The 42,391-nt window shown below is 62.5% G+C and carries 42 protein-coding genes and 5 pseudogenes; 27 read left to right on the top strand and 20 right to left on the bottom strand.

Features of this window, described 5'->3' with window-relative positions:
- The 5 genes from ACUSIJ_RS14350 to ACUSIJ_RS14330 form a co-directional block, all read left to right on the top strand.
- Positions 1-709, top strand: a 709-nt coding sequence (locus ACUSIJ_RS14350; RefSeq protein ID WP_449309076.1) for an energy transducer TonB family protein, incomplete at its 5' end; no start/stop codon positions are given.
- A 91-nt stretch (positions 710-800) separates the two neighbouring features.
- Entirely contained in the window at positions 801-1,721 is a 921-nt protein-coding gene (locus ACUSIJ_RS14345; protein ID WP_449309075.1) for a LysR substrate-binding domain-containing protein, read from the top strand.
- 251 nt (positions 1,722-1,972) lie between these two features.
- Positions 1,973-2,905: a P-type conjugative transfer ATPase TrbB gene (gene trbB / locus ACUSIJ_RS14340; protein WP_449309089.1), complete on the top strand. Its 933-nt coding sequence runs from the start codon at positions 1,973-1,975 to the stop codon at positions 2,903-2,905.
- Positions 2,906-2,923: 18 nt separating this feature from the next.
- A complete protein-coding gene (locus ACUSIJ_RS14335; RefSeq protein ID WP_449309074.1) occupies positions 2,924-3,259 on the top strand; it encodes a TrbC/VirB2 family protein in 336 nt (111 codons plus the stop codon).
- Positions 3,259-3,522, top strand: coding sequence for a VirB3 family type IV secretion system protein (locus ACUSIJ_RS14330; RefSeq protein ID WP_449309073.1), 264 nt, complete (start codon positions 3,259-3,261; stop codon positions 3,520-3,522). The genes ACUSIJ_RS14335 and ACUSIJ_RS14330 overlap by 1 nt, the downstream gene beginning before the upstream one ends.
- Positions 3,523-3,543: 21 nt before the next feature.
- Here ACUSIJ_RS14330 and ACUSIJ_RS14325 read toward each other — a convergent pair whose 3' ends face one another.
- On the bottom strand, positions 3,544-3,816 hold the full coding sequence (locus tag ACUSIJ_RS14325; protein ID WP_449309072.1) for a hypothetical protein: 273 nt from the start codon (positions 3,814-3,816) through the stop codon (positions 3,544-3,546).
- A 50-nt stretch (positions 3,817-3,866) separates the two neighbouring features.
- On the opposite strand from ACUSIJ_RS14325, the gene trbE reads away from it, so the two are divergent.
- From trbE to ACUSIJ_RS14275, 10 genes are all read left to right on the top strand, one after another.
- Entirely contained in the window at positions 3,867-6,350 is a 2,484-nt protein-coding gene (trbE, locus tag ACUSIJ_RS14320) for a conjugal transfer protein TrbE (protein WP_449309071.1), read from the top strand.
- The gene (gene trbJ / locus ACUSIJ_RS14315; RefSeq protein ID WP_449309070.1) at positions 6,347-7,090 is read left to right on the top strand and encodes a P-type conjugative transfer protein TrbJ; all 744 of its coding nucleotides are present in this window, start codon (positions 6,347-6,349) and stop codon (positions 7,088-7,090) included. The genes trbE and trbJ overlap by 4 nt, the downstream gene beginning before the upstream one ends.
- A gap of 14 nt (positions 7,091-7,104) precedes the next feature.
- Positions 7,105-7,380: a putative entry exclusion protein TrbK-alt gene (gene trbK-alt, locus ACUSIJ_RS14310; RefSeq protein WP_449309069.1), complete on the top strand. Its 276-nt coding sequence runs from the start codon at positions 7,105-7,107 to the stop codon at positions 7,378-7,380.
- Positions 7,377-8,750, top strand: coding sequence for a P-type conjugative transfer protein TrbL (gene trbL, locus ACUSIJ_RS14305; protein ID WP_449309068.1), 1,374 nt, complete (start codon positions 7,377-7,379; stop codon positions 8,748-8,750). The genes trbK-alt and trbL overlap by 4 nt, the downstream gene beginning before the upstream one ends.
- Positions 8,747-9,436 carry a conjugal transfer protein TrbF gene (gene trbF / locus ACUSIJ_RS14300; protein ID WP_449309067.1) on the top strand — a complete coding sequence of 230 codons (690 nt, stop codon included), beginning with the start codon at positions 8,747-8,749 and terminating at the stop codon, positions 9,434-9,436. The genes trbL and trbF overlap by 4 nt, the downstream gene beginning before the upstream one ends.
- 47 nt (positions 9,437-9,483) lie before the next feature.
- Entirely contained in the window at positions 9,484-10,494 is a 1,011-nt protein-coding gene (gene trbG / locus ACUSIJ_RS14295) for a P-type conjugative transfer protein TrbG (RefSeq protein ID WP_449309088.1), read from the top strand.
- Positions 10,491-11,717, top strand: a complete 1,227-nt coding sequence (locus ACUSIJ_RS14290) for a TrbI/VirB10 family protein (protein WP_449309066.1) — start codon at positions 10,491-10,493, stop codon at positions 11,715-11,717. The genes trbG and ACUSIJ_RS14290 overlap by 4 nt, the downstream gene beginning before the upstream one ends.
- The gene (locus ACUSIJ_RS14285) at positions 11,714-11,941 is read left to right on the top strand and encodes a DUF2274 domain-containing protein (protein WP_449309065.1); all 228 of its coding nucleotides are present in this window, start codon (positions 11,714-11,716) and stop codon (positions 11,939-11,941) included. Before ACUSIJ_RS14290 ends, ACUSIJ_RS14285 begins: the two co-directional genes overlap by 4 nt.
- Before the next feature lie 61 nt (positions 11,942-12,002).
- On the top strand, positions 12,003-12,266 hold the full coding sequence (locus tag ACUSIJ_RS14280) for an antitoxin (RefSeq protein ID WP_449309064.1): 264 nt from the start codon (positions 12,003-12,005) through the stop codon (positions 12,264-12,266).
- Positions 12,263-12,676, top strand: a complete 414-nt coding sequence (locus ACUSIJ_RS14275; RefSeq protein ID WP_449309063.1) for a PIN domain-containing protein — start codon at positions 12,263-12,265, stop codon at positions 12,674-12,676. The genes ACUSIJ_RS14280 and ACUSIJ_RS14275 overlap by 4 nt, the downstream gene beginning before the upstream one ends.
- 113 nt (positions 12,677-12,789) lie before the next feature.
- Here the strand turns inward: ACUSIJ_RS14275 and ACUSIJ_RS14270 are convergent, their stop codons facing one another.
- The 3 genes from ACUSIJ_RS14270 to ACUSIJ_RS14260 all read right to left on the bottom strand — a co-directional run bounded on the left by ACUSIJ_RS14270 (position 12,790) and on the right by ACUSIJ_RS14260 (position 15,722).
- The gene (locus tag ACUSIJ_RS14270) at positions 12,790-14,142 is read right to left on the bottom strand and encodes a tyrosine-type recombinase/integrase (protein WP_449309062.1); all 1,353 of its coding nucleotides are present in this window, start codon (positions 14,140-14,142) and stop codon (positions 12,790-12,792) included.
- Between the two features lie 524 nt (positions 14,143-14,666).
- A complete protein-coding gene (locus ACUSIJ_RS14265; protein WP_449309061.1) occupies positions 14,667-15,398 on the bottom strand; it encodes a class I SAM-dependent methyltransferase in 732 nt (243 codons plus the stop codon).
- Between the two features lie 87 nt (positions 15,399-15,485).
- Positions 15,486-15,722: a hypothetical protein gene (locus tag ACUSIJ_RS14260; RefSeq protein WP_449309060.1), complete on the bottom strand. Its 237-nt coding sequence runs from the start codon at positions 15,720-15,722 to the stop codon at positions 15,486-15,488.
- An 85-nt stretch (positions 15,723-15,807) separates the two neighbouring features.
- Between ACUSIJ_RS14260 and ACUSIJ_RS14255 the strand changes: the two are divergent.
- From ACUSIJ_RS14255 to ACUSIJ_RS14245, 3 genes and pseudogenes are all read left to right on the top strand, one after another.
- Positions 15,808-16,308: pseudogene (locus ACUSIJ_RS14255) on the top strand (LysR family transcriptional regulator); the annotation flags it as partial.
- A gap of 110 nt (positions 16,309-16,418) precedes the next feature.
- Positions 16,419-16,697: a LysR substrate-binding domain-containing protein gene (locus tag ACUSIJ_RS14250; protein WP_449309059.1), complete on the top strand. Its 279-nt coding sequence runs from the start codon at positions 16,419-16,421 to the stop codon at positions 16,695-16,697.
- Between the two features lie 430 nt (positions 16,698-17,127).
- A complete protein-coding gene (locus ACUSIJ_RS14245; RefSeq protein WP_449309058.1) occupies positions 17,128-17,844 on the top strand; it encodes a L,D-transpeptidase in 717 nt (238 codons plus the stop codon).
- 153 nt (positions 17,845-17,997) lie between these two features.
- Here ACUSIJ_RS14245 and ACUSIJ_RS14240 read toward each other — a convergent pair whose 3' ends face one another.
- Together ACUSIJ_RS14240 and ACUSIJ_RS14235 are read right to left on the bottom strand one after the other, a co-directional pair.
- Positions 17,998-18,135, bottom strand: a complete 138-nt coding sequence (locus ACUSIJ_RS14240; protein ID WP_449309057.1) for a sigma factor — start codon at positions 18,133-18,135, stop codon at positions 17,998-18,000.
- Positions 18,132-18,603: pseudogene (locus tag ACUSIJ_RS14235) on the bottom strand (carboxymuconolactone decarboxylase family protein). Before ACUSIJ_RS14235 ends, ACUSIJ_RS14240 begins: the two are co-directional and overlap by 4 nt.
- Before the next feature lie 117 nt (positions 18,604-18,720).
- On the opposite strand from ACUSIJ_RS14235, the gene ACUSIJ_RS14230 reads away from it, so the two are divergent.
- Positions 18,721-19,056, top strand: a complete 336-nt coding sequence (locus ACUSIJ_RS14230; RefSeq protein WP_449309056.1) for a class I SAM-dependent methyltransferase — start codon at positions 18,721-18,723, stop codon at positions 19,054-19,056.
- Positions 19,057-19,391: 335 nt separating this feature from the next.
- On the opposite strand, the pseudogene ACUSIJ_RS14225 reads toward ACUSIJ_RS14230, so the two are convergent.
- A pseudogene (locus tag ACUSIJ_RS14225) lies at positions 19,392-19,910 on the bottom strand (substrate binding domain-containing protein); the annotation flags it as partial.
- Positions 19,911-20,010: 100 nt separating this feature from the next.
- Positions 20,011-20,901, bottom strand: coding sequence for a LysR substrate-binding domain-containing protein (locus ACUSIJ_RS14220; RefSeq protein WP_449309055.1), 891 nt, complete (start codon positions 20,899-20,901; stop codon positions 20,011-20,013).
- Between the two features lie 99 nt (positions 20,902-21,000).
- On the opposite strand from ACUSIJ_RS14220, the gene ACUSIJ_RS14215 reads away from it, so the two are divergent.
- Together ACUSIJ_RS14215 and ACUSIJ_RS14210 are read left to right on the top strand one after the other, a co-directional pair.
- Positions 21,001-21,906 (top strand): alpha/beta hydrolase, encoded by a 906-nt coding sequence (locus tag ACUSIJ_RS14215; RefSeq protein WP_449309054.1) that lies wholly within the window; start codon positions 21,001-21,003, stop codon positions 21,904-21,906.
- Between the two features lie 36 nt (positions 21,907-21,942).
- Entirely contained in the window at positions 21,943-22,866 is a 924-nt protein-coding gene (locus ACUSIJ_RS14210) for an alpha/beta hydrolase (RefSeq protein WP_449309053.1), read from the top strand.
- Positions 22,867-23,281: 415 nt separating this feature from the next.
- On the opposite strand, the pseudogene ACUSIJ_RS14205 reads toward ACUSIJ_RS14210, so the two are convergent.
- The 7 genes and pseudogenes from ACUSIJ_RS14205 to ACUSIJ_RS14175 all read right to left on the bottom strand — a co-directional run.
- Positions 23,282-23,463 (bottom strand): annotated as a pseudogene (locus ACUSIJ_RS14205) (type 1 glutamine amidotransferase domain-containing protein); the annotation flags it as partial.
- Between the two features lie 251 nt (positions 23,464-23,714).
- Entirely contained in the window at positions 23,715-24,560 is an 846-nt protein-coding gene (locus ACUSIJ_RS14200; RefSeq protein WP_449309052.1) for a carbohydrate ABC transporter permease, read from the bottom strand.
- Positions 24,557-25,438 (bottom strand): carbohydrate ABC transporter permease, encoded by an 882-nt coding sequence (locus tag ACUSIJ_RS14195; protein ID WP_449309051.1) that lies wholly within the window; start codon positions 25,436-25,438, stop codon positions 24,557-24,559. Before ACUSIJ_RS14195 ends, ACUSIJ_RS14200 begins: the two co-directional genes overlap by 4 nt.
- Positions 25,439-25,512: 74 nt before the next feature.
- The gene (locus tag ACUSIJ_RS14190) at positions 25,513-26,730 is read right to left on the bottom strand and encodes an ABC transporter substrate-binding protein (RefSeq protein ID WP_449309050.1); all 1,218 of its coding nucleotides are present in this window, start codon (positions 26,728-26,730) and stop codon (positions 25,513-25,515) included.
- 57 nt (positions 26,731-26,787) lie between these two features.
- Positions 26,788-29,025 (bottom strand): glycoside hydrolase family 31 protein, encoded by a 2,238-nt coding sequence (locus ACUSIJ_RS14185; RefSeq protein ID WP_449309049.1) that lies wholly within the window; start codon positions 29,023-29,025, stop codon positions 26,788-26,790.
- Between the two features lie 346 nt (positions 29,026-29,371).
- Positions 29,372-30,028 (bottom strand): GntR family transcriptional regulator, encoded by a 657-nt coding sequence (locus ACUSIJ_RS14180; protein WP_449309048.1) that lies wholly within the window; start codon positions 30,026-30,028, stop codon positions 29,372-29,374.
- Positions 30,029-30,062: 34 nt separating this feature from the next.
- On the bottom strand, positions 30,063-31,076 hold the full coding sequence (locus ACUSIJ_RS14175) for a Gfo/Idh/MocA family protein (protein WP_449309047.1): 1,014 nt from the start codon (positions 31,074-31,076) through the stop codon (positions 30,063-30,065).
- A 232-nt stretch (positions 31,077-31,308) separates the two neighbouring features.
- On the opposite strand from ACUSIJ_RS14175, the gene ACUSIJ_RS14170 reads away from it, so the two are divergent.
- The 5 genes and pseudogenes from ACUSIJ_RS14170 to ACUSIJ_RS14150 form a co-directional block, all read left to right on the top strand.
- On the top strand, positions 31,309-33,024 hold the full coding sequence (locus ACUSIJ_RS14170; protein WP_449309046.1) for an IlvD/Edd family dehydratase: 1,716 nt from the start codon (positions 31,309-31,311) through the stop codon (positions 33,022-33,024).
- A complete protein-coding gene (locus ACUSIJ_RS14165) occupies positions 33,021-33,887 on the top strand; it encodes an amidohydrolase family protein (protein WP_449309045.1) in 867 nt (288 codons plus the stop codon). The genes ACUSIJ_RS14170 and ACUSIJ_RS14165 overlap by 4 nt, the downstream gene beginning before the upstream one ends.
- A 62-nt stretch (positions 33,888-33,949) precedes the next feature.
- Complete coding sequence (locus ACUSIJ_RS14160; protein ID WP_449309044.1) at positions 33,950-35,032, top strand: ABC transporter ATP-binding protein; 1,083 nt, start codon at positions 33,950-33,952, stop codon at positions 35,030-35,032.
- A gap of 20 nt (positions 35,033-35,052) precedes the next feature.
- Entirely contained in the window at positions 35,053-35,778 is a 726-nt protein-coding gene (locus ACUSIJ_RS14155) for an SDR family oxidoreductase (protein WP_449309043.1), read from the top strand.
- Between the two features lie 37 nt (positions 35,779-35,815).
- Positions 35,816-35,944: pseudogene (locus ACUSIJ_RS14150) on the top strand (tartrate dehydrogenase); the annotation flags it as partial.
- 378 nt (positions 35,945-36,322) lie between these two features.
- Here ACUSIJ_RS14150 and ACUSIJ_RS14145 read toward each other — a convergent pair.
- The 4 genes from ACUSIJ_RS14145 to ACUSIJ_RS14130 form a co-directional block, all read right to left on the bottom strand.
- Positions 36,323-36,844 carry an MmgE/PrpD family protein gene (locus ACUSIJ_RS14145; RefSeq protein ID WP_449309042.1) on the bottom strand — a complete coding sequence of 174 codons (522 nt, stop codon included), beginning with the start codon at positions 36,842-36,844 and terminating at the stop codon, positions 36,323-36,325.
- A gap of 42 nt (positions 36,845-36,886) precedes the next feature.
- Complete coding sequence (locus ACUSIJ_RS14140; protein ID WP_449309041.1) at positions 36,887-37,069, bottom strand: hypothetical protein; 183 nt, start codon at positions 37,067-37,069, stop codon at positions 36,887-36,889.
- A gap of 103 nt (positions 37,070-37,172) precedes the next feature.
- The gene (locus ACUSIJ_RS14135; RefSeq protein WP_449309040.1) at positions 37,173-38,762 is read right to left on the bottom strand and encodes an ABC transporter substrate-binding protein; all 1,590 of its coding nucleotides are present in this window, start codon (positions 38,760-38,762) and stop codon (positions 37,173-37,175) included.
- Positions 38,763-39,227: 465 nt separating this feature from the next.
- A complete protein-coding gene (locus ACUSIJ_RS14130) occupies positions 39,228-39,611 on the bottom strand; it encodes a CoA transferase (RefSeq protein ID WP_449309039.1) in 384 nt (127 codons plus the stop codon).
- Positions 39,612-40,090: 479 nt separating this feature from the next.
- Between ACUSIJ_RS14130 and ACUSIJ_RS14125 the strand changes: the two genes are divergently transcribed.
- Entirely contained in the window at positions 40,091-40,648 is a 558-nt protein-coding gene (locus tag ACUSIJ_RS14125) for an aldehyde dehydrogenase family protein (RefSeq protein WP_449309038.1), read from the top strand.
- A 129-nt stretch (positions 40,649-40,777) separates the two neighbouring features.
- On the opposite strand, the gene ACUSIJ_RS14120 is transcribed toward ACUSIJ_RS14125, so the two are convergent.
- Positions 40,778-42,367: an ABC transporter substrate-binding protein gene (locus ACUSIJ_RS14120; RefSeq protein ID WP_449309037.1), complete on the bottom strand. Its 1,590-nt coding sequence runs from the start codon at positions 42,365-42,367 to the stop codon at positions 40,778-40,780.
- Positions 42,368-42,391: the final 24 nt, after the last annotated feature.

Below are 42,391 nucleotides of genomic sequence, written 5' to 3'. Positions count from 1 at the left end.
AATCTCCGACCAGATGCAGAACGCGGTCGACGCGAAGAGCGATACCCGCGAACCCATGGAGCAGCCGACCGAGGCGGTCGAGCCACCGACACCCGAGGATGTCCAGCCCGAGGAACCCGTCGAGGAGATGACGGAGCCGGTCGAGACGATCACGCCCGACCCTGACCCCGTCGAGCCGGTCGAGGAAGAGATCTTGCCGCCGGTCGAAAAGGTCGAGGTGCCGATCCCTGTCGCCCGTCCAAGGCCTGTCGAGAAGAAGCCCGTCGAGAAGCCGAAGCCGGCGCCGAAGAAGAAGGAACTGGCGAAACGACCGAAGCGAGAGAAGCCCGCACCGGCCTCGAAGGCCGCCACGGAAGCGGCGGCGCAGGTCGCGCAGTCGAACCGCAACGCCGCGAGCCAGGCATCCGCCGGCATGGGCTTCGGTTCCGTCTCGCCGGCCAGATGGCAGTCGCGGCTGATGGCGCATCTTGAACGCCGCAAACGCTATCCCTCCGGGGCGCGCTCGCGGGGCGAACAGGGCACGGCCTATGTCCGCTTCCGCATCGACGACAGCGGCAACGTCCTGTCCGCCAGCCTCGCCCGCTCCTCCGGCTATCCCGAACTCGATGCCGAGGTGGTCGAACTGGTTAGCCGGGCCTCGCCGGTGCCGGCACCGCCTCCCGAGGCCAACAGGACAATCACCGCCCCGGTGCGATTCACCAGCAGATGAATGCCGCAGGAGCAGAAGGCCGGGGCGTTATCCGCGAGTGGTATTTCGAACTGAGAAGGAGGTCATCAGGAACAGACACGCCGGACGGCCAGTGGGCGAAAAGGGGGCCAGAAGGGAGAAGCGGTTGGAACTACGCCATCTTCGTTACATCGTGGCAAGCGCCCGCAACGGCAGCTTCAGCGCGGCCGCCCACGAGTTCAACGTCCGGCAGCCGATCGTCAGCAAGCGCATCAAGCGAGTCGAAGATGAACTCGGCGTGCAATTGTTCGACCGGCTCAAATCAGGCGCACGGCTGACACCCGCCGGGGAGGAATTCGTCACCGACGCGCGCCGTATCCTCAGCGACGTTGAGCGCCTGGCGGAACGCGCCAGGGCACGCGGCGCCGGCAAGCTCGGCCGGCTGGTCGTGGGCTTCTACAAATCCCTTTCCGCCGGGGGATTCCGCCTGGCGCTCGGCGATTTTCGCGAGCGCTATCCGGAAGTCGAGGTGGAACTGATCGAGGCGCCCTTCATCGAGTTAACCGCCGGCCTACTGTCCGGGGCGCTCGACATTGCCCTTATCCTCGGCGAGACCGGCAAATGTGAGGTGCTCGACTCGGTCGCGCTCTGGCCTGAGCTTCTCATGGTCGCACTCCCCAACGACCATCCCCTTTCCGACAGGTCGTTCATCTACTGGCCGGAGCTGAAAGGGGAACGCTTCCTCATCAGCCATCTCGATCCAGGTCCGGACATTCGCGACATCCTGTTGCGTAATCTGGCCGCTCCGTCCGATCACCCAAGGATCGCGATGCGGCGCCTGAGCCGCGAAAACCTGCTGGCCGAAGTCGCCGGTGGCCAGGGCGTAGCCTTGCAATGCGAGTCGGCGGCCGGACTGCCCATCCACGGTGTCGTTTTCGTTCCGATTCATGACGGCAACGGAGCTACGCGCCTCGGTTATATCGCTTGCTGGAAGCCGGACAACACCAACCCCGCCCGGAAGCATTTTCTCGAGGCTCTGATGCCGCGAATCTGATTCGGCTCACTCTGTAATTCGCGACAATATAGATCGCCGAACGACTGAAAACCGTGCCGCTATTTTCCTGTATTTTCCGCGACCTCTACGACGGGCTACGAAATTCGCAAGAATAGTGTTGCGGGCGCGTAAATTGTGCCTTTCTTGATTGTCCCCGTCGCCATCCGCCCGTTTCGCGGGTGGCCGGAAACGGGGACCTCGTGGCGCAACATCATCAAGACGACAGGGAATCGTTCTCGCGCGGCGCGCGCATGTTGCGCACGGCGCTTGGCCCGGCCATCGCCCGCCTGCTCGAAGACCCGGCCATCATGGAAGTGATGCTGAACCCGGACGGCCGCCTGTGGATCGACCGGCTGAAGGATGGGTTGGCCGACACCGGCGAAAGGCTGCTGCCGGCGGACGGCGAGCGGATCATCAGGCTCGTTGCCCACCATGTCGGCGCCGAAGTCCATGCCGGCAATCCGCGCGTCTCGGCCGAACTGCCCGGGAGTGGCGACCGTTTCGAGGGCCTGCTTCCTCCGGTCGTGACGGCTCCCGCCTTCGCCATCCGCAAGCCGGCGGTCGCCGTCTTCACGCTCGACGATTACGTCGCTGCCGGTGTGATGACGACCGAACAGGCCGGGGTGCTGCGGCTCGCCGTCGAGATGCGGAAGAACATCCTCGTCGCCGGCGGCACCTCCACCGGCAAGACGACCTTATGCAATGCGCTGCTGGCCGAGGTGGCGAAGACCGGCGAGCGCGTGCTTCTCATCGAGGACACGCGGGAGTTGCAATGCCGCTCGGACAACAAGGTGCCGATGCGCAGCAAGGACGGTGTCGCCAGCCCCACCGAACTGGCGCGTTCGGCCATGCGTTTCCGACCTGATCGCATCATCGTCGGCGAAGTGCGTGGAGCGGAAGCCCTCGATCTGCTCAAGCTTTGGGGGACCGGCCATCCCGGCGGCATCGGCACCATCCATGCCAACACCGGCATCGGCGCTCTCAGGCGACTGGAGCAGCTCGTGCAGGAAGCCGTCGTCACGGTTCCCCGTGCGCTGATTGCCGACACCATCGAGATCATCGCCGTTCTGTCGGGACGCGGCTCCGCCCGCCGTCTCGTGGAGATCACTCTCGTCGACGGGCTCGATCCCGTCACGGGCGATTACCGTACGCTCGCCGCTCACCTTCATCCCGATCGCCCATAGCAAAAAAGGAAACTGCGCATGACCCCGCCTGTCCTTCACCGCATTCGTGCCCGCCTCACGCACGTCACGGCGCTGGCCGCCGTCACGCTGGCAATGGCAGCTCCGGCGCATGCCTCCGGCTCCTCGATGCCCTGGGAGGAACCGCTGCAGCAGATCCTCGAATCCATCGAGGGGCCGGTCGCCAAGATTGTCGCCGTGATAGTCATAATCGCGACCGGCCTGGCCTTGGCCTTTGGCGACACTGGCGGCGGTTTTCGCAAGTTGATCCAGATCGTCTTCGGCCTGTCGATCGCCTTCGCGGCCAGCTCTTTCTTCCTGTCGTTCTTCTCCTTCGGCGGTGGGGCGCTGGTCTGATGGAGGAGGATGTTCGCGGCTTTTTCGCGCCGGTCCATCGGGCGCTGACCGAGCAGATATTGCTCGGCGGCGCTCCGCGTGCCGTGGCGATCGTCAACGGGACGCTGGCCGGCGCGGTCGGCCTCGGCCTGCGCCTCTGGATTGCCGGGCTCGCCATCTGGGCCATCGGCCATTTCGCCGCCGTGTGGGCCGCCAAGCGCGACGCGCAGTTCGTCGATGTCGGCCGGCGGCACCTGCGCTACCCGGCCTATCTCGGAGTCTGAACGATGCGCAGTCGATGCTCCTCAGTTTTCGCCGAACTCCTTGTCGTGTACCGGCGCGTCGGCCAGTTCCCGATCGAGCGATTCCCGATAGGCCACGCAACCGCGCATGAATTTCGGCCACGGCGGAACGGCAACCTCGGGGCTTACCTTTTCGGGGAGCAGCTCCCAGAGCTGCGGATGATACCAGCAGAGGTCGTGGCCGGAGCTGTCACGATGGGTGCGGATGCCATCCCGCAGCCGCCTGATCTCGGCGATCAGCTGATCGCACGTCAGTTCGTTCAGATCGTCATCCATCCGGCTCTCCCGCTTCTCCGCTCGTGGTCTTCCGACCGGAGGCTTTCCGCATGATGAATCTCGCAGAATACCGCCGCACCGCAACCCTTCTCGCCGATTTCCTCCCGTGGGCCGCGCTCGTCGCGCCGGGCATCGCGCTCAACAAGGACGGATCGTTTCAGAGGAGCGCCAGGTTCCGCGGTCCCGATCTCGACAGCGCCACACCGGCCGAACTCGTCGGCACGAGCGCACGCCTCAACAACGCGCTGCGCCGCCTCGGTTCGGGCTGGGCGATCTTCATCGAGGCGCAGCGCAATCCCGTCACCGACTATCCCGACAGCCGCTTCCCAGAAGCGGCCTCCGCGCTTCTCGACATAGAGCGCCGCGAGCAGTTCGAGGAAAGCGGTGTGCTGTTCGAGTCGGGCTACTTCCTCACCTTCGCCTGGTTGCCGCCGGCGGAAGAAGCCTCGCGCATGGAAGGCTGGCTCTACGAGGGCCGCGAGAAGGGCGGCGTCGATCCACGGGAGTTGCTCAAGGGCTTCATCGACCGCACCGACAGGGTATTGCATCTGGTCGAGGGCTTCGTGCCGGAGGCCGCATGGCTCGATGATGCCGAAACGCTGACGTACCTGCATTCCACCATCTCCACGAACCGCCACCGCGTCCGCGTGCCGGAAACGCCGATGCATCTCGACGCGCTGCTCGCCGACCAGCCGCTGTCCGGGGGGCTGGAGCCGAGGCTCGGCGACGCGCACCTGCGCACGCTGACGGTGATCGGCTTCCCGACCGCAACCTTCCCCGGCATCCTCGACGATCTCAACCGGCTCGCCTTCATGTATCGCTGGTCGACGCGCGCCATCATGCTCGACAAGACCGACGCCACCAGGCTGGTGACAAAGATCAGGCGGCAATGGTTCGCCAAACGCAAGTCGATCGCCGCGATCCTCAAGGAAGTGCTCACCAACGAGCAATCGGTATTGGTGGACAGCGACGCCGCCAACAAGGCGGCCGACGCCGATGCGGCGCTTCAGGATCTTGGCTCCGATCAGGTCGGTGAAGCCTACGTCACCGCCACGGTGACGGTCTGGGACGCCGATCCGCGCATTGCCGACGAAAAGCTGCGGCTGGTGGAGAAGGTCATCCAGTCCCGCGACTTTACCTGCATCGTGGAGACGGTGAACGCCATCGAGGCATGGCTGGGCTCGATCCCCGGCCATGTCTACGCCAATGTCCGGCAGCCGCCGATCTCGACCCTGAACCTTGCACATATGATGCCGCTCTCCGCCGTCTGGGCCGGCCCGGCAGCGGACAAGCATTTCGACGCGCCGCCGCTCTTCCATGCGCGGACCGAGGGCGCGACGCCGTTCCGCTTCGCGCTCCATATCGGCGACGTCGGCCATACCATGCTCGTCGGCCCGACCGGGGCGGGCAAGTCCGTGCTGCTCGCCCTGATGGCCTTGCAGTTCCGCCGCTACGAGGGCTCGCAGGTCTTCGCCTTCGACTTCGGCGGCTCCATCCGGGCCGCCACGCTGGCGATGGGCGGCGACTGGCAGGATCTCGGCGGCGCGCTGTCCGATGCCGCCGTCGCGCTACAACCGCTCGCCGGCATCCATCACACGCCCGAGCGTGCCTGGGCCGCCGACTGGCTGGTCGACATCCTCGCCCGCGAGGGTGTCAGCATCACGCCCGAGGTGAAGGAGAACGTCTGGACGGCGCTCACCTCGCTCGCCTCCGCGCCGGTCGATGAGCGCACCATCACCGGGCTGAAGGTGCTGCTGCAGGCCAACGCCCTGAAGCAGGCTATGCGCCCCTATTGTATCGGCGGCGCTTACGGCCGGCTGCTCGACGCCGAGCACGAACACCTGGGCGAAGCGGCCGTTCAGGCATTCGAGACCGAGGGACTGCTCGGCACCAGGGCGGCTCCGGCCGTCCTGTCCTATCTGTTCCACCGGCTGGAGGCCCGCTTTGACGGTCGCCCGTCGCTCCTCATCATCGACGAGGGCTGGCGCGCGCTCGATGACGGCAACTTCGCCTTCAAGATCAAGGAGTGGCTGAAGACGCTCAGGAAAAAGAACGTCTCGGTCGTCTTCTCCTCGCAGTCGCTCGCCGACATCGAGACCTCGCCGATCGCGGCGCCGCTCGTCGAGGGCTGCCTGACGCGGGTCTTCCTCGCCAACGACCGCGCCATCGAGCCGAAGATCGCCGCCATCTACCGCCAGTTCGGGTTGAACGACCGGCAGATCGAAATCATCGCGAGGGCCACGCCAAAGAAAGACTACTACTACCAATCGCAACGCGGCAACCGGCTGTTCGAGCTTGCCCTCGGCTCCGTCGCACTCGCGCTCTGCGCCTCTTCCGACAAGGCCGCCCACGCCCTGATCGACACGCTCCTGCGTGACGGCGCGCGGCCTCATTTCCTCGAGGCATGGCTCGAAGCCAACGGCCTGCGCTGGGCCGCCGATCTCATCCCGCATCTCACCAATATCACCGGCCCGGCCGTGGGAGCCGATGGGCCGGTTCCCCTCCCGTTATCCGAAGAGGAGATCCTGTCATGAATCCGACCTTCCGGCATACCCGCCAGCGCCGCGCACTGGCTGCCGGTGTTCTTGCAGCCACACTGATCTCCGCGCCGGCATCGGCGCTGGTCGTGTTCGATCCCTCCAACTACGCGCAGAACGTGCTGACCGCCGCCCGTACGCTGGAGCAGATCAACAACCAGATCACCTCGCTCGCCAACGAGGCGCAGATGCTCATCAATCAGGCGAAGCAGCTCACCAGCCTGCCGACCTCCATGCTGTCGCAGATCGAGGGCAACTTTTCCGAGATGAAGAAGCTGATGGGCGAAGCCCAAAAGCTCGCATACAGCGTGCAGGACATCGAGCAGCAGTTCACGTCGACCTTCAAGGATTTTGCAGCCGACAAGACAGGCGCGCAGCTCGTCGAGGGCGCGCGCCAGCGCTGGCAGCAATCGCTGTCGGCCTATGAGCATTCGCTGAAGGCCGGCGCCACCGCCGTCACCAACATCGACGGCACGCGCTCGCAGACCAGTTCCCTCGTCGGCGCCAGCCAGTCGGCGGTCGGCATCCTGCAGGCGACGCAGGCCGGCAACCAGCTCCTTGCCGTGCAGGCCGGCCAGATCGCCGATCTCACCGCCATGCTGGCCGCGCAGGGACGCGCCGAGGCGCTGGAGAAATCCCGTCACGCCGCTGCGCAGGAACAGGCGCGCGAGCAGTTCAGGCGCTTCATGACCGGCTCCGGCTACCAGTCGTCCACCGTGCGCATGTTCAACGATTGAGGGGCATCGCAACGATGGACCTGAAGCTCGCCGCCCGGATCGTTGTCGTTCTCGCCCTCGGCGCGGGCCTGACCGCTGCCATCAGCGTCCTGCGCAGCGGCAGGAACGGATCGGAGGATGCCTCTGCCATCCGCCTCCGTGATCCGGGCGGCGAGACTGCCGATATTCCTTCCCGCAGCAGCGAGCTTGCCCGCTGCCGCGCCATCGGTCAGGCCGCACTCGAAGACGCTGCCTGCCGCAGGGCATGGGCCGAGAGCCGCCGCCGCTTCTTCCAGGCGATCCAGCCATGAACACCGGCGTCATCGACCGCTTCCTCGCAACCTTTACCAGCTACATCGACTCCGGGTTCGGCCTGCTCGGCGGCGAGATCGCCTTCCTCACCTCCACACTGATCGTCATCGACATCGTGCTCGCTGGCCTGTTCTGGGCATGGGGTGCGGACGAGGACGTGCTGCAGCGGCTGGTGAAGAAGACACTCTATATCGGCTTCTTCGCCTTCATCATCGGCAACTTCAACAACCTCGCCCGGACCGTCTTCGAGAGTTTTTCCAGCCTCGGCCTGAAGGCCGGCGGCTCCTCGCTGTCGGCTTCCGAGCTTCTGCAGCCCGGCCGCGTCGCACAGGTAGGCATCGACGCCGGCAATCCGCTGCTGGAGGCCGCCGGCGAACTGACCGGCTACATCGCCTTCCTCGAAAACTTCGTCCAGATCATGGTGCTGATGGTGGCCTGGGCCATCGTGCTCATCGCCTTCTTCGTCCTCGCCATCCAGATCTTCGTCACGCTGATCGAGTTCAAGCTGACGACGCTCGCCGGCTTCGTGCTGATCCCCTTCGCGCTGTTCAGCAAGACCGCCTTTCTCGCCGAGAAGGTGCTCGGCAACATCGTCGCCTCCGGCGTGAAGATACTGGTCCTCGCCGTCATTGTCGGCATCGGCTCCGGCCTGTTCAGCGAGTTCACCGCCGGTTTTTCCGAACAGCCCACCATCACCGAGGCACTGTCCGTGATGCTCGGGGCGCTGGCGCTGATGGGCCTGTCGATCTTTGGCCCCGGCATCGCCACCGGCCTTGTCTCCGGCGCGCCGCAACTCGGCGCGGGGGCGGCCGTCGGAACCGGCGTTGCCGCCGCCGGCATCGGTGCCGCCGGCTATATGGGAGCAAGGGCCGGTCTCGGCGCGGCAGCGGGTACGATCGGCCGCACGGCGCGCGGCGGGGCCGCTCTCACAGGCGGTGTCCGGACGGCCTGGGGGCTCGGCGACGCCTCCGTGGGATCGACCGGAACGGGAGGTGGTGCGGCCGGCTTCTCCGCCGTCGCCCATGCCGGCGCGGGTCTCGCCATCAACAAGGGCCGGGAGATGGCCTCGCGCGCGACGGACTCCATGCGCTCCGGCTACCGCTCCGGACAGGCCGCCGCATGGAAGGCGACCGGCGGCAGGAACGAGGTCAATCCCGGCGGGTCGGGCGCCCCCGGCAGCGTCGCAGCTTCGGGCTCCGGCGCCGCTTCCTCATCCGCCACAACGTCCGCGCCCCCGGCATGGGCCGAGCGCATGCAGCGCGGCAGCGTGATGAACCACGGCGCGAGCGTCGCCGCCCATACCGTCCGATCGGGCGATTCCGGCGGCGGCTCCATGTCCGTTTCCCTCAATCAGGATGACCGCCGATGAACCTCTTCAGGAGACCTTCCGTGCGCTATGCGCGCACGCCCGAACCCGAAACCCCGTACCGGAAGGCTGCGCAGGTCTGGGATGAACGGCTCGGTTCGGCCCGTGTGCAGGCAAGGAACTGGCGGCTGATGGCCTTCGGCTCGCTGATCCTGTCGGCCGGCTTCGCCTCCGCGCTCGTCTGGCAGTCGACGCGCGGGACCGTGGTGCCGTGGGTGGTGCAGATCGACAGGTTCGGCGAGGCGCAAGCCGTGGCCCCGGCCGTCGCCGATTACCGGCCCACCGATCCGCAGATCGCCTGGCATCTGGCCCGCTTCATCGAGCAGGTTCGGAGCATTCCGGCCGACGCGGTGATCGTGCGCCAGAACTGGCTGCGCGCCTACGATTACACCACCGATCGCGGCGCCACAGCTCTCAACGACTATGCGAGGGCGAGCGATCCCTTCACGAAGGTCGGCCGCCAGCAGGTTGCGGTCGAGATCTCGTCGGTCATCCGCGCCTCGCCGGATTCGTTCCGCATCGCCTGGACCGAGCGCCGCTATGAGAACAACCAGCTCGCATCCACCGAGCGCTGGACCGCCATCCTGACAGTCGTGATCCAGCAGCCGCGCACCGCCGAGAAGCTCAGGGCGAACCCGCTCGGCGTCTACGTCAATGCCATCAACTGGTCGAAGGAGCTGTCGCAATGAAGGGCGCAACCATGCGGAGGCAGCCGCGAGCGCACCGCTATTCCATGATGCTGATCGCAACGCTGATATCCGCCACGGCGCTGGCCGGTTGCGCAAAAAAGTATCTTCCGCCGGAGATCGACTACGACGACGCGGCTCCTGCCGTGCTGACCGGCGATCCGGCCGGACCCGTCCGCATCGTGGAGACACCGAAGCCCCTGCCGCTCCCCAGCCAGTTGAAGCCGGTTGCAGGGGTAAAGGCCAAAGCCGAGCCCGCCGATCCGAAGACCCGTATCAACGCCGCCAACGAGGCGGCCCGCATGCAGCCTGTGCGCGACGGTTTCATCAATGCGGTGCAGGTCTATCCTTTCTCGGCCGGGGCGCTCTATCAGGTCTATGCTGCGCCCGGTCAGGTGACGGACATCGCGCTCCAGCCCGGCGAGCAACTCGTCGGCTCCGGCCCCGTCGCCGCCGGCGACACGGTGCGCTGGATCATCGGCGACACCGAAAGCGGAGCCGGCGACCGCAAGCAGGTCCACATCCTCGTCAAGCCCACCAGACCGGACCTTCAGACCAACCTCGTCGTCAACACCGACCGGCGCACCTATCACATGGAGCTGCGTTCCACGTCCTCGACCTACATGGCCTCCGTATCATGGCAGTATCCGCAGGACCAGTTGATCGCCCTGCGCCGCCAGAACGCGCGCGCCGCGGAAGTCCAGCCCGTCGCGACAGGCGTCGACGTCTCAAAGCTCAACTTCCGCTATGCGATCGAGGGCGACAGCGCGCCCTGGCGGCCGCTGCGTGCGTTTGATGACGGCTCGAAAGTTTATATCGAGTTTCCGTCCGGAATCTCGCAGGGCGAGCTGCCGCCGCTCTTCGTCATCGGACCGTCCGGCAATTCCGAGCTGGTCAACTACCGTGCCCGCCAGAACTACTATGTCGTCGACCGGCTGTTCGCCGCCGCCGAACTGCGCCTCGGCGACAGGGACACGCAGCGCCGCGTCCGCATCGTCCGCACGGACGGGCGGCCGGCTGCAAGGCACTCGGTGCTGTTCTCTTCGGGAAGCGACCGATGACGGACACCGCAGACCTCAAGGCGCAATTGCGCCTGCGCCCCGAACCGCCTCGCGTCACAAGGCTGTCGCGCAAGGTGCTGATCGGCCTCGGCGGTGTGGCAGGCATAGCCATCGCGGCGGCGCTCTTGTGGGCGCTTGACACCAACCGCAGGGGCGGCCAGTCCGCGACCGAACTCTACAATGTCGACAACACCACCCCGGCGGACGGGATCGCCGGCCTGCCGCGCGACTACACGTCCGTCCCGAAGCCCGATGTTCCGGTTCTGGGACCGGCGCTCCCCGGCGATCTCGGCCGGCCGATCCTGCGCGCGCAGGAGGAAGGCCGGCCGGTCGCGCCGCCCAAGGTCCAGACGCCACACACCGACCCGGAGGAGCAGCGCCGCCTTGCCGAGATCGAGGCGGCGAGACTGGCGAAGCTGTTCACCGACAGCCCTGGCGAGCGGACGACCGGCCAGACAGGTGGCCAGCCAACCACGGCCGGCTCCGGAACCGCCGCGGCCGATCTTGCCGCCAGCTTCACGCCGCCCACCGAGGCACCGCCGCTTGATGCCGGCTCCGCGCAGAACATGCAGGACCGCAAGCTCGCCTTCGTCAATGCCGAGACTGACAAGCGGACGGTCAGCGCGGACCGCGTGCAGGAAAAGGCATCTCCCTATGTCGTGCAGGCAGGCACCGTCATCGCCGCCGCCCTCATCACCGGCATCAGGTCCGATCTGCCGGGACAGATCACCGCGCAGGTGACGGAACATGTCTATGACAGCCCGACCGGCGCGCATCTGCTCATCCCGCAGGGTTCACGCCTGATTGGCCAGTACGACAGCCAGGTCGCGTTCGGCCAGCGCAGGGTACTTCTGGTGTGGAACCGTATCGTTATGCCTGATGGTTCCTCCATCGTACTCGAACGCCTGCAAGGAACCGACACCCGGGGCTTCGCGGGCCTTGAGGACGAAGTAGATTATCACTGGGGCCAGCTCTTCCGCGCCGCCGCGCTGTCGACACTGCTCGGAGTCGGTACGCAGCTTTCCGTCGGCGACGAAAGCGACATCGCCCGCGCCATCCGCGAAAGCGCGCAGGACAGCGCCTCCGACATCGGCCAGCAGATCGTCCGCCGCCAGCTCAACATCCAGCCGACATTGACCATCCGACCGGGCTTCCCGGTGCGGATTCTGGTCCGGCGCGACCTTTTGATGCGGCCGTACGGAGCAGTGAAGGAACCGACATGATGAAACTCAGGCTTTCCGCCGTCCTGGACGACAAGTCCGTCAAAATCACCGTCGAGCTGCCTGCGCAGGTATTCAGGGATTTGCAGGCGTATGCCAGCATTTTAGCCAGGGACGCAGGCGAGGCTGCCCCGCCTGATCCGGCCAAGCTGATTGCGCCTATGGTTGCCAGATTCATGGCGACCGACAAAGGATTCAACAGGGCGAAACGTGGTACGCCCCCATAATACCTTGATCGCAACCAAACAGCGATATATATCATGGTAGCTATCAGAGAGGGAGGCAGGGATGGCAACCAGAACAGCGAAGCTCTTCACGACCGGACGCAGCCAGGCCGTCAGGCTCCCGGCGGAGTTCCGCTTCGAGGGAAGCGAGGTCTTCGTGCGTCGCGATCCCAGAACCGGCGATGTCATCCTGTCGCGCAAGCCTGACTCATGGGATGGCCTGTTTGAGCTTTATGGCAAAGAGCAGGTGCCCGAAGATTTCATGGGGCCAGCCGATCGCAACCAGCCGTCCCAGGACCGCGATCCATTTGAGGGCTGGAAGGAATGACCGTCTGGATGCTGGATACCAACATCGCCAGCCACATCATCAAGGGCGATCGGCCTGAAGTCATTGCAAGGCTCGCTTCGCTTCCGATGGAAGACATCGTCATCTCAGCCGTCACCGAAGGGGAATTGCTGTATGGTCTCGCCAAACGCGGTTATCCAAAGGTGCTGTCGGAACGGGTCAGGCAATTCCTGCTCCGCGTCGACGTACTTCCCTGGGATCATGACATCACGCAAACCTACGGTGATCTGCGCGCGGCTTGCGAAGCCAGGGGCTTAACCCTTGCACCTCTCGACATGATGATCGCAGCTCACGCCGTCGCCGCCGATGCAACCCTTGTCACGCGCGACAAGGCGTTTACTCGTGTTTCCGCACCTCTGAAGACAGATGACTGGACAGATGGACGAACTTGAACCGTTCAAACAGCCAGTATGATTGCTCCATCGCACCATATGGGCATCCGCCGGCATTAAGCTTATATCATTCTCGTTTTCCCTTGGACGTAATCCAGAATTGACGCCCCCGATCAGGCAGCCTTCGCTTTCCGAATACCCTCTTTCAGCGGCGCCATTCGTGCCTCCTCGATAACATGGTGTGTCGCCCGAGGTGCGAGCCAAGCCTGGATCAAGGCAGACTTCTTCACGCTTTCGCCCATGGCGGCGAACATCGTGTCGCTGATCGCCTGCTGCTGGCTCCGCAAATGTTCCTCAAGTAGCTTGTGCCGGGTGATGTAGCCGGCATTCACGCCGGGAATGGCGTGGTTCATGAGCAGCCGGGCGTCGAACTCGGACACGCCTGCCATCGTCGCTAACGTGCGGTAGCTCTGACGCAAATCATTGCCCCATTTCGACAGGACTTTGCGGGCTTCCTTTTGCTCGACAACATGGCCGGCCGCGCTGTCCGCAGGAAAGACCCACGCGCGCGCTTCCAGCGGATGCAGGAAGCGGCCGAAGCGCATCGCCCGAACGATACTCAGGATCATCTGGCGCGACAGCGGAATGTCGAACGCGCGCTTGGCTCCGCCCTTGGGCTTGGGAATATGCAGCACACGCCGGCGCAGATCGACATGCTCCGGCTTCACCTCCATCAGGGCGGCAGGTCTGCACCCCGAGAGCAGGCTCATCAGATGGAACTCCCGCCGGATCGGATTGCCCATCGCCGCAACCTGCATGAACCAGCTCGGCAGATCTCTCGGACCCATCGCCGTGTTGCGACGCTTCTCCTGATTCCAGTCGATCGCATTGACCGGATTGTCGGCCGGCAGGCCTCGGTTTGTTTTGCGCGCATGATTGTAGATCGCCCGCAGCGTCCGCATGCTGCCGTTGGCGATATAGGGACCGCTCTCCTTCGTGATATCGTCATGCTTCGTGGCGACCTGGGCCGGATCGTCGGCCAGCTCGACCAGTGGCTTGTCCAGCCAGTCCTTGAAGATACGCTCGACATGATCGCGATAGCTCTCGATCGTCCGCTCGCTCCGCCCCTTGCGTATCATATGCGCGTCTCTGTAGCGCTCCCATCCGGCTCGCAATGTGATGCCGCCCGCAGCCGTTGCGGCCGGTGCCGCGGTCTCCTCCTTCTCCGCCGCCCGCTCGTCGGCCTTCGGATGCACGCCCCGGCTGATCTGCGCGAGGTACTCCTTTGCCGTCGCGCGAGCCTCCCGCGTCGCCATCTCCCTGGCATCACCGATCGTTACCGTGATGGAGGACGCCCGCCTGCCATCCTGACGCAGATCGCCTTGGACGGCGAACGTCTTTCGTCGCTTCCCGACAACCACATAGAAGCCCTTCAGTTCGGTATCGCGGGCGCGATATTGGCCGCTGCTCGGCGCAGATAGACGGGCCACGTTCTTGTCGTTCAGGAGAATGCGAATATCGGCCATAGGTCGCTCCGGGACCGGCTTACTTCCAATCGGCCTCTCCTGAATTTTAAAGTCAGGAGGAGTGCGCGAAAAATTTTAAGCCGGTTTTAAGCCGGTGATGGACTACTGTAAAGTCAAAAAACGTAAGTACGACGCTTTACGATGAAATACGAAATACTTATATGTTTCAATATCTTGATAGAAGACAAGAGTAACTGCGAGAAGGCGAGAAAAGTACATCAATATAACTACGAATCTGGGGGTCAGAGGTTCGAATCCTTTCGGGCGCGCCATTATTTCAAGCACTTGGCAGATCGCCGCAGACTAGAAAATTGAACTAGTCTGCGGAACTTTTTTATGGCTGCGGGTCGTGTCGCCGACGGTGACGACCTCGAACTTGCCTCTTCCCCGAATATCGTGGTCGAATTGCTCGACACTGGCGGCAGCGCAGCAGCCGGAGGGTGGAATTGAGTGGGCTATAGCTGGATTGCCATCAGCGAACAGACAGAATGGCTGTTCCCGACCAGAAGCGGCCTGTCGGGCGCTCATGTGGAAATCTCAAGGCTGAAAGGGGCTTTTTGCCACTCCATGATGTGAAAGTAGGGGGATCTGCGATAACGCTCCGCCTTCCCCGGATCTCCGCCGGTGGGCATGGGCTCGGCGAAATGGGTCAACCGCAGGCCTGTCGCCAGAAGCAGTTGCATATAGCGGCCAAAGGGCCTGTGCCAGTTCCGGATGGAGACGCCGCGCCAGCTCACCCACTCGGCGCGTTCCACCTGATAGTTGTCGAGCGCAAAGTAAGTTGTTCCATTGTCGCGCTTTTGCCAGCCGCCCGCCGTGTTGAAGCTGTTCAGGTTGGCGATCAGCAGCGAACCGTCGGGCCGGAGCACGCGGGCCATGCCGTTGATCGCCTCCTCGATACCATCGATGTCGATCAGGGTCAGGTAGCTGACCACGAGATCGAAAGTCTCGTCCTCGAAGGGCAGGTTTTCCGCCTGCGCATCGATGTACCGGCCAGCGGGATCGCGGCTCCGTGCTGTATTCCGCAAGGTTTCTGTGGGCTCTATGCCGGTTGCATCTATGCCCTCCGTCCGGAGCATCCGGCAGAAGCGGCCCTCACCGCATCCGACGTCAAGGGCGTTGCCAAATCCCCTTCCCCGAATGCGGTCCAGCATCGGTGCATCGAGGACATGCACGCGGGAGAAATCTCCGCTGTCGCCCATGTCCGCAATCCAGGCCGAGGCCGACGCTTCCCATCCGTTATCCTGCCCGCTCATTGTCAACCGGCCTTCTCTTCCTCGACGCGAGACCGGCTTCTATCAAAATCCAGGCTGGATGATAAGACGACGCCAACGTCCGTCCATTCATGTGCGCCAGATCGGCTTGTCGGCTTCCTTTTTTGCGGCATCGCGGGTCCAACCGGCATCGGCCAGCACGCTGTCCGGCTGCGTCAGCAGATCCCGACGCAGCATGCGCCGGAGCACAATCCGATCTTGCCAGCGGCTCAGGAGTGTCATCGCGGGCTGCTGCTTCGGCTCACTCACTGCCGGCGGATCGGCCGACTGCAATCCCCTGAGGGGAAAATCAATGACATTCGACATGACAAGTACCTCTGTTCCTAGTGCGCTTGAATAGCAGTCATCTGTCTGTGCAAAAATTGAGTTGTTTTCCCATCTCTGTGAGCATATGGAACAGACCATGCGCCACCTGCCGCCTCTTTCCGCCTTGCCCGCCTTCGAAGCCACAGCTCGTCTGGGTTCCGTCACCGCTGCCGCGGCGGAACTGGGGCGGACCCATAGCGCCATCAGCAAGCAGATCGGCCATCTTTCCGAGGATCTGGGTGGCGGGCTGTTCGAGAAAGCCGGCAACGGCCTGAAGCTGACGCCGCGGGGTGAAAGGCTGCGCAGGACCGTGACGCCGATGCTCGGCGAGCTTGGGGACATTGCCCAGGCGCTGAGGGCGGAGCTTGATGACCGCCACATCGACATCGTCACCAGCGCGACATTCGCCACCCGCTGGCTGATACCGAGATTGCCGCGCTTCTATGCCGGCAACCCCGAGGTCGAGATCCGGCTGCGCATGTCGGGTCGGCATAAGGTACCTGAACACGAGTTCGACGTCGTGCTGAGCTATGACCGGCTTCGGAGTCCTTCGCTGGATATGCAGAGCTTTTCACTCGGCGATACCGCCTATGGCCCGGTCTGCGCGCCGGACTATCCGCTGCGCGAGGTCGGCGAGGAGTGGACCGCCCCGGTGCGCCTGCTGCAGGCCGGCTGCCGCAAAGCTGGCGCGAATGGATGCAGCGCGCCGGCAAGACCCTCCATGCGGAGCACGATGTCGAATATGCGCACCACTTCCTGGCGCTGGAGGCGGCAGCGGCGGGTCTTGGCGTTGCGCTGGCCGAACGCCGGCTCGTCGAGCAGGACCTTGTCACCGGCCGACTGATCGCACCTCTCGGTTTTGTTTCCGTGGAAGGCGGCCTGCAAGCTGCCGTCATGCCGAGGGCACGCGATCGCAAGGCGATCACCGCGCTGCTGGAATGGCTGGCGGAAGAGGCGCGGGATGGCGCGGTATAGGCCGCACATTTACTCGCCAGAGCAGCCTTTCATGCGCGCCACAGTCGCCGCTCAGGCTTCAGAGCCGTCATGAAGCTGCAATCCATGATCTACGTTTCACGGCCCGAAGCGGTCATTCGACACCGCCGCTTGATCATCGCCCACGAGGGCGGTGTCGGCAGTTGGCCTTCGCTCAGCCAATACCTCATACCGACGTGAGTGAAGCGGCGTTTCCTTCGCGGGCCACTGTTGCGACCTGCATGTTTTGATCGAAGCCAGCGCGAGTGGGACTGCGAGATCGTGTGGACATTGCCGGCTTTGGTGCACGGCAAGCACCGCGCAGCGAAAGCTCGAGCTTGCCAGTCGAGCCATGTGCTGGCATTCTCAGCTCAGCAAGACGCTCAGCGGGAGTACTATCTCGTCGGGCACAGGACATGGGAAATCCAAAGTCATGATCATGGACGGTGGGAATGCCGATGCCGGCAAGATGGACGAGATCACTCTGCTCGGGCGTCGGGCGGGGCTTCTCAACCGCCGGTCGTTTCTCGTCGGCTCTGCCGTCGGTCTCGGCACGCTGGGGCTAGCCGGTTGCGCGACGTCCTCCGACCGCGTCATGAGCTACGCCGAGGCGGAGAAGGTCTACGGGCCGGTGCCCGACGAGAAATTCCCGATCCCGGCTGTCGATGTCAGCAAGGTCGACCCGAAATATTTTCGCCGGACCGTTCGCTTCGACACAAAGGAAGAGCCCGGTACGATTATCGTCGATCCCGGTAATTACTACGTCTACCGCATCGAGGGCGACGGATCCGCCACCCGCTATGGTGCCAATGTCGGCCGCGCCGGATTCCTGTGGAGCGGTGATGCTTATGTCGGGCGCAAAGCCGAATGGCCGACCTGGACACCGCCCAAGGAGATGATCCAACGCCAGCCCGAGGCGGCCCAATACGCCCGCGGCATGCCTGGCGGCCTCGACAACCCGCTCGGCGCCCGCACACTCTATCTCTATCAGAACGGTGTTTACACGCTCTACACGATCTACGCCAGCAGTGCGCCCGAGTCGATCGGCTCAGGCGTCACAAGTGGCTGTGTCGGCCTCCTCAGCCAGGACATGATCGACCTCTATTCACGAACGCCGGTCAAGACGAAGGTGATCGTCCTGCCGGCATAGGCAACGGTCAATCCCCGGTCCAGGCGCTGCCGGTGTGGGCAGCGCAAAGAACAGGCGCATTCTCAGAGTTCTAGCGATTGTGCGTGTGGCGATCCCTGGAAGGTCGTCGGTTTGATTGCTAACCGCACAGCGCCAGCTCCGGACTCTGACCTTTCAGCGGATGAGGACCTCCTGCACCGCGTCCCCGGCATCGGCCATGGAGCCGAGCAGGCGGTAGGCGAGGCGCATGAGCTTGCGACGCAGCGACTCGAAACGCGCCGCTGGGTCCCCGGATATCGCCTTCGTCGTCAAACGGCGGCCGCCTTGCCGGCGGGCTTTACGGTGGTGGGGTCGACCCAGCCACCGAAGCCGACCGCGATGCGGTTCCACCCGTTGATGACATTGATGGTCAATGTCAGATGGACCCGCTCCTCCTCGGTGAAGTGATCCGTCAGAGCCTCCCAGGCGCGCTCGTGCGTATGCGCTTGGGAGAGCCGCGTCAGCGCCTCGGTCCAGCCGAGCGCGGCGCGTTCGCGATCCGTATAACAGGGCGCCTCCTGCCAGGCCGATAGCAGGTAGATGCGCTGCTCGGTTTCTCCGGCTTCACGCGCGTAGGTCGTATGCATGTTGATGCAGTTGGCGCAGCCGTTGATCTGCGAGGCGCGGATCTTCACAAGCTCGGCCAGCTTGGGATCGAGGCTGCTGGAGATAGCGACGGAAGTGTCGTACCAAAGCTTATCAGCGTGGGGCTGCTGCTGCGGGATTAAGTCTGGCAGTGATAACCGGCTTCCTTCTGTTGGTTGCGAAATCATGACGATCGGGAATCCCCCGGTGTGACATGCGCGCCAGAATTTTTGGGTCCGTGAGGGCGCGTGGCTGGATGCTTTTCTTGGGATCATGCCGCAGGATGGGCAGGAGGTTCTGGGCATCGGCTGTGGCACAGGCAAGCCGGTTGCAGGCTATCTGATTGCAAAAGGATGCCGCATCACTGGAGCCGATGGCGCTGCTGCGCCAATCGACCTGGCGCGCGAGAGCTTTCGAGATCATGTCTGGATCACGGCCGACATGCGCGATCTGCCCCCCTGGGGGCGTTTCCACGGCCTTGTCGCATGGCACAGTTTCTTTCATCTGACGCCCGCAGACCAGCGCCGATGTTCGCGATCTTCGGTCGTCTCAGCCTTCCCGGCGCCGCTTTGCTTTTCACCAGTGGCTTGCAAGAAAAACTTTGAATGACGGCTAAGAACTCAATGCGGTGGACGGCTGCGTTGGGCGACTCGTACTGCCGCCGTCGTCGGTCGTCTGACCGTTCCCGGCCTCGATCGGCGATCGCTTTGCGCCCCATCTCTGCCATTTGCGGCCCGTGTTGTATTCCCCGGGGACCTGCCATTCGTGTATCTGGCCCGCGGCGCAGGTGAGAACGGCCGGGCCTGGGCTTTCCGGCCGGCCCGCTTCCAGACTGCGAGTGGCGATACCAGATGTTCTTTCCAACCAATCAGGCTTCCTCCACGGCATTGTCGTGCCTTTCGTGATTCAGACAATCATAGTCCATGGACCATCAGACGGGCAGCTCACGCGACGGGCGGAGCCTGCTCGAAACACTCGATCAGCAGTTCGGTGAGAACCCGTACCTTACGTGTGGGGTGCTGACCCGGTGGGCGGATGACATAAATGCCTGCCGGAGGTGGTGGATGGCGTGTCATCACCGGAACAAGCGCGCCGGAGGCTACATATTCATGGGTGAGGCCGTCGGGGAGGTAGGCGATCCCGAGGCCTGCTGCTGCGGCCGTGACGAGAGCTGTACCGTTGTCGGCCTTGAAGCGCCCCTGCGGACGAATCGTGATGATCTTGTCGCCATCCATGAGTTGCCAGGTTTCGGTGCCCTGCATGAGGGCCTGATGGGCGACGAGCTCCTCCGGCGTCTCAGGCAATCCGTGAGCCTTGATATAGTCCGGACTCGCGACGAGCTTCCCATAGATCGGGCCGACGCGTCTTGCCATCAGGCTGGAATCCTGAAGATAGCCAATCCGGATCGCGCAATCATAACCTTCTGCGATGAGATCGACGAAGCGATCAGTGTAGCAGGTGTGGCCCCTCGGTCTGCCGAGGGGCTGTCTTGGGTGGTTTGCAGAAGTTCGGCTACGCGACCAGGGCCCCATTAAAGCTGCCGCATCAGACCGATGCCTTGATTTAGCGATAGCGCAGTGCGTCAATCAGCGCCACAAGAGCCGGCGGATGCTGACGCCGGTTGGGATAGTAGAGGTGATAACCCTCGAAGGTCTTGCGCCAGTCGGCAAGCACTTCGACAAGCTCTCCATCCGCGATATACGCAGCCACGAAATCGAGCGGCAGATAGGCCAGGCCGAAACCGGCAAGGCATGCCTGGCGCACCTGCACGACGCTGGTGAAGACGAGCCTGCCTTCCGTCGTGACGCGCAGGTCTTTTCCACCCTTGCTGAATGTCCACGCGAAGAACTCGCCGTGGGTGGGCAGGCGCAGATTGATGCAGACGTGATCGGACAGGTCCTGCGGTCGTCTTGGCGGCTTCCGCTCTGCAAAGCAGGACGTTGCGCCTACGACGACCATCGGGATATCCGGCCCGATGCGCAGCGCGATCATGTCCTTCGACACGAGCTTTCCACGACGCACACCCGCATCGAAGCGCTCGCGAACGACATCGGTGCGGCCGTAGTCCGTTACCAGCTCGATGTTGATCTCCGGATAGAGGGCCAGGAATCGCTCCACTGCCGGCCACAGCAGGCTGAGGACCGCATATTCGTCGGCCGACAGACGGATCGTGCCGGACGGTCGCTCGCGCAGCGAACCAAGTTGGGCGAAGCCGCGGTCGATCTGCTCCAGAGCGGGCGCCACCTCCGACAGCAGCCGTTCGCCCGCTTCTGTCGGCGACACGTTTCGCGTCGTGCGATTGAGAAGACGGATACCGACCCGCTCTTCCAGATTGCGCACGGTCTGGCTGAGGGCGGACTGCGAGATGCCGAGCCGCGCGGCTGCACGTGTGAAGCTGCCTTCCTCCGCGACGGCGACGAAAGCGTTCAGATCACGGAGATTCTCGTTCGACATCCATAAGCCTGGCTAATCATGGCATCCCGATTGAACTGTCTAATCGAAAACCGGAACGAGCGCTATATTCAGGTCATCAAATGAGAAAGGAGACCGAACATGAAATCCGTGACGTTCAAGAACGGCTCGATCGAGATGGCCGCGAACCTGCATTTCCCTTCCGGCTTCGATGAGAAGCAGACCTATCCGGCCATCGTCGTCACCCATCCCGCCAGCGGTGTGAAGGAGCAGACGGCAGGTCTCTATGCCGGCAAGCTCGCGGCGGAGGGCTTCGTCACTATTGCCTTCGACGCTTCCTATCAGGGCGAGAGCAGCGGCGAGCCGCGCCAGCTCGAAAACCCCTATGTACGGGTCGAGGACATCAGCGCCGCCGTCGATTTCCTGACGACGCTCCTCTACGTCGATCGTGACCGTATTGGCGCCACGGGTATCTGCGCCGGCGGCGCCTATACCGTGACCGCGGCTCTGGGTGATCGCCGCATCAAGGCCGTAGGCACGGTCAGCGCCACCAACTACGGCGCGATCCTGCGCAACGGCTGGGAAGGTCGCGACGATCTGAGCGGTGCGTTCGCGATGCTGGACAACGCCGTGAAGGCCCGCACCGAGGAAGCCAACGGCACCGGGACGGGCTACTATCCGATCGTGCCGCAGAAGGCGGAAGAAGCCCCCAATGCCGATCTGGCGGAGGCGGTCGAGTATTACCGCACCCCGCGCGCCCAGTGCTCCACGTCGCCGAGCATCGCCCCGGTGCGCAGCCTGATGCAGCTTGTCACCTTCGACGCCTTCCACCTGGTGGACCTGTTCCTCACCCAGCCGATCCAGATCGTCGCGGGCGAGAATGCGGGTACGCGCTGGATCAGCGAAGACCTCTTCCGCCGTGCCGCCAGCAAGGACAAGCACCTGCACATCGTTCCGGGTGCATCGCATATCGGCCTGTACGACAAGCCGGATCTGGTGACCGAGGCCATGTCGGAGCTCGGCCCGTTCTTCAAGGCCAAGCTCTGAGCGGCCGCTTCAGATAAAACAGAAAGGTCCGAGGACATGAAAACCGTTACCTTCAAGAACAAGACCTGGGACGTGGCCGCTAATCTCCACTTGCCCAATGGCTTCGATGAATCGAAGAAATATCCGGCCATCGTTGTCGCGCACCCGATCAGCTCCTGCAAGGAGCAGACGGCCGCGATCTACGCCGCGAAACTGGCTGAGCTCGGCCATGTCTGCCTTGCCTTCGATGCCTCAACGCAAGGGGCGAGCGGCGGTCTAGGCCGATATCTGGAAGATCCGGCGACGCGCGTCGAGGATTTCCGCTGCGCGGCCGACTATCTCGTGACCCTGCCCTATGTCGACGACAACCGCATCGGCGTGCTCGGCATTTGCGGCGGCGGTGGTTATGCCGTCAGCGCAGCCATGACGGAGCGCCGCTTCAAGGCGGTCGGCACCATCGTCGGGGCCAATTACGGCCGGCTTTGCCGCGAGGGTGATCTGTCGGCCGATGCGGCCATCGAGGCGCTCGAAGGCATCAGCGCGCAGCGCACGGCCGAGGCCCGCGGCGCAGAGCCGGCGCTGACCACCTATATCCCGCAATCCAGGGCGCAGCTCGAATCCTACGGCATCACCGATGTCGACGTGATCGAGGCGGTGGACTACTACACCACGCCGCGCGGTCAGAAGCCCGGCTCACCCAACAAGCTGAACGTTGTCAGCACTGGTGCCGCCTTCACCTGGGACGCCTACCATCTGGCGGAGAAGCTGCTGACCCAGCCTTTGCAGATCATCGTGGGCGGCGGCAAGGCAGGTGCCTTCGGCTCCTACCGCGACGGCTTCGAGCTGTTCAACAAGGCTCGATCCAAAAAGAAGAGCATCCTCATCGTTCCCGGTGCCACGCACTACGACATGTACGACAAGCCCGATTGCGTTGATCAGGCCGTTGCGAAGCTCAAGGAGTTCTACGGCGAGAACCTCTGACCTGATCGACACCTGGCCTCTACCCAAAACGTCACAAGGGGGCAGCACCTTCTGGCTGGGGAATGGCTGACACGGGGTCGATTGCGGAACGGCGGCTATTTCGCTATCGCCTTCCGGAACCTGCCGGACCGAAGTCGGCCCCGCTCCGGTCAATCGCGAAATAGCGACATCGCGTTTGCAGTCGGGCCGAATGGCCGGAGGCTGACAACCCGACGCTCCGGCTCACGATGCAGCGATGAGGACGGACAGCCGCTATCGGGAGGCGGATCGACAAGTCCAGATTGATCAACATAAACCGCGCGGTTCGCCCGTACACCCGCCCGATCACCTCGACAGATGCGACTGGCGTAGTCGGGAATATAAAGACGATTGCGGCGGCCGACGAGCGTCTTTTGTCACTTTTCCGGATGGTGGCTTAGTTCAGCCGACTGAGAAGCTCCGTTCCCACCTGCGACGCGGATGCCGGGTTCTGGCCGGTGATTACTCCCGATACATGACGACATGCGGCCCCTACGGCTCGCCGTTGCTGCTGAAGTGTCCGCCGGCCTGTTGAAGGGCGGTCTGCGGATAGAACTTCATCTCGCCGCCTTGCAGGAGCGGCCTGGTCCAATTCTGAAGATAATCCTTCCGGGCGACAGGATTGGAGAGTCATATCGCATCGCCCGGCTCAGCGTTTTCCACTGCAATGGTCCCGGTAAGGATGTACGAGCCATGGAATCGTTCGGGGTCTCGATGACAATCCTGTCGCCGGAGCGAATGGTGAGCGCCAGCTTCATCGTGCCGTCGAAAAAGCCCCAGTGGCAAGCTGCCGGCGAGGCTGTGAGGCGATGTTCGGATACCTGCGCCAACTATTTCAGCGCGCCGGCGGTGAGGCCAGAAACGATTTTCTTTTGCAGGACAAGGAAGAGGATAAGGATCGGGATCACGAAGATCGATGAAAAGGCCATGACATTGTTCCAGTCGGCGTATTCCGCGCCAACGAAACTATAGATGCCGACCGTTCCGGGCTGCATCTCCTGCCGATTGAGCAGCGTCAGCGGATAGACGAATTGGCCGTAAGCCTGGGCAAAGACGATAGCACCGACGACGAGTAGCGGAATGCGCATCAACGGCAGCACGATGATCCAAAAGGTCTGGAGCCGGCTGCATCCATCGACATAGGACGCCTGCTCCAGTTCCACGGGCACTTGCTTGAACATCGGCCGCAGCACCACCAGCGCAAAAGCCAGCGCCTTCGACGCCGTCGCGAGGATAACGGCGAGATAGGTGTTCAGGATGCCGAGGTTCTGGAAAATAATGAAGATCGGCGTCGCCAGCAGCGCTTCCGGGAATACCTGAAGCAAGAGGATCAGGATCAGCATGGCGTCAACGATGCGCGACTTCAGCCGGCTCAGCGCATAGGCACCCATCGAGCCGAGGCCGAGCGCGATCAGCACCACCGGAAAGGAGATGATCATGCTGTTGGCCATGTAGCGCAGGATATTCTCGCGCCTGAAGATGATGCGGTAAGGCTCCAGCGTCGGATCGTGCGGAAAGAAAGTCGGCGGCTGGGCAAATATCTCCGACGCCGGCTTGATGCCAGAGATCAACATCCAGTAGATCGGGAAAAGGTAGAGGGCGACGCCGAGGACGCCGATCAACGGGATGAGGTGGCGGAATCTGCCTGTTCCGGGCTTTAAGCTTTGCTGGCTCATCCGGCGGTTTCCTTGTTCAGTGTTCGGACGTAGACGAGCGCCACACCGAAGACGATGATGAAGGCGAAAGTGCCGACCGCGGCGCCTACGCCGAAGCGGAACTGCTCGAAGGAGAATTGGTAGGAGAGCAGCGGCAGCACCGTGCTGGCATTCACCGGGCCGCCATGAGTCATTGCCAGGATCAGATCGAAGGCGCGCATCGAATAGATGGTTACGAGGCAGGCGACGGCGAGCAGCGTGGGAACAAGCGCCGGCAAGGTGATGAACCGGAGGCGGGCAACGGGACCGGCGCCATCCATCATAGCGGCCTCATACTGTTCCTGCGGAATACTGGTGAGCGCAGCTGCGATGAGCAGCATGCTGAAGGGCATACCGTGCCAGATGTTTGCGATGATGACGGCGGTGAGCGCGACTGACGGATCGGACAGCCAGTAGACTGGCGTGCCGATGGCCCCGAGCGCGAATAGCACGAAATTGGCGACGCCGTACTCTGAGGCGAACATCCACTTCCACAGCGCACCGGTGACAAGGCCGGGTATCAGCCAGGTCGAGAGCATGAGGCCACGCAAGAACTGCGAGCCAGCGAAATTCTGGGCAAAGAACAGCGCGACGAGAAGGCCGAGACCGATCTGGCCGACGACATTCGCAAGGACGAAGATTATGGAGTTCAGGAAGGCGGTCCGGAACGCGGGATCGGCTATAGCTACGGCATAGTTGTCGAAGCCCACGAGTGGACGTACAAGCGTCGCCAGGTTGCCGATCGTCACGCCCTGAAAACTCATCAAAAGATTGTAGACAATCGGAAAACCGATCAGCGCCACAACGTAGAACATCGGCAGCGCCAGGAAGACATAGAGAAGGCGGTTCGAGACTGTCATCGCCATGAGGCTCCGTAGCGGGGAGCGTCCGGCGACTCACGGGCCGCCGGACGCGTCATTTGACGCGAACGCCTTTAGAGCGGAGTCGCGGCCAAGATCGGAGCGACCGTAGCAGCGGCGCCAGCCAGCGCCTCTTCGGGCGTCTTGACCCCGGTTAGGGCCTCCTGGATGGCGACATTAATGGCGCGCTCGATCTCCGGCCACTGCGGATGCGGGCCGCGCTGGATCGCCGACTGAAGCTGCTCGCGATAGACGGCGTAGGCTTTAGGCCATTGCGGGTTTTCGAGCACGACATCGGTGCGTGGCGCAAGGCGCCCGGCGCTCCATCCGGCGTTCAGGAATTTCGGGTCCGACATGAACTCAAGGAACTTGAACGCACCCTTGACATTCTGCGCGCCGCTCGGGATCGCATAATGGTAACCGCCGAGCGCCGATGCCGGCTTCTGGACCTTGTCATGGACCGGTAAGACGGCGACGCGCCAGTCGAATTTGGCGTCAGTCTGCATGCGCGGCAGTTCCCAGGGACCGCCGACGGCCATCGCGTTGCCGCCCGACATGAATACACTGGCGACTTCGTATTGGCGCTGGTTCACCACATCGCGTGAGACGACGCCAGCCTTGACGAGATCGGTCCAGAATTGCAGAGCCTCGACAGCTTCGGGAGCATCGAGGTGGGAGATGGAGCCGCCGGCCTGGAACAGGAATGGCAGGAAGTGGAAAACTCCGTCGGAAGCCATATTAGCCGAGAAGCCGAGGCCATAGACGCCGCTGCCCGTCAGCTTCGTCGCTACCTCACGCAACTCCGACCAAGTCTTTGGCGGCTTATCTGGGTCAAGGCCATGTGAGCGGAATAAGTCGGCGTTGTAGTAAAGCGCCAAGGTGTTAGTGTCGCGCGGCACGGTATAAAGGTGGTCGCCCCAAGCGCTGGTCGCCATCGGGCCAGGATAATAAAACTTCGGGTTGATGGCGTTCGACGCGCCGATCATGTCGGTCAGGTCGGTGAGTGTGCCTTGGGCCGAGAAGCTCGCGACATAGGGGTCGTTAAGCGTCACGACGTCCGGCGATGAACCGGTGGCAATGGCGCGTATCAGCTCCGAAACATACTGATTGCTCGGAATCAGACGTCCCTCGACCTCATATTCGTCCTGCGCGGCGTTGAACTGTTCGATGCCGATATAGATAATATCGCTCTCGAGATTGAACACATGCCACAGATTAACCTTCTCCCCCGCCATTGCAGCGTTGGTGAACAGACTTACTGCGACCAGCAAAAAGGCAGTCTTCTTCAACATTGGTTCTCCTCCCTTCAGCATGATGACCGCCAAGGGAGCTACCCCGCGGCGCTGTCCTCAAAGCACGACGGACCGTGACACGCCGTCGAAAGTCACGAGCTGCGGCTCCGCTCCTCCGAGGACCGCCACCCGGAAAGTCCTCGCCTTCGCCGGCTCTTTGGTCCCCGGCTCAACTTCGAGGCGCAGCGTACGCGTCGCTTCGGTCCAGGTGGCCCGCGTCTTGGTGAAGTCGCCTGCGAGATGATCGAAAGACATACCGTCGTCCTCGTAGACCACGGCGGTGCCGTCGCGCCCCGGATAGACGGTGAGGGTTACCGGCTCGTCGGACGGCTCGGCAGTGTACTGCTTCACCGGGCCGGTCGGTAGAATGGCTCCGGCGCGGACGTAGATCGGGAGCGTCGCGAGATCGACGGCTCTTACGACACGGCGGCCGCCGGCAACACGCTCCCCAGTCCAGAAATCATGCCAGTCTCCGGCCGGCAGATAGAGCGATCGCTCCGTCGCACCCTTCTCGACCACCGGGGCCACGAGCATGTCCGTACCCCAGTAATATTCGGAGCCAACCTTGGCCGCCTCGGCGTCATCCGGATTGTGGAACCACAGAGGCCGCATCATCGGCACGCCTGTATCGTGAGCCTCACGCGCGACCGAGTAGATGTAAGGCATCAGCCGGTAGCGCAGTTCCAGATACGTTTTACAGATCGGTTCGACGGCCTGGTTGCCAAGCTCACTCGAGTCCGGCAGCATGCCGGGCAGGAAACGATGGTTGTCGTATTCATGCGGACCGTATTCGCCCGTGCCCCAACCCCAGGGAAGGTGCAGCTTCCAGGTCTTGCCGTGCGAGCGGAACGATGGACAAAAGGCGCTGTACTGGAACCAGCGGACAAAGAGCTCTCCGCTGAGCTCGGGCGTTGTGAAGAAGCCTCCGGTATCGGTGCCCCAATAGGGAATGCCGGTGACGGCGACGTTGAGACCGGCCGGCACCTGAGTCTCCAGTGTCTTCCAACGGGAATCGATGTCGCCTGACCAGAGCCAGCCGTAGCGCTGGATGCCAGCATAGGCATTACGGTGCAGCGCCCAAGGGCGAACGTTCGGTGCATCAAGCTGCGCACCTTCCCAGTACATGCGGATACGGGCAAGGCGTGAAGCTGGCTGCAGCATATCGCCGATGTCCGGCCACCAGCCGTCGATGCCGAGTTTGGCGAGTGGTCGATGCCGCTCCCAATAATGCTTGGCGTGGTCCTCAGCTTCGGTTTCCGGACCCTCGTCCCCGACAGCGCCGTGCAGGGTCAGAGGCGGGTTTACGAAATGAAGGACGACCTTAAAATTATCGGCATGCAGGTCGTCGAACAGACCCTTCGGGTCGCTGAATAGCGTCTCGTTGAATTCGAACGAGCCGTGCCCCTTGTTCCAGCCGCTCGTCGTAAAGCCGGTGCCGAGATAGATCATCCCATCGCAGGGCAATTCGCTGTCGCGAAACCGCTTCGCCTCGTCGAGCATCTCCTGCCGCGTCTCCAGCGTACGGTGCGACTGAAGAAAGCCGAGAGACCAGAGCGGCGGCAGATGCGGCCGACCAGTGAGCCGGGCATATTCCCCCAGTATCGCGGACGGCTCGTCGGCTACGACTATGAAGGCATCGAAGATAGCGCCTGCCGCCTGTGCCGCCGGAACGATGCGCGCACTGCCCTGGACAAGTTCAATGGAGCCGAACGGGCGGCGCGCGTAGAGACCCCAACCCTTGGGGCTGACCATCCAAGGGATCGTGATGCGGGCGCCCTCGGTATAGAGATCGAAGGTCGGCGCAATGCGCTCGGCGCCCATGTCATAGGCTTTCACTTGGCCGCCCTGACCATTGACGACCGGGAAATTGGCACCGCGCCGGTCGAACTGCGTGCCGCCCTGTCCAAGGCCGAAGACGGGCGCGTCGCCATAGTCGACCTCCACTGCGCCGTCATCGGCAATATGGAGCGCCAGGATGGAACTGCCGGCGGCGGCAACAACCTGTATCGAAAGTGGACCGGACCCGATCCGCACCCGCTTGTCGGCCCAAGGAATATCCAGAGCCGTTGGAATGCTGCGCAACCGCGCGAGCGATTTGAATGCGAGGCCGGTCTCAAGTTCAGGCTCCTCGCCAACGGGCAGGACGGCTCCGACGGCGTCGAGAGGGACAATGCTCACTCGAAGAACCTTGTCGTTCACAGATGCGATCTGCAGCTCAACCGGATCACCGGAGATGGTGAGAGTCTGCTCAGCGATCGCACCAGCAGGTTGAGGGGTCGTCGTTGCAGTATCCAAGCCTCGTCTCCCTAAAAACAACCGTCAATTATAGGCAGCGAGCACCGCTGCCCCGTCCTTCGCCGAGGAAGGGCCTTATGTTGGGATAGTTCAATCAGAACGACATAATGTCAATAATTTTATTCCGGCAAGAATGCAATTCGTGCAGCACGGGCTACTTTATCGGCTCTTTTTAGGGAATTTTAGGCGTCCACCTGAGACCAGCAGGCGATATTATTGATAATTTATCCGGTTTGAGCCGACAGTCGGTATCTCGCCCCACCCCCTTTACGTGGGCGGAGCGGAGCAGCCTTATCGACAATTCCGATCACCTCTCTACGAGCGAACGCTCGCCAGCCGTAGCTCGCTATGCGCCGATAGCCTTCAGATAACGAGTCTTGCTGGGCTGAAGATGATCGACGCAGAGTTGCGCCAGCACCCAATTATCGGCACCCTTGAGCATCTCGATCATCAGCCTGTGCTGCTCGCGTGAAACCGACAGCGTTTCCGGGCTGCCCATGGACTTAGCCCGAACAGGCAGACTGTAGTGCATGTAGAGCTCGATGGTCCGTACGAGGTAGTGGTTGTCGCAGGCGCCAAAAAGCGTCAGGTGGAAGCGGTCATTGGTCTCGTGCACGCCTCGCATGTAGCCTGCCTCGATATGGTGACAATACTCTTCATGAATATCCATGAGCGTGTCGATCAGCACCGCCGGCGCCGGCAGCGGGATCCATAGCGCCGCCTGTCGCTGCACCAACTCACGCACAGCATAGATCCGCTGTACCTCGTCAGGCGGCAGCGCTCGCACCATAGCGCTTTTGTTCCGCTCGCGAACAAGGATGCCCATCGATTCCAGCTTGAACAGCGCTTGCCGGACGAAATGTCGAGTCACCGGAAAGCGGACCAGAAGCGCTTCCTCGGTCAGCCGGGTACCCGGCTCGAGGCGACCGAAGATGATGTCCTCCTCAAGGGCGCGCACGATCTCCAATTCGGGTTCGTCGGCGGCATCCGCAAAATTCGCCATATCGTTCCTTTCCGAACTTCGTCCGGTATATCTTTCACTGTGGCGCGACCACTCCGGCCGCGTAAGCGTCCTCGACTATTCGCAGCGTTGCAAGATTGTCCGCTGGCGAGGTTTCGAACGGTGCGCCGCTTTCCAGGCTACCGAGGAAATGCACCATGACAGCATCGTAAGAGCCTTGATAGGTCTCATCGGGATCTAACGTCTCGGAAAGATTCAAAAGGCCGGTCATCGTGAGTTGTCCGCCGTTCATTGCGATTGTGCCGGCGGCTCCAAAAATGCGCAGCTGGTCTCTAGGCAACGGCGGCGCGCCGTGGACTGCCAAGTTAGCGGTGACGGTCACCGGCAAACCGTCCGCGCGACGAACGAGAAGCAGGGAGGCGACGTCCTCGCCACGGATGCCGTCATGTGTGCGCTGCAGCCGCGCGTAGGCGAGGTCGAGATCGCCGAGAAGGAAGCGCAATGCATCAATTTCATGAATGAGGATCTCTGAAACAAGCAGTCTATCAAGCGTCGAAAAAAATGACTGACGGGCGATCGCCGGCCGTTCGCCGGCGCTATCTGGAATCATGCCGCTCGACAGGACATCTAGATGGACCTGCCGCAGAGCGCCGGCGTAACCTGCGTCGAGCCATTCGCGCAGCCGTCTGTAGGTCCGCCGGAACCGCCAGTTTTCGTGAACCATCAGCCGCGTGCGCTTACCAACGTCAGCGACGAGCCGCTCAGCCTCTCCGAGCGTCGGCGCAAGCGGTTTTTGGCAAAGCACCGGAAGCCCACGATCCGCCGCCAGTCGGACCAGATCTGCATGGAACTCGCGCGGCGCACAAATATCGACGGCGTCGATCTCCGCCTCGTCAAAAAGGGTTGCAGCGTCGGCGTAGGTCGCCGGAATCGCGAAGGCGGCCGCCCGCCGCTCGCGCGCCGCCGCGGAGGGATCGGCGAGCGCAACCACTGACGCCCGCTCGCCAAGCCGACGCCAGGCCTCCAGATGGAAGGCGCTGACCCAGCCGGCCCCCAGCACGCCGATCCGCCACTTTTGCGCCATGATCATTTCCTTCCGTTAACTGGGAGATTGGTGCCGCCCCCGCGTCAATTTGTCAATAATTTATTCGTGAACCACTGTGACTTAAAGCACTTCAGATAAAAAATGCATGGTTTTTTCTCAAAGTTTCCCCATATGCTTCGCTGTGCTGACTCTTAATTATTGACAATGTGTTCCTGGCCTTTAGAGTGAGACCGGTAGAGGGCCGACACAGAGGTCGGCAACTTGGCGGGAGAAATGTGTGTCAAGTGGTCTTCGCAGGAAATTAACGAGCTACGGGGATCCGGCGTTTTCGCTGTTCCTGCGCAAGGCCTTCATCAAGGCTATGGGTTACAGTGACGAGGCGCTCGATCGACCGATCGTTGGTATCGCCAATACCTATAGCGACTACAACCCCTGCCACGGCAACGTCCTGCAACTAGTCGAAGCCGCCAAGCGTGGAGTTATGCTGTCCGGCGCGCTTCCCATGGTGTTTCCCACCATCAGCATCCATGAGAGCTTTGCCAGTCCGACATCAATGTTCCTGCGCAACCTTATGGCGATGGAAACCGAGGAGATGATCCGCGCTCAGCCGATGGATTCGGTGATACTCATCGGCGGCTGCGACAAAACCCTGCCGGCGCAGATCATGGCGGCGGCGAGCACGGACGTGCCTGCGGTCTTCCTGCCGACCGGGCCGATGAGCGTCGGCAGCCATCGCGGCGAAAGACTCGGTGCTTGCACCGACTGTCGGCGTCTGTGGGGCAAACATCGCGCCGGCCAGATCAGCCCCGAGGAAATCGACGAGATCAATGGCCGGCTCGTGCCTTCGGTCGGCACCTGCACGGTCATGGGTACCGCCAGCACCATGGCCTGCCTGACTGAGGCCATGGGCCTGTCTCTGCCGATGTCAGGCTCGGCGCCGGCGACAGAGGCCGAACGCGTCCGGCTTGCCGAGGAAACCGGCCGGCACGCCGCGCGCATCGCCGCCTGCGGTGGCCCGACCGTCGCCGAGATCCTGACGCCGGAGGTAATGTATAACGCCATGGTCGTACTGCAGGCGCTGGGCGGATCGAGCAACGGCGTCGTGCATTTGGCCGCCATCGCCGGCCGGCTCGGGCGACGGCTCGACTTCAAAGCGCTCGACGAACTCGGGCGACGAGTGCCGGTGCTTGTCGACCTGAAGCCTTCCGGCCAGCATTATATGGAGCACTTCCACCGCGCAGGCGGCGTGCCACGCCTCCTGAAGGAGGTGGCGGACGACCTCAATCTCGAAGCGCCGACGATGTTCGAAAGCACCGTTGGCGCTTCCGTCGCCGCGGCGATTGACGTGCCGGGCCAGACCGTCATCCGACCGCGCTCCGCCCCGCTGACACCGACCGGCGCGATCGCCCTCCTCCGCGGCAACTTGGCTCCGCGTGGCGCCATCATCAAACAGTCGGCGGCATCGCAGCGGCTCTTGCGGCATGAGGGCCGCGCCATTGTCTTTGAATCCATCGAGGACATGACGCTACGCATTGATGATCCGGACCTCGACGTTACGGCCGATGACGTACTGGTGCTGCGGAACGCCGGGCCGAAGGGCGCCCCCGGGATGCCGGAGGCCGGATACCTTCCGATACCAAGGAAACTCGCCCAGGAAGGCGTCACCGACATGGTTCGCATCTCCGATGCCCGTATGAGCGGCACCGCCTTCGGCACTATTATCCTCCACGTCTCGCCTGAGGCCGCCGATGGCGGGCCGCTGGCGATCGTCCAGAACGGTGACTCCATCCGTCTCGACGTCGAGGGGCGTCGGATCGATCTCCTCCTCACCGATGCCGAGATCGACGCCCGCCTTGCGGCCTTGCCGCCGCGGCCAGCAACTGCCCCGGAAGCTGCCCGCGGCTACTATCGCCTGCACATGGAACATGTCACGCAGGCCGATATGGGCGCAGACCTCGATTTCCTGATGCCCGTCGAGGCATCTGGGGCATGACCGCCGAAGCGCCGCTCTGTCTGCCTCCGGCGCCGCTGTCGCGGCGACCTTCGGCATCATTGCCGGCCGGAACATGTGACTGCCATTTCCACGTCTTCAAGGCTGACGCCCCGCTGGTTTCGCCACGGAATTATACACCACAACCCATGACCATTGCGGACTGGGAAGTCTACGCGGATACTCTTGGCATTAGCCGTGGCGTCATCGTGCAGCCGAGCGTCTACGGACTGGACAACCGTGTCCTCGTCGAGGCGCTAGAGGCGCGACCGGGGCGCCTGCGCGGCGTCGTCGTCATCGAGCCCGACGCGCCCCGCCCCACGCTCCGCCTGCTCCACAGCCTCGGCGTGCGTGGCGTACGGGTGAACACCCGCAACCTCGGCGGCTTGCCGCTCGACGCCGTCTCGACGCTTGCGGGGGCGATTGCAGACCTTGGCTGGCACCTGCAGCTCCAGGTGAACGAAGCCGGTCTTGAAGCGTTACAGGCGATAATTCTTCAGTTGCCCGTCGAGGTCGTGATCGATCACATGGGCCACGCCGGGGTCGACGACCCGGCGCGGCGCTCGCAGGACATTGACCGGCTTCTCCGGCTTCTCGCTACAGGCCGGGCTTGGGTGAAGCTTTCCGCGCCCTATCGCCTCGGCAGCGACACAGAAGCAGTCGCCGGCATTGCCCAGCGTCTGGTGGGCATGTATCCCGGCCGACTCATCTGGGGCAGCGACTGGCCGCACACCGAACTCTGGAACAGTATGCCGGATGATGCGGACCTCATAGAAGAGGCTATGGGTTGGCTGGCCAATCCTGCGCTTGCACGAAAGGTCCTCGTAGAGAATCCCAAGGAACTCTACTGGACGGACCAGCCATAATGAAACAAGGCTGCCGCAACCGGAGTGTGCAGACGGCAAGCTAACCAGGAGGAACTAGGTCAATGGCATCGGTAACCATCGATAAGGTCTACAAGGCCTACGGCAATCTGGAGGTTATCCACGGCGCCTCGATCGACATCGCCGACGGCGAGTTTGTCGTGCTGGTCGGGCCCTCGGGTTGTGGCAAATCCACCCTGCTGCGGGCCATTGCAGGCCTTGAGAGCATCAGCGGCGGCGATATCCGGATCGGTGCCAAGGTCGTTAACGACCTCGCAGCCAAGAACCGTGACATCGCTATGGTTTTCCAGAACTATGCGCTCTATCCGCACATGACCGTAGCGGAAAACATGGGCTTCTCCCTCCGCATCAAGAAAACGCCAAAGGATGAAAAGAACAAGCGAGTCAATCGCGCTGCTGAGATTCTCGGGCTTACACAATACCTCGCCCGCTATCCGCGCGAACTTTCCGGCGGCCAGCGCCAACGCGTCGCCATGGGCCGGGCGATCGTGCGCGACCCGCAGGTGTTCCTCTTTGACGAGCCGCTGTCTAACCTCGACGCCAAGCTGCGGGTGCAGATGCGCGCTGAGATCAAGGAACTGCACCACCGGCTCAAAACCACGACGATCTATGTGACGCATGACCAGATCGAAGCCATGACCATGGCTGACAAGATCGTAGTCATGAACAGCGGCAACGTAGAGCAGATCGGCGCGCCGCTGGAGCTCTACGACCGACCAAGGAACCTATTCGTCGCAAGCTTCATCGGCTCACCGGCGATGAATTTGATCAAGGGTAGAATCGAAGACAACGGCGGCGCGCCGAGCTTCCTAACTGAAAACGGCGATAGCCTGCCTGTGGGCGTACGGGTTGGTGCGAATGCACGTCCCGCCATCCTCGGCGTCCGCCCGGAGCATCTCCAGGTCGTGCCAGCTGACACACCGGGCGCTTTCGAGGCAGAAGTCGTCGTCGTCGAGCCGACGGGAGCAGAAACTGTGGTTCTGGCCCGAACCGGCAGCAAACAAATCACCGCCGCTTTCCGTGAGCGCCATTCGTTCCGTGCCGGCGACCGTATCCGGCTTCACGCCGATCCGGCGAACACGCATCTCTTCGATGGCGTGGACAAGGGCGGCGAGCGTCTCGCCTGAGCATTACAGGAAAGCGAGAAATGAAACCAAAAACAATTCTGGTCACTGGAGCCGGCAGGGGACTCGGGCAGGCCCTCACCCGCGAAGCGTTGAATCGGGGCTATGTCGTCTTTGCCACTTGTCGCGACCCCAGCGCAGCGTCCGGCCTGATTGAGATGACTGGCACAGAGGCCGGCCGCCGCTTACACACCGTGCAAATGGATATGACCGATCCAGCCTCTGTTGCGGCGGCGCAGAAAGAGATAGCAGGGAAGGCCGAAGCGCTCCACTGCATCCTTGCCAATGCCGGCGCCAATCTGGCTCCAGGCTTCGAACTGCCCGCCTCGCGGGGGCCGCTTGCTGCGCTCGAACCGGACGCTCTCGCCGCGCTCTTCAAAATCAATGTTCTCGGCAACCTGAACATCCTACAGGCGTTTCAGCCCATGCTCGAGGTCGCTATCGGCGCTACCGTTATATGCATCTCGTCTGACCGTGCGTCCATCGCCCTCGCGGGGCGCGCATCCATAGGCTACTCGATCAGCAAAACCGCACTGAACATGCTTGTCAAAAAGATTGCGCCGGAATTGGAAGAAGCTGGTATCCGGATCATTGCCGTGCATCCAGGTTGGATGCGAACTGACATGGGCGGTCCCACGGCTAGTGTCGATCCCGCGGATGCAGCCTTTGATATTTTAAAGTTGGTGGAAAGCCCGGACTATCCTACCGGTGTCTTCCTACGGACAGATGGAACGCCACTGCCATGGTGACCATCAGGGCTCACCGGAGAAGACAGGGAGACTGACAGTGCGCGAATATTCTATCGTCGCAATTCCTGCCGACGGCATCGGGCCGGAGGTCATCGGCGCCGGCATCACGGTGCCGGAGGGGCTGGCCCAGCAGCGAGGCGACCTCAGGCTGCGCTGCAGCAGGTTCTGAATCCCGGGCCGCCGCGCCAGCGTAGCGTCGCTGAGGTGTCGATACAATATCGCCATCGACCAGCCCAGCGGCTATGGCGTACTTGATGCTGAACTTGCCCTGCAGGCCCTGCTCCAGGATGTCGACATAGAGGATGTCGACATGGAGGATGTCGACATGGAGGTTCTCGAGCAGCCCCTCCGTCGCCGAGATCTCGATGCGTTCGATGGTTCCAGTGGTCCTCCACCCTGTCATGCCGCAGATCGACGACGGCACGCGCGGCACGCTGAGAGCAATTGCACAGCGGAAACGCCTTCATTCCAAAGCCAGGCGTCTCGATGGCCCAGCTGTCGCCCCAGCTTGTGCCGATCTTCGCGACATCGTAGTTGCCCGGTCCTAGCAGCGCGTTGAACAGGCCGGAATGTCCCGGCACGGCCGTTCGGCTCGCCTGGTAGCGCTGCTGCGCGAGCAGGGCGCTGAACGCGCCGGCGCGGGCGGCGTTTCCCGCGTGAGCTGGCTTTCCCCAGGTACCGAAGTGCTCAGGAGGCCGATGCTCGAAGATGCCGCCAAGCCGGTCGCCACCAGCAACTTGTCCCGGTCGAGCTTGAGCATCTTGCCCGCTCCAGCCGCCGCAGCCAGCGTCCCGCAGACGCTCATTGTATGCACGCCGCGCTTCTTGAGCTGGCAGTCATAGAAGCGAAAGGACCGGATGAGGCGGGCGAATACCTCATAGGCCACCGCCATTGCGGTAATGAGATCGGCTCCGCTCGACTGCTGGCGCTCGCCTATCGCGAGCACCGCCGGCACCGTGCAGACACTCGGATGGGTGAAGCCGACATCGTCGAAATTCAGCTGATGGCACAGCGTTCCATTCGTCCAGGCCAGCGTCCCAGGCTTCCGCCCGCTTGCCGCTGCCAAGCAACGGGGAACCGCTCTCGCGCCCCTGGAAGACGCCGGCGATCACCTTGCCGTGGGTTCTTCCGACGCGGCGATGCCGACTTCCACGATATCCATCAGATGATCGGCAATACGCACCCGCGCCGATGCCGGTATATCGTCAAGCGTGGTCTTCTCCACATTCGTGCAGAGAAAATCGATCGCATCATGCTCATCGGGGGCGATGCCCTTGGCATGAATATTCATGATACCCACCTGTAAGTCGAATATTGCAACTCTGTGGCAACCGTAGCCGGTGCATTTTCATGCTTCGGGTCGGCCAGAGGCCGACCCGGCGCTGGCATTATTCTCACTTATCTTCGATGGTAATGTTCCAATACACCGGCATGCCCGCTTTCAGGACGCCCTTAATATTCTTATGGAACGCCGTCGGCTGGAAGAACTGGCCTAGCGGGATATACGGCACCGTCTCGTAGGCACGACGATTGAGCTTGTCGAGGATCTCCCTCTGCTCCTCCTTGGTCGCTGCGGTCGACCAGGCCTGAACCAGCTCCATCAGTTCCTCGTCGCACGGCCATCCAGGCCCGGCCTTGTCGCAACGCGAATTGAACCAGGTTGCCGTGGTCGGCATCGCGGCGTTCGCGGCCGAACTCACCGCGAACAGATTCCAGCCCTGCTTCCTGTCGCGCACGCCCGTCAGCGTCGAGTAGTCGCCGGCGAGGGACTGCACATTGACGCCAGCGTCGCGCAGTTCCTGCTGCATTATCATGGCCGCAGTCTGGTGCGTCTGCCGGTCGGTGGTCGCCAGGAAGACGATGGGTTCGCCATTGTAGCCTGCTTCCTTCAGCAGGGCCTTGGCCTTCTCCACGTCATAGTCTTTCAGGACATCGGAACCGGCCTCCGTCTCGTTCTCCGAGCCGCACATGAAGTAGGCGCCGCAGAAGTCGAGATAGTAGTCCTCGTCGCCAATGATGGCCTGCATGATCTCCTTCTGACGGACAAGGTGCAGCAGGGCCTGTCGCGCCTTCACATTGTTGAAAGGAGGCTGCGTATGGTTCGGTCGCAACAGGAACACCTGGCCGTAGACCTCGAGTACCTTGATGTCGACGTCCGGATCATCTTTCAGCAGTTGCATGAACTGCGGTGGCGGCTGCTCGTAATAGTCGATCTCGCCGGTCCGGAATGCCGAAAGAGCGGTGTTGTCATCCGGGAAATAGTGCCATTCCACACGATCGATATTGACCACCTTGCCGCCCGATAGCAGGTCGGCAGGTTCGGAGCGGGGCTTGTAATTCGGATTCCTGACAAAGACCGCCTTACTGCCGGGGATCCACTCGTCGGCCTTGAATATGAAGGGACCGGAACCGATGGACTCCATGATCGGCATGCCGGCCGGAGTCTTGGCTATGCGCTCCGGCAGGATGAACGGCGCGCCGCCGATCTTCGACAGCGCGGTCAGGACCATTGACCACGGGCGCTTGAGCGTGAGGGTGAAGGTCTTGTCGTTGACGACGTCCATCTTGTCGACGAACGTCTTCATGCTCTGCCCCATCGGATCATATTCCATCCAGCGGGCAAGCGAAGCGATGCAGTCGGCCGAGCGTACCGGCTCGCTGTCGTTGAACAGCAGACCGTCACGCAAGGTGAATTCGTAGACCTTGCCGTCCTCGCTGACCTTGTAGGTGTCGACCATCTGCGGCTGGGGCTCGAGCTTCGAATTGAAGGCGAACAGTGTGTCGTAGACCGCATAGCCGTAGCGCTGGGTGATGAACGAGGTCGTCTGCGCCTGATCCAGCGTCCGCAGATCCGCATGTACAGCGACCCGGAGCACCTTTTCCTGGGCTGCTGCTCCCTGCCCGATGGCCATGACGATCAGCAGCAGCGCCGCCAGGATCCCGGTGCGGGAAAATAGACTTCGTCTGGAATTCATCAGCTTCATTACCTCCCTATTGGCGTGGCCTTGGGTTCGAGCCCAGGCCATCTTCGACTGACACGTCGTTATGCTGGGGCGTTGCATCCGCCCTCGGATCGGCACGGCACATCAGATTGGGGGCGCTTCCGAAGCGCGATTGGCTTCGGCAAGCTACAAGCCGCTTTGGCGAGCGGCAGTGACTGCCGTCTGCGGCGGCCTAACAGAACCGAAAACGTAGCGACGACGCTGCAAAACAGCGGACGCCTCCGAGGACCGAATTCCTTCTGCTTCGATGCGTGCCGATCTACAGCTAAATGAATTATGAATTCATAGAGCCATAGCGCTATCGGCGTGTCAATGTCTTTTGACCGTTTCCGGGCTCCCGCCACCGCTCACGTCCGAGTGTCCTACGTCATTGGAAATGCTTACTCGGGAGGATATTCGCCGTCTGCGCTCCAGCGGCCTCGATGCCCGGAGACCGTGTGACCGGCATCAGGCTTGAGCTGGAAGAAAAATATCGCTGACGATGCAGCCGCCGCTGCGACGACAAGAAAAGCGGTCGAGATCCAGCGCGGCGTTCAGCCTCCCGCAGCTCGAATCCAGCAGTACGTCGGCACCGGAAAGCAGGCCGAGCATCTGCTCACGGCCACTCGCGCTTTCCAGGTCGAGGACAACCGACCGCTTGCCGCGATTGTAGTTCCAGAAGAACAGTGACCGCTCGGGATGAGCGTCGTCGCCAAAGAACGGCCCGAGTTGACGCGTGCGCGCACCCTCCAGTGGCTCGACCTTGATAACCTCGGCTCCGAGGCCCGCAAACAGGAGGCCCGCATATTCGCCAGGCTCGTCGGCGTATTCGATGACCCTCAGGCCAGCCAACAGTCCCCCAGCATGCTCGCCGGGACGCGGCCTCGGCGATTCCGTGCTCTCCTCATTATGCAACGCGCACTCCTTCGATATCCACTTGAGGTCAAGAACAGCAGACCCACGGACGTACGCGCAGCTACAAAGCGCCAGATCTGGGCTGCCGTGACGTTTATTCTTTCATTTACGTTTATGGTAGCTTGGAAAGACAGAATCTTCTCCCGCATTTCTTGTTTTGCGCAGCCGATCCGCTCGATGCGAAACGCCGTCGCCGTCGCGGGTCGAGCCGCGACGGTTGACTAACTACCAGCATTTGAATTAAGAATTCAAATGGATATTCATACCCGAAGTGAAGGCAATAATCCGAGAGATTATCGAGGGATACGGCTACTCGCCCGGTGGCGAGGCGCCCGCCATTGTTTTTGATCCCTTCTCCCGGAACAGTGGCAAACAGGAACCAGCAGACGGATATTTACCCTGAGCTGAAGCTTTATATGGAATGGAGGAAGAAGTCTGGCCACGATGTCATCAATCCGGGGGACGAGAGCGTCCTGGGAACGGTGCCTGATGCCGATGGGGCGGATCTCGATGATGCGCTTGCGGCCGCCGCTGATGGTTTCAGGATCTGGTCGCGCACCTCGCCCGCGAAGCGGGCCGACATCATTGTTAGTGCCATCCAGCTGATGCGCAGCCGCGTCGAGGACATGGCCGTGGCCATGACCCTCGAGCAGGGTAAGACGCTGGCGCAATCGCGGGTCGAGATCCTGCGCGCCTGCGATCTCATCGAATGGGACGCGCAGGAGGGACGACGCGTCTATGGCCGCATCGTTCCCGGCGATCAGGGTATGTGCTACTCGGTGCTGCGCCAGCCAATCGGCGTCGTCGCCGGCTTCTCGCCTTGGAACTTTCCGGTCAGTGCTCCCGCGCGCAAGATCGGCGGCGCGCTGGCTTCGGGATGCTCGATCATCCTCAAGGCTTCGGAGGAGATGCCCGCCGGCACGGCCAACTGGTGCAGGCCTTTGCCGATGCCGGCCTGCCGCCGGGGTTGCTGAATCTTGTATTCGGCGATCCACCCTCCGTCTCCGGGCATCTCATTCGGAACGCGCCTTGGGCGGCAGATCCCGATCTCGCACCGCGCCAAGGCCGGCCGCAGCTCAGGGCCGCGGCCGGTACGGGGCACGTCAATCCTTGGTGATGTTCCAGTAGACCGGGATGCCGGCCTTCAGAACGCCGTGGATGTTCTGGTGATAGACGACCGGCTGGAAAAACTGGCCGATCGGAATGAACGGAACGCTTTCATAGGCGCGTAGCTGCATCTCATCGAGCAGATTCTTGCGCTCCTCCGCATTGGGTGCCATCGACCATTTCTCCATGATCTCCATCAACTTCGGATCGCATGCCCATCCCGGCGCGGCGTCCTCGCAGCGCGAGTTGAAGTAGGTCGACGAGATCGGCGTCGCCGCATTGGCCGCCGAGGTGGTGACGAACAGGTTCCAGCCCTCTTTCTTGTTGCGCAGGCCGGTTAGCGTCGACCAGTCACCGGACACCGGCTGAATGTTGAGACCCGCGTCGCGCAAGGTCTGGATCAACACCATCGAGGCCGCCTGATAGGTCGGCCGGTCCGTCGGCAGCATGAAGATGATGGGCTCGCCCTTGTAGCCCGCCTCCTTCATCAGTTCCTGGGCCTTCGCGACGTCCGGATGGCGCAGCACCTCGGAGCCCACGCTGGTCTCGTTCTCCGAGCCGCACAGGAAGTAGGCGCCGCAGAACGAGAGGTAGTAATCGGGATCGCCGACCACCGCCTGCATGATCTCGCTCTGATTGATCAGGTGCAGCAGCGCCTGCCGCGCCTTGACGTTGTTGAAGGGCGGGATCGTGTGGTTGGGCCGTAGCAGGTTGAGGTTGCCATAGATGTCGAGAACCTTCATCTCGACATTCGGATCCGCCTTGAGAATCGGCAGGTACTGCAGTGGCGGCTGCTCGTAGTAATCGACCTCGCCCGCTTGGAACGCCGACAGTGCCGTATTGTCGTCGGGGAAGTAATACCACTCAATCCGATCGAAATTAACCACCTTACCCCCGGAAAGAAGATCGGCCGGCTCCTTGCGCGGCACGTAGTCCGGGTTCCGCACGAATACGACCTTGCTGCCCGGCACCCATTCGTCCGCCTTGAACAGGAACGGACCGGAGCCGATATGGTTCGTGATCGGCGTGTCGGCCGGCGTCTTCGCGACGCGCTCGGGCATGATGAGCGGGGCGCCGGTGAGCTTCGACAGCGCCATCAGGGTCAGGGACCAAGGCTGCTTGAGGATCATCTTGAAGGTCTTGTCGTCGACCGGCTCCATCCGGGCGAGGAATCCCTTCAGCGTCTGTCCCATCGGATCATAGTCCATCCAACGGGCGAGCGAGGCGATGCAGTCAGCCGAGCGCACCGGCTGGCCATCATGCCATTGGAGGCCGTCGCGCAGCGTGAAGGTGTAGGTCAGCCCGTCGTCGCTGAGCGAATAAGTATCGAGCATCTGCGGTTGCGGCTCGAGCTTCGAGTTGAAGGCAAACAGCGTGTCGTAGACGGCGGCACCGAACCGCTGGGTAATATAGGCTGTCGTCTGAGCCTGATCGAGGGTTCTGAGATCGGCATGGACGGCGACCCGCAGCACCCGGTTTTCCGGCACTTTCGTGTCTTGGGCGTACAGCCCGTCATCCGCGGCCATGCTCGCCAGCAGGAGCGTGCCGGCGGCGATGCAATGGAATAGGCGACGCGTTATATTCATGACATTCATTGTGGTCATTCCTCC

It is taken from the genome of Pseudochelatococcus sp. B33 (assembly GCF_053570585.1).
The sequence above is the reverse complement of the archived record's forward strand: the minus strand, read 5'-3'. Positions and strand labels throughout refer to the sequence as shown.

Bases quoted from the DNA above. Each gene is read 5' to 3' on its own strand.
- trbK-alt (WP_449309069.1), top strand. From the start codon at position 7,105: ATGGACCTGAAGCTCGCCGCCCGGATCGTTGTCGTTCTCGCCCTCGGC.
- ACUSIJ_RS14155 (WP_449309043.1), top strand. From the start codon at position 35,053: ATGAAACCAAAAACAATTCTGGTCACTGGAGCCGGCAGGGGACTCGGG.
- ACUSIJ_RS14275 (WP_449309063.1), top strand. From the start codon at position 12,263: ATGACCGTCTGGATGCTGGATACCAACATCGCCAGCCACATCATCAAG.
- ACUSIJ_RS14290 (WP_449309066.1), top strand. From the start codon at position 10,491: ATGACGGACACCGCAGACCTCAAGGCGCAATTGCGCCTGCGCCCCGAA.
- ACUSIJ_RS14195 (WP_449309051.1), bottom strand. From the start codon at position 25,438: ATGACAGTCTCGAACCGCCTTCTCTATGTCTTCCTGGCGCTGCCGATG.
- ACUSIJ_RS14210 (WP_449309053.1), top strand. From the start codon at position 21,943: ATGAAAACCGTTACCTTCAAGAACAAGACCTGGGACGTGGCCGCTAAT.
- ACUSIJ_RS14330 (WP_449309073.1), top strand. From the start codon at position 3,259: ATGGAGGAGGATGTTCGCGGCTTTTTCGCGCCGGTCCATCGGGCGCTG.
- trbL (WP_449309068.1), top strand. From the start codon at position 7,377: ATGAACACCGGCGTCATCGACCGCTTCCTCGCAACCTTTACCAGCTAC.
- ACUSIJ_RS14250 (WP_449309059.1), top strand. From the start codon at position 16,419: ATGCAGCGCGCCGGCAAGACCCTCCATGCGGAGCACGATGTCGAATAT.
- ACUSIJ_RS14135 (WP_449309040.1), bottom strand. From the start codon at position 38,762: ATGAAGCTGATGAATTCCAGACGAAGTCTATTTTCCCGCACCGGGATC.
- ACUSIJ_RS14335 (WP_449309074.1), top strand. From the start codon at position 2,924: ATGACCCCGCCTGTCCTTCACCGCATTCGTGCCCGCCTCACGCACGTC.
- trbB (WP_449309089.1), top strand. From the start codon at position 1,973: ATGTTGCGCACGGCGCTTGGCCCGGCCATCGCCCGCCTGCTCGAAGAC.
- ACUSIJ_RS14140 (WP_449309041.1), bottom strand. From the start codon at position 37,069: ATGAATATTCATGCCAAGGGCATCGCCCCCGATGAGCATGATGCGATC.
- ACUSIJ_RS14285 (WP_449309065.1), top strand. From the start codon at position 11,714: ATGATGAAACTCAGGCTTTCCGCCGTCCTGGACGACAAGTCCGTCAAA.
- ACUSIJ_RS14215 (WP_449309054.1), top strand. From the start codon at position 21,001: ATGAAATCCGTGACGTTCAAGAACGGCTCGATCGAGATGGCCGCGAAC.
- ACUSIJ_RS14120 (WP_449309037.1), bottom strand. From the start codon at position 42,367: ATGAATATAACGCGTCGCCTATTCCATTGCATCGCCGCCGGCACGCTC.
- ACUSIJ_RS14220 (WP_449309055.1), bottom strand. From the start codon at position 20,901: ATGTCGAACGAGAATCTCCGTGATCTGAACGCTTTCGTCGCCGTCGCG.
- ACUSIJ_RS14125 (WP_449309038.1), top strand. From the start codon at position 40,091: ATGGAATGGAGGAAGAAGTCTGGCCACGATGTCATCAATCCGGGGGAC.
- ACUSIJ_RS14200 (WP_449309052.1), bottom strand. From the start codon at position 24,560: ATGAGCCAGCAAAGCTTAAAGCCCGGAACAGGCAGATTCCGCCACCTC.
- ACUSIJ_RS14270 (WP_449309062.1), bottom strand. From the start codon at position 14,142: ATGGCCGATATTCGCATTCTCCTGAACGACAAGAACGTGGCCCGTCTA.
- trbF (WP_449309067.1), top strand. From the start codon at position 8,747: ATGAACCTCTTCAGGAGACCTTCCGTGCGCTATGCGCGCACGCCCGAA.
- ACUSIJ_RS14265 (WP_449309061.1), bottom strand. From the start codon at position 15,398: ATGAGCGGGCAGGATAACGGATGGGAAGCGTCGGCCTCGGCCTGGATT.
- ACUSIJ_RS14260 (WP_449309060.1), bottom strand. From the start codon at position 15,722: ATGTCGAATGTCATTGATTTTCCCCTCAGGGGATTGCAGTCGGCCGAT.
- trbG (WP_449309088.1), top strand. From the start codon at position 9,484: ATGCTGATCGCAACGCTGATATCCGCCACGGCGCTGGCCGGTTGCGCA.
- ACUSIJ_RS14280 (WP_449309064.1), top strand. From the start codon at position 12,003: ATGGCAACCAGAACAGCGAAGCTCTTCACGACCGGACGCAGCCAGGCC.
- ACUSIJ_RS14160 (WP_449309044.1), top strand. From the start codon at position 33,950: ATGGCATCGGTAACCATCGATAAGGTCTACAAGGCCTACGGCAATCTG.
- ACUSIJ_RS14180 (WP_449309048.1), bottom strand. From the start codon at position 30,028: ATGGCGAATTTTGCGGATGCCGCCGACGAACCCGAATTGGAGATCGTG.
- trbJ (WP_449309070.1), top strand. From the start codon at position 6,347: ATGAATCCGACCTTCCGGCATACCCGCCAGCGCCGCGCACTGGCTGCC.
- ACUSIJ_RS14175 (WP_449309047.1), bottom strand. From the start codon at position 31,076: ATGATCATGGCGCAAAAGTGGCGGATCGGCGTGCTGGGGGCCGGCTGG.
- ACUSIJ_RS14325 (WP_449309072.1), bottom strand. From the start codon at position 3,816: ATGGATGACGATCTGAACGAACTGACGTGCGATCAGCTGATCGCCGAG.
- ACUSIJ_RS14190 (WP_449309050.1), bottom strand. From the start codon at position 26,730: ATGTTGAAGAAGACTGCCTTTTTGCTGGTCGCAGTAAGTCTGTTCACC.
- ACUSIJ_RS14165 (WP_449309045.1), top strand. From the start codon at position 33,021: ATGACCGCCGAAGCGCCGCTCTGTCTGCCTCCGGCGCCGCTGTCGCGG.
- trbE (WP_449309071.1), top strand. From the start codon at position 3,867: ATGATGAATCTCGCAGAATACCGCCGCACCGCAACCCTTCTCGCCGAT.
- ACUSIJ_RS14230 (WP_449309056.1), top strand. From the start codon at position 18,721: ATGCCGCAGGATGGGCAGGAGGTTCTGGGCATCGGCTGTGGCACAGGC.
- ACUSIJ_RS14245 (WP_449309058.1), top strand. From the start codon at position 17,128: ATGATCATGGACGGTGGGAATGCCGATGCCGGCAAGATGGACGAGATC.